This window comes from Okeania sp. SIO3B5, assembly GCF_010692555.1.
Classification (GTDB): Bacteria; Cyanobacteriota; Cyanobacteriia; order Cyanobacteriales; family Microcoleaceae; genus Okeania.
Genome location: NZ_JAAHHG010000007.1, coordinates 1 through 46424, shown reverse-complemented (window position 1 = coordinate 46424; position 46424 = coordinate 1). Strand labels below are relative to the sequence as shown.

Sequence of the window (46424 nt, the reverse complement as noted above, 5' to 3'; positions counted from 1 at the left end):
TTCAGATTTATCCGTAGGAGTTACTGCTGGTGCTTTATCTGTAGTTGGTTTAACAGTTTGAGACTTATCTGCAGGAGTTGTAGTTGGTTTCTGTTTCTCTACAGTAGGTTCAACAACTTCAGATTTATCCGTAGGAGTTACTGCTGGTGCTTTATCTGTAGTTGGTTTAACAGTTTGAGTTTCACCAGCAAGAGTAGTTGATGCTTTTATTTTCTGAGCTTGTTGTTTTGGTGCAACAGATGATTTTGAAGTTTCTGTTTTTATTTCAGCAAACCCTTTATTACTATTAGCACCCTCCTTTACTGTTTTGCTTTCTTCAACATTCTGAGCTATAGCTTTTTTGAAACGTAATATATCAAAACCCCTTTGATGCAGAAGTAACCATGACTGAATTAAATCTGGTCCTTGCATGGCACCAGTTAAAGACGCCCTGAGCGATCGCATGACAATGCCTTTCTTAACTTTAATTGACTGAGTTACCTTTTTAATAATTTTTTGTGCATCACCCACTCGCAGAGGTGAATCAATATCCATTTCCTCAATAATAGAATTAATAGATTTCACAGCATCTTCTTTCTGCATTTGTGCTGCTGCTTCTGCATCTAATTCTACAGTGGGGGAGAAGAATAACTTACTCATTTCTACTGCATCTGTGAGACGAGTCAAACTAGGTCCAATCAATGCGGCCAATTGTTCTAACCAAGGGCGATCGCTCTTTGGATCTAGTTCATATCCTGCTTTTTGCCAGACAGGAATTAATCTATCCGTCAATTCTCCTACTGGTAAATTATGTAAATATTGACTATTTATCCAATCCAACTTATTCCAGTCAAACTTCGCCCCTGCTTTATTCACTCTCTCAAAAGCGAACAGTTGAGATGCTTCTGTCAGGGTAAATATTTCTTGGGTTGAGTCTGGAGGTGTCCACCCAAGTAAACACATATAATTTGCTAATGCTTCCGGGATAAAACCTAATTCTTTAAAATCAGAAATTGAAGTTACTCCATCTCGTTTTGACAGTTTGCGTCCTTCTTGATTAAGAATTAAGGGGGTATGAGCAAATTCTGGTACTTTTCCCTCTAGGGCTTCATAGAGTAATATTTGTTTAGCTGTATTGGCAATATGGTCTTCACCACGAATTACATGGGTAATTTCCATATCCATATCATCTACCACCACTGCCATATTGTAGAGAGGTTGTCCCACTGTATCTCCACTAGCAGCACGGGAGATGACCATATCTCCACCCAAGTCGCTGCCCTTCCAGGTTACTGTCCCTCTAACTTGGTCCTTCCAGGTAATTATTTGGTCATTATCAATTTTAAAGCGAATTACTGGTTGTCTTCCTTCTGCTTCAAAAGCTGCTTGTTGTTCGGGTGTAAGGTTACGGTGGCGGTTGTCATAGCGGGGTGCTTCTTTTCTCGCTTTCTGAGCTTCCCGCATTTCCTCTAGTTCTGCTTCTGTACAATAGCAGCGATAGGCTAATCCTTTGTCTAGTAATTTTTGAGTAGCTGTTTGATATAATTCTAACCGTTGAGACTGGTAGGATGGTCCTTCATCCCATTCTAATCCTAACCAGGTCAATCCCTCCATAATATTTTCTGTATATTCTGGACGCGATCGCTCTATATCTGTATCTTCTATTCTCAGGATAAATTTTCCTTCCTGGTTTCTAGCAAATAACCAGTTAAATACAGCTGTTCTGGCTGTACCGATATGTAAGTTTCCTGTTGGACTTGGGGCCAGACGAACTCTAACACTCATATCAATTTCTATTTTGCTTTTTTGTTTTTAGATTTTTTTATCAATTCTGGTTGAATTTGAAAAAATATCTACTTTTTTTGCCAGATTTACCAGAGTGATATTAAAATCTATAATTTTGATACTTATTTGATTCCCTACTTTTACCATAAAGTATAGAGTTTCACCAAACAGCAGTTACCGAAAAATTGGGTTTAAAGCCTCGCCCTTGTAGGGCGAATTTTTATTTTATTTGTAAGTGAATTGAATATATGCTACAGTTTTATTAGTTGCCGGGGGGCACGCCTCCTCCGGAGGAGCTGCGAATTGCGGAAACTCTAAACGGATGTGGAGGGAAGCGTTAGACTACCGCCAAGGAAGCAGCACCCTGTGTTAGCGACAGCTATGCGAAGCAAAGCGTCAACCCGCCGAGGAGCTATGGCTCAGTAGGAATTCCCGTGCCTTTAGGCCGGGGAGGATGTCAATGTTCGTATCATTTTAAGCATTCTGACGCTTTAAGTCTTTTCTCTACGGGACTGACGGGGCTCGAACCCGCAACTTCCGCCGTGACAGGGCGGTGCTCTAACCAGTTGAACTACAGTCCCTTATTTTTAAGCCTTTTACTATTATGTGGTTTTTCTTTTGATTTGTCAAGCTTTTCTGTAAATTTTTTTCTACAGAACCCATTTTGGATCTATTTAGGGCTTACCGATATAATCTAAAAGCACTGACAGATAAAGGATTCAGTTTTTTTAGGTACAAAAAAGTGCCTGGTTTTCAACAGAAAACCCTCAAAAATTTAGCATACCTAAAGACAGGGGGGATAGCAGAAAAATCACGATCGACAAATATATCCGACTATCTCCTAATTAGGGTTTGCGTATGGAAAGTCTTTTTGCTAAGGCAGGGAATTGGGAATTGGGAATTGGGAATTGGGAATTGGGAATTGGGAATTGGGAATTGGGAATTGGGAATTGGGAATTGGGAATTGGGAATAGTCAGGAGTTTGGGGAAGTTATAGAGAAAGTCCTTGTAATAATGCAGGACTTACGCAAAGGCTCTATATATAGTGCCTTGCTCAGTTACGCTGGCGCTAACACACCCTACTGGACTGTTTCATCTTAAATGTTGCATTAGAAAATGGGGTATGGTGACGGGGTGATGGGGTGATGCAGTATCAGTGATACGAAAAAAGCGCTATGCAAAGTTTTAGCTGTGCATCCATCCGTGCATCCGTGGCCAAATCCGTGTCTTGCCCTGACTTCTCTAAAGCACCATTTTAGCTGTGTCAGTCCACTACTGGCGTGACTTTTGAATTGAATCTAATGCACCATTTAAGGTGTGTCAGTCCACTACTAGCGCGTCACTACTCCCCTACTCCCTACTCCCTACTCCCTACTCCCTAAATAGCTAAAAATAAGAATCTGAGTAATTTGTAGAGGGTTAAAATTATTATCGCTAACTAGGATGAGCGATCGCTGACTGTCTGCCAAGTCTGGGCCAAAAGTTATACCTTCAATATTGTCTAAGACTATTTCTAGAGTGCTGAAATCTAAGAGTAATTTTTTTTGCACTGGGGAAATATCAGTAATTTGATTATTTAAGGCATCAATATCTTGAATATTATCTGCACCTGATAAATTTATTTGGAAAAGTTTAATTACATTTCCTGTTGCTAGGGAAAAAGACCGTTCTAAACTTAAAAGATGAGTATCATCTAACGCAAGTAAATCGACTAAACCATTGGTACTAAAACCACCTACATTATTAGAATTAGTAGCAATAGGTTCTGTGATATATAGAAATTCTGTTTCTGGCTGACCTTTAGCTAAATCATACTGTATAATTCGACAGTAGCTACCCATACTAAAAGTTGCTTCTTCACCATCTTGAACTAAAGCATTTTCTGTAGCGGTAAAGAGATATTTTTTACTAGGAGCAATAGTTAAACTTTCAATAGCAAGATTATTTCTAACTCCATTGTTTGTTTCTATGATAAATTTTTCAGGGATTGGCAAATTTTGTAGTTGTTTACCTGTGAGAGAAAATTCTCTAATAAATGGTTGTATTTGACGTTCCCTATCTCCTTCAGAAGAAATAAATAAAGTCTCTCCTATCAAAGCAATTCCTTCTGTGTCAATACTCAAAGCAGGAAATGGTTTGCCTGTGTCATTTAATAAAGTTGTGACATCTGTAAAAGTTACAGTTTTCTCTGAAATTTCATCTTGCTCTAGGTCAATTTTCAGACTATAAAATCGAGCTGGTGCTTTGCTACTACGGTCATCAGAAATTGCATAATAAATTTGTTTTTCTGGATTGTAAGTTATGGCAGAAAGCCCACCAACTTCTGTATTTTTAAATTCTAATCTTGTGGGAAAGTTTACCTCTCCTAAAAAAGTAATTTTAGGAATAGTTACTTGAGTAGCTGAATTAATTATTCTGCTTGTAATTACAGCAATAATCAAACAAGTAATTAAGATTAAAATTAAGTATTTATAAGTCCTATTTTTAAAGATATTCATATATAGTAGTCTAATTTTGATTGTGAAGATTTTGATTGTGGAGAAAATGTTACCGAATTATTAATCATTAATTATTATACCAATTTGAAAAAAGAATGTTACGAATAGTCAGAGCGATAAAAAGACTTTACAGGAAATGTCCCTTTGACTAAAAATATAGTTTATGCCCTAAAAAATGGTATTAAAGACATTCCCATACGACTCCTGACTCCTGACTCCTGACTCCTAATAAATACCCTAGATATTTGTAGCAAACATTTATCAATTTGGTATTAGTTATTAATTATTAAATAATTCTGGTTTAAAGCCTCCCCTTTTAAGGGAAAAAAAGCGGTCGTTTGCGCAGCATTCCGTAGGATGGGATGGATGGGTTTCCTAACCATATCCAATCAACCAAGAGAAAAGAAATAATATCTCCTTATATTCAATTCCGTAACGGTTTTAACCAGAGGTAATTATCAATTATCCATTATCAATTATCAATTAATGAAAGCAGATTCGGTGGTATTGAAGTACAGATATTAACAATTAAACGTTCCCAGTGCGGGCATCTTGCCCGCGACAGGTGTACCTCATGCTTGGTGGAATTATCATTTTTTTTATATGCTTTAGCATTACTATTTAAGATAGAAAAATACCACTTTACACCAATTTGAAAAAAGAATGTTACAAAACCCTAGTTATACCAGTTTGATAAATCTTTGCTACAAATACTTAGGTTACTGTTTAGGAGTCAGGAGACAGGAGTCAGGAGTCGTATGGAAATGGGTTTTATGCCATTTATTATATAGTAATTTATCTTTTTCCTCCAATAAATATTTCCTACAAATTATTTTAATACTGCTTATTATCTGTAACATTCTTTTTTAAAATTGGTATTATAGGGAAAAGGGAAAAGAGAACAGGGAACAGGGAACAGGGAACAGGGAACAGATATTCGTAGCAAACATTTATCAAACTGGTATTATTTTATATTGATATAGATAACATAATACTTTCTCACCTTTCTTCTTCTTAATTATGAATAATTGGTTCTTCCTTCTTCCTTCTTCCCTAAGCATTCAACTATTAGCAGTCAGCTGTCAGCAATTAGTAATTAATAATTAGGGCTTGCTGAAAAAGTCTTATGGGTGCAGGTAGGAGACAGGAGACAACCCACCCCTCGCCCCTCCCAGGAGGGGGACAGGAGGAACGGGGAATTTGCAGGAGGTAGGAGTAAGAATTTTCCCAATATTGTTCTGCCCAACTCTTGACCAAAATCCTGAATTTTTGAACCATTACCACCTAAAACCTCGCATTTTTTCCAGATATAAAATTGCTAGAATAATTACACTTTGGAGGAGGTAAGGAAGAAGGCAGGAGGCAGGAGGTAGAAGGAAAGAAAAGGTGAGAAGAGAAAAGGTTTTTTTATCACTAATTATCCGGACATGATATAACTCCTGTCTCCTGTCTCCTGTCTCCTGTCTCCTAACCCTACGAAAAAAGACTTTTTCAGCAAACCCTAATTAGGGCTTGCTGATTAAATATCAAAGTGCTTACTGGTAAAAGTTTCAGCCTTTGCTGGTACTAAGGAAGTACCAGCTTTTAGGTAATTCCAGTTCAACAATCTGGGATTTTGGGCATTTCGAGGGGTAGAAAACCAAGGGAAAATTCTTCTGACTACCTCTTCTCGGAATCTCATTCCTCCTGGATTCACCAATTCTGTTTGCTTCGCGGTGACAAACGGAAATTCTGGCTCCTCCTCTAAAAAAAAGACTTTTTCAGCAAACCCTAATTATGATGATTTATGACGCGAGCAAGATGCTCGCACTAATTGTCAAACACCAACCTGGCAGTTGATATACCATTACTATGCAGAACTACCAATTTTTGTTGAACAATTATTATTTCGAGCTTTAAAACTCCCGATTTTCCATTTTTTTTTGTTCTTCTATAACTTGATAAATCAAATTTTCCATATCCACCTCCAGCATTTTTTCCTGATTTACTGATGATGCTTTCAACCCATCAAGAACCGCCAATTTTTCTACCCATTCAAAGCTTTGATTTTCCACATTTTCAGCATCGCTACTTTCAATGATTAACGAAGTACTAGCATTACCTTTGAGAGAACTTACTAAATTCATCAGAATTTTACCGTTAGTACCTCTATTATTACTTCTGAGAGTCCACAACAAATTACTAGAATTACAACTTCCTGCTTTCGCTGCACAAACTACGGCCGCACCATTAATAACTCCTTCACTTAAAGGAGGCATATTTGGCTTTCCCCCCCTCAGAAAATGCTGATTAAATCTATCTGTAACTGCCTGACAACGAACTTCTGGAGTATATTTGTCACCAAATTCTACCGAACCTGTCTGTGTCCATTGAATTAGAGGTCTTTTAGTCGCTTCCTTCCAGGATGTAACTATTTCACCCTGACGACTACGACGTGCTTGATATACCACTAGCGTGGTTTGATTTTCTGGCGTACAATCAAATTTATATTTGTATGCGTAACGCCTACTGTAACGTATCTTTTGAGGGTTGACAGAACGAGTGGGACTATTATCTGCCTCCTCATCAGATGTACCCAGTTGAGTAACTGTAGTATTTAAGTTTGTGAGTTGGGCAAAACTGGACTGTACTTTGATAACTAGGAGTTGAGTAGCGATCGCTACTGCACAAACCATAGGTAATATTTTTCGGTGTTCCATAATTAATATTTCCTAGAATATATATAGCCTACATTCCGCACGACAAAATGTAGTATAGTTGAAGGAGTCAGGAGACAGGAGACAGAATTTTAGAAGAAAATCATAGCTGCCGTGATTGAGTAGTCAATTAAGCAAGTGTTTATGCTTAATTTTTTACTCGGTATTTGATGAACAAAAAAAGTAATTAAGATGATTTAAGATAACTTGCATAGATTTTCACAGCTAAAGATTACGAAAAATGATGTTGTAAGTGCCAGACATCCCTTGTTTCTTGTATATCATTACTATACAGGACTATCCATCCTTCCTTTTCTATTAGACATCTGGTGATAATCAAAAATAGGCGTTGGTAAAGCGCGTGTATGATATTAATCTTAATTACTTAGGAGTCAGGAGTCAGTCCTCAGGAGTCAGGAGGGAAGAAAGAAGAATAAAAAGGAATAGAAGGAGAAAGTTTTTTGTTTGTACTCTTATCTGGGCAAGACATCATACCTCAAATTACCAACGCCCAAAAATCAAATCAATTATCGCGAAAAATCATCAATTCTTCCCCTGCACCGGAGGGGGAGGGGCGAGGGGTGGGTTCCCTACTCCTGTACGGGCGAATCGCGATTCGCCCCTACTCCCTACTCCCTACTCCCTACTCCCTCTTTTATTATTCAGGAAGTTCATCTTCATTATCAAATTTTTCACTTTCTTGTTCAATAATGACATCAATTATATTTTCCATGTTCACTTCTGAAAGCACTTTTTCTATTTCTTCATCATCTTGACTTTCTATAATTAGGCTACTGCTCGCTTCACCTCGAAGTGCGCTCAATAGTTGTCGAATAATTTGACCATTGGAATTTTGATTGTCATTTCTCAGAGTCCACAGAATATTATTTTGATTACAACCTCCTTCTGGTGCAGCACAAACCACTGCCTTTTCGTTGATAATTCCCTCACTTAATGGTGGTAGTCTAGGTCTACTTTCAATACGCAGGAAGTGATAGTTAAAATTAGCTGTAACTGTTTGACAACGCTTTTGAGGAGTCAGTCTACTATTTAATTCTGTTGTTCCTGCTTGAGTCCATTGAATAAGTGGTCGATCGGTAATTTTTTTCCACAAAGATACTATATTCCCTCTACGGTTTCGTCGTGCTTGATAAATGGCTAAAACTGTCTGATTATTTGAGTTACATTCAAACCTGTATCTAATAGCACGACGACGACTATAACCTGTATTTTGATTACTAGGGGACTGAGTGGAAGTACTCGTTTGAGCCTTTTTAGGTTGATTTTCTTGAGCTACTATAATATTAGGCTGAAATATAGTGCCTATTTGAGCTTGTGCCGTTATTGTTGACAATACTAAACCTCCACAAGCTAGAGATAATAGTAAGAACTTAGACATTGAATTAGGAGAACGCAAAATGACTTCCTCTTAATTATAGATGTTCTATTTAAGACGAATTTAAAAATTTAACTCCCCCGGCGGGAAGTCCCGCGCTCTCCCGGAGGGGAGCGCCGTATGGGAAAGCCGGGCGCTATCTGTGTTGTTCATCGGGGATTTTTTCTTTGTAGTATACATCTTATATTGTAGTATATGCTTTGATAGCTATTGACAATTACAAATAAATAGATTTTAATTGTTCTAAACACAGGGGGAGGACATCACCTCTGTATAAACAGCAGTCAGCTTTTTTTTCTGACTGAAGAATCCCGCGTTCGTCATCGTCATCGTCATGTCGCGTTAGCGCAACGTCGGGAGTATGTCAATAGTTCAAATCCTTTCTTTCTCCACGCCTTCTGACTCCTGACTCCCCCTCCTGGGATGGGTTAGGGGTGGAAAGTCAAAATTCAAAATTCAAAAGTCAAAATTCAAAAGTAAGAATTATCCAGAAATTATCAATTATTCCCCTCCCCTCCTGGGAGGGGCGAGGGGTGGGTTCCCTGTTCCCAGTTAAGTGTTCCCTCTTTTCTGGAGATGTCTATTTAACTTGACTGAACATAATCATAATCATAATATCGCTGATAATAAGAATCAGCTCGATCGCCATTACCAACTATTCCCAACATCGGTACACCTGCCATACTCAAGTCATCTAGAGCTAAATTTAAAGCCTCTCGTTCTGTCTTACCTAATCCCACTACTAACATTAATCCATTAGTACAAGCTGATAATAAACTAGCATCCGCTCGACCCAATAATGGTGCTGTGTCACAAATAACTAAATCAAAAGTTGTAGCTGCATCTTGAATTAATTGGTGCATTTGCCTTGAGGACAATATTTTTGTTGGGTCTGGGGGAATAGGGCCAGAAGTTAAAACAAATAGATTTTCATCCACAGGCGATCGCTGAATTGCAGTTTCTATTGGCACACCATCGGCAATTATGCTACTCAAACCCTGTTGATTAGAAAGTCCCATCATATTATGAATCTGTGGACAACGTAGATCGGCATCTATTAATAGTACCCGTTGGCCCATAGCGGCAGCCGCCCTGGCCAAATGACCTGCTACTGTAGATTTACCATCCCCTGGCGTTGCGGAACTAATGACAAAAGACTGAATGGGATTTTCTATATTTAGAAGGCGAATATTAGCATTTAAAGTGCGGAAAGCTTCTTGAAAAGCTGAAGGATATAATATTAAAGATGAACTGTTATTTTCTTTTAATTCATCATTCATCCAATTTCTTTGTTCATGTATAGGAATTATGCCTAACAATGGCAACCCAATAGATTTTTTGACTTCTTTTGGTGTTTGAAAAACATCTTGTTGAAATCCTTCTCCCAATTTAGCTAATAATATTCCTAATACCAATCCTGTTACTCCTCCCAAGGCAAGATTTAATATCATATTTGGAGAGACTGTTACTAACTCACCATTTTGAGTTTTCAGCAATTCTGGTGGTGCAATTAATTCCCAAGGTTGTACTTTTTCAAATACTACTTCTATCTGTAATTGCTGTTGTTTTTCTAATAAATCTTTGAGTATATTATTTGAATTTTTCAATTCTTGCTGAATTTCTTGATAACGCCCTACTACTTCTGGCATTTTGGCAATATATTCATTTAATTTTGCCTCAGCTTCATCTAATACTTTACTCCGTACTTCCAGAACTTCAATTTGATTCGCAGCCAAAATCATTTTATGAATTAACTCTAAGCGAACTGAGTCCTGAAAAGCTAAAGCCTTTTTACTTACTTCTTCTATATCTCTGCCAATAACTTTTTCTGCTTCTTGATTTAACAAAGGCAGTAATTTTTCTCTTTTTTGATATAAAGCTTGCATTTGAGGTGCTTTTTCTTTAAACCGAGCTGATTCTAGAGCAATTGTTGTTTCTACTTCCTGTAATTGATTTAGTAATGATTGATATCTTGCTGCTTGACTTAAAGCTGAAGCAATCAAAGCTTCTTCCGGATTAATTCCCAACTGACTCTTTAACATGGCATAGAGCGATCGCTGTTGGTCTAGTAATATTTTATTCTCTAGTTTTTGTGATTGAATTTGATTACTTTCTGCTGCTAATTCTTGACTTTTAAGCTCTGGGTTAATAAACAAATATTCCTGCTGTAGTTGCTGTAATTTTTGCCGTAAGTCTTTGGTTTTTTGTTGATTTTTTGAAATTTGTTCTTCAATAAAATCCAATCCTTCATCAGTATTAGTTTTCTGGTCATTTTGACCATATTCAGTATAAGCTGCTGCTAGTTTATCTAAGACAAACTTAATTTTTTTTGAGTCCGAATCTTGATAGCTAACTTCTATAATTTTTGTATTGTCTAATCTTTCAATTTTTAGTTTCTCTTGGCTCAAAAGTTTTCTTTCTGGTTTTTTAAACAAAAAATTATAATTTATTTCCGGATATTCCTTTTGTATTTCCACAATTACTGGCTGCATAAATTGCGGACTTTTTAACACTTGAATTTGAGATTGATAATCTAAGCCATACTTATCTAATTCTTGATTTTGTTGAATATTTTGGTTTGGATATGAAGTAATTCTGTCTTCTCCTGTGCCATAAATAATTTTGGCTGCTTGTTGTTCCCAATTTTCTTGAGAATTTGTAGTTAAATTTTGTGGTTCTGTGCCTAATTGATAATTAACTGAATTGGTAATTGTAACCGGTTCAACTAATATTTGAAATCTTCCCTCATATGTAGGAATCTGATTTAAAGTCCAGAAATATGCCCCTGTTGTTGTGGTAGTTGCGACACTGAAAATTAAGAAAAAACGATGACATACTAAGTTCCAAATCTTATTTTCTTTTTGAGATAGTTTTTCCTCTAATTGATGAAATTCAGCCTCATAAATATATTGATTCTGAGTCAAATTTCTCCTCTGATTTAGAAGTTGACCGCGATTATTATATAAAGATAATTGGGAGTTTTTTTCAGGTTCCATATCTATAAGATTAAAAGTTAAAAATAAAGTTATTACTGTGAATGAAGCAAGATAAATTTAAGAATATCCTATGGCATACCTACAATTACTATATATCTTCATTGAATAATCAGTTTATGTCCTAGTCAACTCCTTCTATGCTATATATAATCAATAAAGCTTAAGCAAAATGAGGTACACCAGTCGCGGGCAAGATGCCCGCACTACAAAGACTTTACCATTTATATTTGTACCTCATCTATCTCTCCTAGATAACTAATAATATTGTAAGCATTCAGCTATTAGCCGTCAGCTATCAGCAATAATACTCTGTATTTAAGGACAGGGTTTAAATGAATATAGACTTTAGAGTTGACTTTTGTAGTAAGATTTTTCACTTCTCAATTAAATATTGCTTTTATCACTAACTAAAAGCAATAGCTGATAGCTGACAGCTGACGGCTGAATGCTTACATAATATTTTTGCTAAAAACCCTAAATATTTTGATAGTTAAAAGCGAAAAATTAAGCTTTTCAGCCACATTTTACTTAAATAAATAAGTTTGTTGAAAATAGTGGAAACGGGAATGATATCAAATCCGGTTAAACAGCCATAGAATGGTTAAGTTAGGAGGAGTCAGTCCTCAGTCCTCAGGAGTCAGGAGGAGAAAGAATTACAAAGATGAGCATAGTTATGACGATTGAAGAATTTTTTTATGTCCAATTAAACGGATTTGATATGAACGGGCAAGATGCCCATTCCACGTACAGCAGTGGGAGCATCTTGCTCCCGTACCAAGCTCCCTTGTTCCTTGTATACCATTACTGTGCAGGACTACCAATAACTAAAACCTTCTTCCTTCTTGCCTCTTTCTTCTTCCTTCTTCTAGTATGACTCAAGAACCTATCCTACTAATAATATTTTTGCTAAAAATCCTAAATATTTTGATAGTTAAAAGCGAAAAATTAAGCTTTTCAAGCACATTTTACTTAAATAAATAAGTTTGTTGAAAATAGTAGAAACGGTAAAATATAAGGAACGGGGAACGGGCAAGATGCCCATTCCACGTAAAGCAGTGGGAGCATCTTGCTCCCGTGCCAAGCTCCTTGTATATCATTAATACTATTACTATGCAGGATTACCAATAACTAAAGCCTTCTTCCTTCTTACCGAATAATTAAGGTTTAAAGCCTCTACTTTAAAGGAGAAACAAGAAAAAATTTTCATGATTAGTCAATCAATTCCGTTTTCAAGGAGAGGTAATTATTAATTATTAATTATTAATTATTAATTGTTGAACTCTTCCTTCTTGCTTCTTCCAACCTAATCAAAAATATCTAAAAATACCCCTAAAATTCGATTAATAGGACTAAAAGGAGCTAAAACACCCCTAACATTATCAGTTAAAGCTGCCCTGCCAGAACGACCAACTAAAATCACATCATTATTAAGTAAAGTAGGATTAGTTTCCTCATTAACTTCTGCAGAAAAATCTACTTGTACCTGACGACGAGTAACAGTACCGTTTGGGTTGAGACGAATAAGCTCTATTTTTTCAGTTTCAGCTCTTCCCTGGTTAAAACCCCCTGCCGCTAATAAAGCTTGATTAAGGGTACTATTCGGAACCATAGAAATTACCCCAGGGTTAACAACTTCTCCAATCAGATTAATTTTTAGATTTCCAGGAGAAAAACTTGATGCAGTAACCTCCGCTAATTCATCCAAATTAACTTCATCTGCTACTGGCACATAAATTGTATCTCCTGACTCTAAAACTAAGTCCTGGTTTAAATCTCCATTTTGCAGAAGTTGCCAAAGGTCTACTTTAATAATTTGTTCCGTACCAGCACGAGTTAGTCGGCGCACCCTAATTTGTCGAATATCTGCAGATGGAGTAATACCGCCTGCCATTTTAATTGCCTTAGTAACAGTATGCAACTTAGTATTTTGAGCAGATGAAACATTATTATCTGCTTCGGTAGAATCTGAATTTTCCTCCGTAGCTGAAAGTTGACTTTGGTCAATACCTGTTTCTAATATATATGGACCAGGACGTGCCACCTCTCCCACCACTGCAATGTTGATAGGTTGAGTATTAGTACCAGCAAAGTTAGCATTTACTAATTGAGCAGACTCTACTGGATTAACTTCAGTAATACTAGGGACAAATAAAGTATCCCCATCTCGCAGAGCAATATCTTGGCGCAAATTACCATCTTGCAATAGTTTCCATAAGTTAATACTGATGACTTGCTCTGGAGCATTTAGTTGAGTACGACGAATTTTGATTTGTCTGATATCTGCTGAAGTTGTTACTCCACCTGCAACCTGTAATGCTTTCGTCACTGTAGGTAATTGAGTCCCACCTTGAGTATCTTCCACTCCATCAACAATAGGAGAAATAGTATATGAACCTGGATGTTGGACTTCTCCAGCGATCGCTATTTTTAATGGACGTGCTGCTAAGAGATTGAGATTAACTATAGATATTTGTAGATATTCGCCATATTTTTCTTGAATTAATTCTTTTGCTTCATCTAAAGTCTTTCCCTCAACCAATACATTACCTACCAATGGCAAGTTAAGAGTGCCATCAATTTGTACTTGATGTTGGCCATTTTTTCCACTGTATTCTGGCATATTGAAGATATCTATTTGAACGCGATCGCCACTGCCGAGTGTATATGCTGTTGAGTCTGGTAAAGGAGTCTCTGGTTCAGGAATAGATATTGGTTCTGGTGCTGGAGGAAGCAGTGGTGGTTTTGCTTCAGTACCTTCAGGCCAAGGTTCTGCGAGTTTTGGTAAAGTTGAGTTTGCTGGTGGTTTCTGAGATTTTTGAGAGAGGGGTTGAGCTTGTGCAGAAGATGCCAATCCCCAGCAACTGCATAATAAAACTATGATCAGGAAAGGCAGAGGGCAGGAGGCAGAAACGAGTGCTAATTGGCGAGGTCTCTTCAGAATGTAAGACGCACTCAAGACAGGCAGAAGGAAATTGTTCCTCCTATCCTCTGGTCGTAACCGAAGGGAACAAGAGTATAAAACCTCACCGCCTACACAGCGCCTATAAAATGTCATCTTTCCCATATCTAGATTTATTTTGCCTCATTGCTAAATCTCTCCCTATCTCCCTATTTTTTTACGCTAAATGACCTGATTTTTCTAAACTACTTATTATATGAGCTACGCTTTCTTCTAATGTTTCTTTATCTGTGCAACAAATAATTTCTGGATTTTCTGGTGCCTCGTAAGGGTCGTCAATACCAGTAAAATTTTTAATTTCTCCTGCCTTAGCTTTGGCATATAATCCTTTTACATCACGTTTTTCACATACTGCCAAAGGTGCGTTTATATAAACTTCTATAAAGTTTTCATCCATTTCCCTAATTTGATTGCGTATTCCTTTATAGGGACTTATTGCTGCGGTAATTGCCACTACTCCGTTACGACTGAGGAGATGAGCTACAAATCCAATTCTCCGGACATTTATATCTCGGTCTTCTTTACTAAAAGTCAACCCTTTTGATAGATTTTCTCTAACTATATCCCCATCTAATATCTCTACTTTACGACCTCTTTCTCTTAATTTTTCTGCCACAACCTTACTTATAGTTGTTTTCCCAGCTCCACTTAAGCCTGTAAACCACAAAATGAATCCTTTTTCCATTTTAACTTAGTTTTTGCGAGTTTTGACTAATTCTACATTTTACCAGAATTGTTGAATTAGTAGGTAATACTTGTTTGACATCCTCCCCGGCCTAAAGGCACGGGGGTTCCTACCGAGCGTGAGCTTCCTCGGCGGGTTGACATATCATAGGCTGCTGCACCTACCCCTCTTGCTCCCCTCCCGGGAGCAGGGCTAATTCATTGTCGCGCCTAGAATATTAAGTTAGAAATACATTTAATTGTGCAAATATACAAATCTCTCCATTTCCCCATCCCCCCACCTCCCTATCTCCCCATCTCCCCATCTCCCCATCTCCCCATCTCCCCATCAATTTTTCTCTAGTGACAATAAATAGACCCTGCCTCCCGGGAGGGGATGGGGGTTGGTTAGGCTGGCCTCCACGTCCATACGCAAACCCTAAGTAAATTTTTTGACAAAAACAAATAAAATTTTAGGCCACTAACCTAATTAATAATTTTATTTACTGAATGGGGGTAATATAAACCGGATAATAATGGGTAGATAGTTGAAGCTTCCTTTTCATTCTTTCATAATCTGTAGAATTAATTGAGGCTTTAACTTAAAATCCGCTTCTCTTCGTAAACCCACTTTAATATCTTTTTAATTAACCCCCTTTTTCAGTTCTAGTATGACTTATTTACCACAATAGTTGGTAAATTTTTTAGTGCTAAAAATCGGTATAAAAGCAAATTAAATCCATAAGTTCTTTGCAAAATATCCTGATTTTATGTTCTATGTCCGTATCAGAGAATATACACTCTCACACGGATAAAACCTATGCAAAGTTATACAGCGATTATTTTTTCCTTTTTATTATTACTAGGTAATGCTCCTAGTAGTCAAGCTTTAATCACTGCAAATGAAGTCGAATTGTCTTCTACATTTTTCAGAGGTTCTGCTCGAACTAGAACTCATCAAGATCGTGTCAGAAAGAGAAGCATACGAGCTTTTGTGAACACAATTTGTACTTCTGAGCTTGAAAGTGACAAATGTCCTCATCGTGGTAGTGGACGCTGAAGTTCAGAAAAATGTCTCTTGTTATATTTAAGTTTGAATTTTTAATTACATAATTTGCTCAAATAGTTTGAGCCTTTGGTTTTACGATCTTAATTCTCTGAAAATTTGTCAAAAATTCTCTTGTTAATTAATAGGAGGATTTTATTGTCAATACCATAAAGTAAGCTATTGGAGATTTAAACTATATAGTTTCAGACCTTTAACTATATAGCTTCAGACCTTTAACTTGATAACAGAGAACATAAAATCTAAATAGCTTATTAACTTTAGTCATCATTGATACTACTGCTGTAAGTGGGATCGATGGTACTTTTGTGTGCTATAGTGATATAGAGTGACGTATGTAGGTATGTCAGTCAAAAGTACACAGGGTGTCAAAATCTACTAATATAACAAACTATTCGCACGCTTAGTTTGCGTGCCTGCTCTTACACCAAATGCAAAAAGTCTCAAAGACATATAATTTGTTTGGTACAAGAGTTATATTTGGCTGACTTTCTATTATTTAAGTATCATCATTGTTAGCATTATGTTTAATTTTTAATAGAGGATGATACTATGCCTCTTATGTTTTTGTTATTTTGGGGATTGTAATGAAAAATGATACCTATCTGAAAAATGATACCGATCTGATTAATAGCCTTAGCCCGAGTGCTATGGATCAGATTATGTTATATCTGGCGTTTAGTGCCATGAGGACGAGCGGGCATCGTCATGGAGCTTTCTTGGATGCAGCTGCAACTGCGGCTAAATGTGCGATTTATATGACCTATATTGAACAGAATCAAAATCTGCGCATGACAGGACATCTGCATCATATAGAACCTAAACGGGTTAAAGTCATTGTGCAAGAAGTAGAAGAAGCACTCACTAAAGGTAAACTACTAAAAATGTTAGGTTCTCAAGAACCTCGCTATTTGATTCAGTTTCCCTATGTGTGGCTAGAACAGTATCCTTGGAATCCTGGGCAATCAAGAGTTCCTGGTAATAATCTTACTATTGAGGAAAAGAGATATACTGAAACTAAACTCCCTCCAAATATGCCTGATGCTAAATTGATTAATTCTTTTCAGTTTATGGAATTAATTGAGTTTTTACACAGACGGTCTCAAGAAGATTTATCCGCAGAACGCCGAATGCCTCTGAGTGAAGCTTTAGCAGAACATATTAAACGTCGCTTGATTTATTCTGGTACAGTTACTAAGATAGATTCTCCTTGGGGAATGCCTTTTTATGCCCTGACTCGCTCTTCTTATTCCCCAGAAGATGAGGAGGAACGCACTTATATCATGGTTGAGGATACAGCTCGCTATTTCCGTATGATGAAAGATTGGGCAGAACAAAACAATAAGGTAATGCGTATTTTGGAGGAGTTTGATATTTCTCTAGATCGCTATGAGCAAGCTAAAGAAGAGTTAGACGAAATCATTAGACATTGGGCAGATCGCTATCATCAACCAGACGGAAAACAAATGATAGTACAGATGGTTTTTGGTCCCAAGGATGATTAGACATCTCCGGAAAATAGGGAGTAGGAAGTAGGGGGAAATAATTGATAATTTCTACTGATAATTTCTACGGGATAATTGATTTTATTTTTTATTATTGGAGATGTCTATTCGTCAATTACTTGTAAACTTCGATCTTTGAGGAGTTAGAAGTTTTCTAGCTCCTGATGTAATTTCAGTTATCAGTTATCAGTTATCAGTACCTCTGCAATAAGTAGGCTTCAAATATGGAATATGTTCTTTTTTTATCCCCTTAAAAGGGGAGGCTTTAGACCACAATTTTTCGGTAATTTAGTGTTAAACTGAACCTGAGTAATTTGTAAACTTCTCAAACAACTTCACTGTAAAATTATTCAGATAAGCTTTCATTACTTAGCACAATTTTCTATAGCCTCCTTCAGCATATTCCAGTAACTCTTCCCAAGTCATCCTACTAATTTTCCGCAAATCAATACTTCTTCCACTCCTAAAAATTATTGTCGCTCTTGTTCCTATAATCGTTTCTTGAATATCAACCACTAAATAATTCCGCTTATCTTTTCCCCAGTGAACTGCAGCTTCATCCCACCACTTCATTCCTTCACTTTTAAACATTTGATTTTCCATCCATTTATCATCCCATTTGTAAGGATGCCAATTTTCTTTAAGTGCTTTAATTAAAAAATTATTTGGTGCATCAAAATCTTCTCCATTACTTTTTTTCCAATACCAGTAAGATATAGTAGTCCTAAAAGCATCTTCCAAATCTTGAGAACAATAATAAATAGCTTCTTCTACTTCTGAATTCAAAAAATCTACACCTATGCTAGTCAAAGCAGGACCATAATTTTTAATTATTTCTTGGATACCTTCATCTAATTGCAAATAAAGCAAAATTTTGCCTCCATTTTATAAACCAGATAATTAGGGTTTGCTGAATCAAGTCTTTTGGTAGGGTAGGAGTCAGAATTCAGAATTCAGAATTCAGAATTCAGGAGAAATGGGAATTATAGAGAAGGTAGTCAGAAAAATTGAGGGACAATTTTTGCGACTACCTCTTCGCTCATTCCCATTTCTTCTGTCTTCCCCTCCTGGGAGGGGTTAGGGGTGGGTTTTCTTCCCCTCCTGGGAGGGGTTAGGGGTGGGTTGTCTCCTACACCTACTAAAAGACTTTTTCAGCAAACCCTAGTTACTCATTTTCTGGAGAGGGAGAAACTTCTACTTCTTGCTCATTTTTTGGTGAAGAAATAGACTCTCCATCCTGTTGACTCTCTTCCGTAGTAACTGGTTGTTCTGATTCTTCTTTTTCAGAACTTGCAGGAGATTCAACTGCTTCTTTCTCTTCTGTAGCGTTAGATAATTTTACATCATTAAATAAAGGTCGATTAAAAGCACCTATCTTAAAACCTTCAACATCTGAACTACTAACATAACTCCACATCCAACCAGGACTATAAAGTGGCATCATCACTGCATTTTCCAACAAATATTTCTGAACTTCTATCACTTTTTCTTGTCGTTCTTCTAACTTAGTTGTAGTTCGCATTTCTGTTAGTAATTTATCCAGTTCATCACTGTGATAACCCCCCATCCAACCAGGAGAATGCCACAATGTATAAAGAAAATCTGGGTCATACCAAGACCACCCCATCATATCAATAACACCATTACCTTCTGTTTGACTATTTTCCTGTTGTATTCTGGCATTAAGAGTGCCAATATCCATTGTTTCTAACTTAGTTTTGATTCCTACTTCTTCTAGTTGAGTTTGAAAGTTTTCTATTACTTTTTGACGGTTTCCTCCTTTCCAAGTTAAAAGAGTTATTTCTAATGGTTTATCCTCACTATAACCAAGTTCCTTTAATAGACTTTTTGCTTCTTTTGGGTCTGGTTTAATACTAAACTTGGAGCAAAGTTTTTCATCACTGGGAAACATCACATCTGCGATCGCACATTCGGAAGGTTTAACTAAACCTGCAAATACTTCCTCAGTTGCTTTTTTAGGATCTATTGCATAAGTTACTGCTTGTCTTGCTTTCTCATCGTCAAAGGGAGGTCTGGAAGTAACAAACTCTAAAAATACTATTTGACCAGTATTCTCCGCAGTATGAAGCTTGAATTTTGAGTCTTCCTCGAAAGCAGAAATGTCTTCTAATGGGGGTTCAGTTAAATGAATTTCTCCAGACTCCAGTGCTGCTAAACGCGCTTCCCCTTCTGGTATAGTTTTAACAATCAATTTTTTGATGTAAGGAGTACTAGAATTTTCTACTTGTCGCCCATAATTTTTGTATTCTGGGTTAGCCTCTAGTACAAGTTGTTCTCCTTGAGTCCACTCAACAAACTTAAATGGACCTGTACCTATTGCTCCTTCTATGCCAAATTTGTTGTTATAGGTTTGAATGGCAGAAGGACATATCATGCTGGAGTAAGGATCGGCGAGAAAGCGGAGAAAGGGACTAAAAGCTTCAGACATTTTGACTGTAACTGTGAGGTCGTCCACAACTTCAACAGTTTCTATTGGTCCCCAACTGTCTTTAGTGTAGTTTTCTGTCTCAGGGTTGATCGCTCTGTCGATGGTAAATTTAACCGCTTTAGCATCAAAGGTTGTGCCGTCATGGCATTTGATATTTTCGTTGAGTTTAAAGGTATATTCTTGGCCGTCATTGCTGACTGACCATTCTTTGGCTAGGTTTGGTTGGATTTTACCTTGGTTATCGAAGGCCAAAAGTGTATCGTAGATTTGATCGATTATTTGTCTAGATAATGGTGATGTTGATTTGTGGGGATCGAGGGTGTCGGAGTCGCTGTAGCGTCCCCAAACGAGGGTACCTGGTTCAGGGATGGTTGGTGTTTCTGAATTTCTGTTGGTTTGGGTGTTGTTGCAGGCGATCGCTAAGGTGGCAATTATTGATGCTATTGCTATGAAACGCCAAATTTTTTGATGAGTTAATTTTTTGAAAAAATTGTCTAGGGAAAACATCATTAAAATATTAGTTTTTTTTAACTTCGCAAGCAAAATTAATCATTATAACGCAAAATGTGCTGTATATTTTTCTATTTTTAGTTAAATTTTTAGATTTGACTACAATGCGTTAAGTTTTGTTAAAATATAAAGTGTAAACTTCATTCATAATATTTAGGTAAAACTTTGTTAGACGAACAGGCAAAGAAAATAATATTGCGTAAGATTCCTCACGGATTATACATCTGTGGTGTTAAGGATGGTGAGGAAGTTAATGGTTTTACGGCCAGTTGGGTAATGCAAGCATCTTTTGCGCCTCCCCTAGTTGTTAATTGTGTAAACAAAGATTCTAAATCCCATGCCATGATTAAGGCTAGCGGGGTATTTTCTCTGAGCTTTTTAGCAGCAGGACAAAAAGATTTAGCTCAACAATTTTTCAAACCTCAACGTCGCGTGGGAAATAAATTTGAGGATATAGAATTTTATCTAGGAGAAACTGGCTGTCCAATTATTTCAGATACTCTTGGTTATGTGGAATGTAAAGTTGTTGGTGCTGTGGAAGAAGGCGACCATACTGTATATGTAGGAGAAGTAATTGCTGCAGGTGTACATCGTGAGGGAGACCCTCTATTGTTGGAAAGTACAGGTTGGAATTATGGTGGTTAGTTGTTATATATAGCAATTAGCTTTTGTGTGTTTACTTATCTTAAAACTACTGCTGGGGAGCATAAGGCCAGAAACTTAGCGGATTAGTTTATCAATTTCTGGTGGCTCTTCTGTTCCTATCTACAGTTATCATGGGTAGGAGTTTGGACAATCTTTGCTAGATCCAGACCCTGAGCTATGGCCTTTGATTATGGAAGTGGCGATCGCTTTCCTAGATACCTAGTCCTCACGTTGTCAGTTTTGTCGATATCGTCTTTTTTCCCTGGCAAAGGTACTAAATTATAGTGCTAAGTATCTGAAATAATTAGGAAAAATACACTATAAATAACGGTACTCCGTAAGTCCTATTACATAGTTTATAATTCCAGCGTTATTCTGGTAAAAATAAACCATAAATAGCGGTACTGTATAAGTCTTGATTTTAACAAATAAGGAAATTTTTTAATGAGAGTAAATATACGATTTGAAGACGAGGTATCCAAGGTTACCTCTAATAAATTGATTGAGCTTGCAGATTTAATTAAAAAAGAATGTGGTGTTTCTGTTATACAAGAGGAACAAGAGCTTCAGCAGGGAGTAAAAGGTAAACGGACAACTGCTATAGCTATTGCTAGTTTAGTTTTCACTACTTTTCAAACAGTCATTGGTGCAGCTCAGTATTGGAAGTCTGAAAACCCAAAATATATTTTCCATATTTATTCAAATACAGATGTACTATTATGCACTCTCGACAATACAAGTCGAGAAGAAACAGATAGGGTTACTTCCATAATTGGTTCATGTCCACCAGATGTTATTGAAAATATTGAAATTAGAATATTAGCAAAATAATACTAATGGTTAATGAGTCTAATTATCCGGAAAGAATAGCTTTTGTAGTAGGAGCTGTAACAGGTAATGAATTACGGGCTGGAAAAAGAGATGTTAGTCAAGTTTTTACTCTTCTGACAGAGCCACATTTAGGCGGTTGTGATTTTAAACAGTCTAAAATAATTCCTGAGTGCCGTAAAGAAGATTTTGAATTAAGTATTTCCGAATTATTAAAGTCCTGGAATTCATCTACTCAATTGATTTTTTACTTCTCTGGCCATGGAGAAATGATTCAAAATAAGTATTGCTTTAAGTTTGATGAACAAAAGTATGCTTTTGAAAATTTGTTAACGGATTTAAAGATTTATAAAGTCAATCGCGCAATTATAATTTTAGATTCTTGTTATAGCGGTGGAGCTATGGATAACGGAACTAAAAGTAATGGAGATTCAAGATTTATTAAAGATGATCATATTCCGGAAGGAATAGCTCTGATAGCTTCTTCAAAAAAAACACAAGAAAGTTATGAATTGAAGGATGATTTACAGGGTGTTTTTACACACTTGTTCTGCCAAGGAATTAAGAGTGGATTAAATAACAAACTCACTGACAAGGGATTAATTACTATTCCAGAAATAGTTACATATATAAACAATAAATTATCACAAGAAGATTATTCTTCATTTACTCAAAAAGCACTCTATCACATTAATAAATCCGATCAAAATATCTGGATAACTAAAAATATAACAAATAAAACGAAGAAAGAATCTAATAGATATATTCAGAAATATTTACATAAAGAATATCTATATTTAGATTCCGATTATAAGAGACTAAAAGCACTTTCATCAAAACAACTTAGATTGCTTGTATTCGATAAAGAAATATATATAAAACAATTAAAAAGACATATAAAACAATTAGAAAATTGGTTAGATACAATTATTAATACCCCTGCTACTAATATAGAAAATTATAATAATCAAGGAAATACAAATATGTCAGAAAAGATGGGAGATAAAATTTATATTAGAGAAAATTATGGTCCAGTTGGTAAGGAGGGAAAAATTCATGGTGCGGTGGGCAACAAAGGAGAAATTTATGGTTTAGCTGGTAGCAAAGGAAAAATTCAAGACTCAAATATTGCTCGCACAATTAACGAAGATAAACAAAAAACTTTAGCTGAAACAGCAGCAGAAATTCAACAACTTCTCAAACAATTAGAACAATCTAATCCTACAGAAACTACGGCAGGCAAAATGGCAGTTGTTGCTCAAGCAATTGAAATTGTTGAAAATCAACCCACATTAAAACAGCGAGTAATAGGGCTATTAAAATCAGTAGGAACTGAAGGATTTAAAGAAGCTCTGAATAATCCATTTGCTAATCTTTTAGTGGCAGCTTTTCAAGGTTGGATTGAACCATAATTGAAATAAGAATATTAAAAAAATAATACCAATGGTTAATGAGTCTGATTATCCGAAAAGAATAGCTTTTATAGTAGCACCCGTAACAGGTGAAGAACTAGAGGGTGGAAAAAGAGATGTTAGTGAAGTTTTTGGTATTCTAACAGATCCATCTCTAGGCAGGTGTCATCCTAAACAGTCTATAATAATTCCCAATTGCCTTAGTAAAGAACAGCAATAGAAATTGGTTGCCTAATTACTTCTGATACCCCTGGTTATATCGAATGTAAAATTATTGGTATTCTAAAGGAAGGCAATCATATTTCATACTTATAGTTAATTATTAATTGAATTATGCCACTAATTAAAGTTCAAACTTCTGTTTCTAAACCAGAAAAAGATAAAATTGACAGCCTCTTAAAAAACCTTTCTTCTGGTATGGCAAAGCATTTTGGTAAACCAGAATCTTATGTAATGACTACTTTTGAATCAGATATTCCCATGACTTTTGGTGGTAGTAGTGATGAACCTGTCTGCTATATGGAAATTAAGAGTATTGGTAATATGAACCCTCAGCAAACAAAAGGGATAAGTCAAGATTTTTGTCAACAAATTAATCAGGTTTTAGGCGTACCAAAAAATCGAATTTATATAGAATTTTCTGATGCTAAAGGTTCGATGTGGGGCTGGAATAGTTCCACATTTGGTTGAATTTTCGTAAGCATTTCCTACGGACTGCTGCGCAAACAGCCGTCAGCTATTAACTTAATTGCCCTTGAAAAAGGAATCAGGTTTTGTTACTAGAAAAGTGGGAGCATCTTGCTCCCGTGCCAGGCATTTCTTCTTCCTTCTTCCTTCTTTCTTAACTTACTTTTAACATAGAAGTATTCAACAAATCACATTCTGAATCTGCTAAATGCCAATCTAAACCATCAAAAGCAATTTTCTCAATTAAACTAGCTAACCGCAATGCTTTAAGAGCTTGTTCTCCTCCAACTGAAGGTTGATTCCCTCCACCAACACAATGAATAAAATGCTCTAACTCTGCATGAAGAGGCTCAATATTGCTAGTATAAACCTTTTCAATTAAACCATCCTGACGATAAAGAACCTGACCATAATCAGTCACATAATCTGCTGTTGTTTGCCGATGAATCAGAATTTCATTGTTCAGAAAATCTGCCTCTGTCAAAGAACTTTTACAGTGAGCAACAATAGAACGTAATTTTTTATGTGTCACCTTACTAGCAGTTAAAGTCGCCACAATACCATTAGCAAAACCAAGAGTAGCTGTTACATAATCTAAATTTCCAGAACTAGAAACACTACTTCCACTAGCAGTTAGTTTCACAACTGGAGAAGCAACTAAATCTAGTAACAAGTCAATATCATGGATCATTAAGTCCAAAACTACAGACACATCATTAGCTCGATGAGAATAAGGACTCATCCGATGAGCTTCTAAGGCCAATAAATCTTCAGTTTTGAGGACTTTACTAAGTTCTTGAAAAGCAGGATTAAACCTTTCTATGTGACCCACTTGTAAAATTCGGTTAGCTTCAGCAGCAGTATTTACCAAAAATTCGGCCTCGGCAATACTACCAGCAATAGGTTTTTCCATTAAGACATGGACTCCTGCTTCTAAGCAAGTCATTCCTACAGCATAATGCTGAAGAGTCGGAACTGCTACACATACAGCATCAACATGAGGTAAAAGGTCTTTATAATCCTCAAAAAAACGAACTTGATATTTACTAGCAGTGTCGAGTCCTCTTTCAACATTAATATCTGCTACACCGACTAATTCTGTATCTTTGAGTAAATTTAGGACACGGGTATGATGCTGTCCCATATTACCAACCCCAATAACTCCTACACGAAGAGATTCTGGTTGACCATGTTTAGTAAAAACGGATGAATATACTTTAGACATTCTATTTAGCACTCCTAGATTCTCCTCCACCACACCTAATTAGAGTAAGGTATTGACACTCACCCGTTAAATCGGAGATTATAACGGGTGATTCTTGTTTTGCTAACGCGAAGCTGCGCTAACCGCGATTCTTAACTAGGCAACAAATCAAAACAAGTTGAGTTGCACTCCTGTTACTACCATCTCCACAAGCTTTCTTGCTCCGTCTTTACGCTAAGGAAACCTCAGCGCAGGCGGTGCGCTTTTCTTTAACCGTGTGCCCCACGGCCATTAATCCTCACCCACCCCTCTTGCTACCCTCCCGGGAGGGGATGGGGGGTGCAGCAGCTACATCACGATTTATATAGATTTTTTTGTTCAGTCTTTGCAAATTTATCTTATATGGCAGTGGAAGGAAAGGTCATTTCAGTTATCAGTTTTTGAGTTACGAGTCGGGAGTTTAGTAGAGGCAATACAGGAAAAGCTTGAAAAATACTCCCTTTGCTAAGTAGGCTGGACTAACCATTTAAGGGATTTGAGCGCTTTGATTAGATTTGTGGTTAGTCTTGTTCCTGAAAATCTAAAATTGAATATTTCATCAGTATGACTGTCACTATACCTGGAAATTATACTCAAATATAAAGAAAATATTACAATTTTCCGAATTTACTAAAATTCTATGGAATAATTAACTTCAATAAAAATTAAATTGGGGTCAGCAAATATAAAGACCTTAAATATAAAAATCTGAAAACGCCAATCTCTTATTTATTAAGGGTTTGGTGTTTTCTAATTTTGAGGTAATTTCTAAGAGTCGAAGCAATCAAAAATTAATTCAATATTTTTCGATGACAACAATAGTAATTAAAATAGGCACTTCCAGTCTGACTCGTTCTGAATCTGGAAATTTGGCCTTATCCACCATTGCTAGCTTGATCGAGACTATTGTCAATCTACGTTCTCAAGGACATCGAGTAGTTTTAGTTTCTTCTGGAGCAGTTGGTGTAGGTTGCGATCGCTTAGGACTAACTGAAAAACCTCGTAATATTGCCATGAAGCAAGCAGTAGCAGCAGTGGGTCAAGGAAGACTAATGCGAGTTTATGAAGACTTGTTTACATCTTTGCGACAAACAATTGCCCAAATCTTACTTACCAGGAGCGAGCTTGCACGACGTAGTAGTTATGTCAATGCTTACAATACATTTCAACAATTGTTGCGACTAGGTGTAGTCCCAATTGTGAATGAAAATGACACTACTGCTGTGGAAGAACTGAAATTTGGGGACAATGATACTCTATCAGCTTTAGTTGCTGGTCTAGTAGAAGCTGATTGGTTATTTATATTAACCGATGTTGACAAGTTATATTCTGCCGACCCTAGAAATAATCCAGATGCTTTACCTATTACCTTAGTAGAGCGAATAGAACAACTCGAAGAATTTCAAGTTGAAACTGGAGATTCTGTTAGTGGACGGGGAACTGGTGGAATGATTACGAAAATTGAAGCTGCCAAAATTGCCACAGCAGCAGGAGTACGAACCGTTATTACTGATGGCCAAATTCCGGAAAATATACAAAAAATCCTGAATGGAGAATCTATTGGGACTCAGTTTGAACCTCAACCACAACCAGTAAATGCCCGCAAACATTGGATTGCCAATATGTTAGTACCTGCGGGCAAGCTGTATCTGGACATGGGTGCAGTTCAAGCAATTTCTGAATATGGTAAATCTCTACTAGCTGCTGGTATTACTCAAGTGGAAGGAGAGTTTTATCCATCGGATGCTGTAGAACTATGCAATGAAGAAGGCGAGGAAATAGCTAGGGGACTTGTGAACTACAGCAATACTGAATTGCAACAAATTCTAGGTTGTCGTTCAGAAGATATACCTGATATTTTGGGCTATACAGGATCTGACACAGTAGTACATAGAGATAACCTTGTAGTCCAATGTTAACAACCTTCTCCTGATGTAAGTATTCAGCTATTAGCAGTCAGCATTTCCTGCGGAATTCTGGGCAAACAGCTTTTAAAGGTACAGGACTTAGTAAAGTTAGCTCATAGCTTTTTTATTTCCTGCGGAATGCTACGCAAACATAAGTTTTAATTCTCTTTAGAGAGTAATTCTTCCTCTGGTGTGATAGTGACTTAATAACTCATAGCTGATAGCTGACCGCTGAATGCTGAATGCTTACATCATTGTTTCTGGCGGAGCAAGATCGGAACCAACTACTACACTACCTTTAGTAGATTTTAATCCTGGTGTTTGAGTAGTTTCTAAATGTTTATCTGAGTGAGCAACTGAATCAGGAGTTTCTAATTTATCTGGAGTAAGATTTGCTCCTGGACTTGGTTGTTGAGATATCCAATTTAGTCCACCTACTGCACCGGCCATTAAAGCTGTATAACCTATATATAGATGAATGGGACCTATACCTAATCCAATGTCCTTGTTGGAGTTAGACCAAGATGGTATTAAGCTTTGAAGTGGATCGGATGTAGGTAAAGCCTCTGCTAAAGCTACTCCATCAAATCCTAAAGCGTTACCAATACGAAAGATGAATCCTCGAAGATATACATCTTCTGGTAGTTCGTCTGTTTTGCCTTTTTCTATTGCTTCTAGATAATGAAGGGGTACAAAAGTTTGTTTATGAATTTGTTTCATAGATAAACAACGCATTTTTCGTGCTTTTTGTAATTTTTCCCCTAGTTGCTGTAAATATGTATTTCTTTCTTGAACTAATAAGGCTGCTTTTTCTGCTTTTGTGAGTTTTTTTTGCCGTTTTCTTCGATTATTTTGTGGTTGTAACTCTTCTGAGGAGTTTTGATTATTTTCTGAGAGATTAGTTTCCATGTTGTGGGAATCTATGGATACTAAGGTTGATTCAGTAGTAATTTCTGATTCTATGGTAGTAGTTAGGTTGGTACTCATATGTGTTTGAGGCTGATTTTGATGATTTTGGATTAACTGTTCCTGATTCATTTTTTGGTAATTTATACTTTCTTTCTGCTCGTTCATATTGTCAGAATGAGAGTAAATTGGGTCTGCTGAAAATGTGTTTTTTTCTGGTATTAATGTTCTAGTCAAGTTTTTTAGGCTGAGTTTTATTGCTTCTAGTCCTAACACTTTTATTTGAGCTTGGGTTTGAGCTACTGCTTCTTCTAGAGAAGTTTTTATGTCAGTCAACATTACACTATATATTTGGCTAGTATAAGTTTCAGCTTCGATATTACTCAGTAGCGATCGCCAATCATATTGACCAATTTCTATAGGAATATGCCCAGAAAAACTATAGCCAGATTTAGGTTTTAATTCCATAATTAGGGTTTTAGTTTTATGTATACTTAATAGGAGTAATCTAAGTAATTTATTCTGGAATTTCGTGTTGATTCCGGATATAAGAAGTGCGAAGATTTAATTTTTATTTTTTATACAAGTTTCCAAATATTTCAGTTTTTTCTTTTCCTGGCAAATTTTTCTAACGAGTAACCTTTAATTCATCTATTGCGAAATAGTTTTTTTTACAACACTTAGGATTTGCGCTCAAAAGTCTGATGGTGATTATAGGGAACAGGGAACACGGAACAGGGAATAGTTTAGACTATCTGCTACGGCCAAAAATTTGGCATCGTCAGGGGAAAAGTATTAGCATTTTGAGGCTACAATAGCCAAAAACCTTGCACCTTTTCAAGACATAAAAATGCTAAAACCAATATCAGTAAATGCGCGTGATATTTAATCAGCAAGCCCCACTTAATAATATAATTAATTTTAGGTAAATTTTATAGATAGATTAAATAGATAGATTAATTGGTTACAAATTAATAATCCAGTTAAAGTATCAATAGAAAGTGCAATTCTACAAAACCATAACTGAATATACAAATTTTTTTCTCAAATAATTCTTGACTATAGTTTATAGGAACTCTCAAATATATAGACTACAGTAGCCAAAGCACCATTCCCTACTTTCTCTTCTTGTTAGCATTTCGTTGCATCTGATTCTTCCAGAGTTAAATACCTCTTAGAGAGCAGCTAACGCTAAAGCCAATGCAAAGTCAAACCGCTACTCCCCTACCCCAAAGTAATTTTGTAGTCTACTTAAAATGAATTGCGCTGTAAAAATACAATTTTAATGACTACTTGTAAACTCGATCAAGTAAAAATAGCCCTACAACAATTCCGATAAAATGAGCCACAATTATGTGAGTATTACCCAATACTATAAAAATATCTACTGTAAATTCTCCTAGTTCTGTAGGGTTAAACATAAACGATCCACTAACGAATGATTTGCCTAATAAAATACCTCCAATTGCTTCTGCTCCTAATAAACTTAAGGCCATCCCAACCAAGTTAGTAATTAAAGTCCTTTTCACTTGTTGAGTTGTATCTGCCCTGCTTGGCCTTAAAGAAGGTGTGGGCGATTGTAATTGTCTTGCCAAACGAGTGTGACGGAATGAGAGGTAAATGCTAAATCCCAATACCAAAAGCCCACAAACCGCAAAAAATAGGCCACCTCCTGTACCTGTTTGATTTTTTTGACCAGGTAAGGTGACAACAGCAAATAAAAAGATGATGCCTGAAATTACCCCCAATACAAGTTGGGACCAAAAACAAGCCCATCCGCCGAACCGGAGTGCATTGGCTACTTGTTTAACAGCAGTTGGTAGGTCTGATAAGTTTGACATATTTATGCTTATGTATTGTCAATGCTTTAATATACTCACGACTTGCCCTTGAAAGAAAACGCTATAGGTGGTTTTTTTCTCGCGTACATTTTTAGAGTTTCCCCACCAAGAGACTGGGGCGGACACAATCTAGACCAATAGCCTATATATATTTAAGACTGTAGCATTTATGCGGATGTTTGAGCAATATGAGAAATGTGGACCGATATTCCTATAAGATTCTGAATTAAAGATTACAATGGGGGCTTTCTACGAATATTCGATCAAATTTTGGAAATTATGGTTGACTGTAGGTCAACTCCTTTTAAAATATATTTAAGAATTGTAAACAAACAACTCTATTTGTAAACGTTATTAAATTCGAGACCGATTGAATTATGACACAACCACAGCCTACTACGAAACCTAATCTGGATGAACCAAAATTCGGTTTTAACCAATATTCAGAACGTCTGAATGGTAGAGCAGCTATGATTGGCTTTGTATTAACTCTAGCAATTGAATACTTTACTGGAGAAGGTTTACTATCTTGGTTAGGTCTCAATTAAAGTTTTAGCTATACCTAAATTATAGAGAAGGCTACTTATTATAATAGAGATTAAACCAACTTGACTCAGCAAGGGGTCTCCAGGGATCATCTCCGATTTAACGGGAGAGAACTTCACTACAAAAGTCTATCTGTAATAAAAATATACTAGAAGTCTATTGTTGGTAAGCCTTATATTTTGACATCCTCCCCGGCCTAAAGGCGCGGGGATTCCTACTAAGCCGTAGCTCCTCGGCGGGTTGACGCTTTGCTTCGCATAGCTGTCGCTAACACAGGGTGCTGCTTCCTTGGCGGTAGTCTAACGCTTCCCTCCACGTCCGTTTAGAGTTTCCGAGTGCCCCCCGGCAACTAATGACACAATAGCATATATTCAATTCACTTGTATGCTCAAATAAAAAGTCGCCCTACAAGGGCGAGGCTTTAAACCCAATTTTTCGGTAAAAAACTTACCAACAATTTCTATACTGATTTAAAGTGTAATACGACAGTATAGTTAGTTATTAGTATAATAAAAGTTATACATAAATATAGTCATATATAGTCAAGTGATGTCAAATATCTTCGTTGATTTATACAAAAGAGCGCCTTTATATTTGACAAAATTTAATCACTCCAAGGCCAAAGGTTTAATAGTATAATGAAATTGGCACTTGAGTTTCAGACTAAATAATCAGAAAAATTCCGAAATCCTCGAATCCTAATATAATTTTCACCCCTTGATTTATGAGATTAGTTGAGAGACATATTATTCAAAAAAATCATCGGTTTTATCCTGAAATTGACCGACTGTGTTTCTTGTCTAAAAATCTCTATAACTATTCTAATTACTTAGTTCGTCAGTCTTTTATATTTGAAAATACTTATCTTTCTTATTATGACCTGCAAAAAACACTCTCTACTCAATTAGATTATCAAGAAATTCCAGCTAAAGTATCTCAACAAATATTGATGATACTAGATAGAAACTGGAAGAGCTTTTTAGCAGCAAACGAAGTTTATAAAAATAACCCATCAAAGTTTAAATTTCGTCCTCGTCTTCCTGGATATAAAAATAAAGTAACGGGAAGAAATATTGTGGTTTATACCACACAAGCCATCAGCAAGAAGGAGTTAAAACAAGGAATTATTAATCCCAGTAAAACAGGGATTTATCTAAAAACATTAGTACCTACTTCACAAATTAAACAAGTTCGTCTTGTCCCCAGACTTAACCATTATGTAATTGAGGTGGTTTATGAAGCCACTGAAAAACAATACGAGCTAGAAAAAAATCGTTGTGCCAGTATTGATATAGGATTAAACAATCTAGCTACATTAACTTTTAATCAAGCCGGAATCAAACCGCTCTTGATCAATGGCAGACCGTTAAAATCTATCAATCAATACTATAACAAAGTTAAGAGCTTCCTACAGCCTCAACTCCGGGAAAATAAATCGAGCAAAAGACTGAAAAAACTTTGCAATAAAAGAGAATTTAAAATCAATGACTATCTTCATAAAGCGTCTCGTTTAATTATTGATACCCTGATTAATCAGAAAATAGGAACATTGATAATCGGGCATAATGAACACTGGAAGCAGAAGATAAGTTTAGGGAAAAGAAACAATCAAAATTTTGTCTGTGTGCCCTATAACAGGTTAATTGAAATGTTATCTTATAAAGCAAAGATGGTAGGCATAAATGTAATTATTACAGAAGAATCTTACACCTCCGCATCAAGTTTTATAGATAATGATTTGATTCCAGTGTACAAGGAAGGTGAGAAAAATCAAGTCACTTTCTCAGGAAAAAGAATAAAAAGAGGTTTGTATCGTACCGCCAGCAAAAGATTAATCAATGCTGATGTCAACGGTTCTCTAAACATAATGAAAAAAGCAGTCCCAAATGTCTTTGACTATGGGATAGAGGGTGTTGTAGTTCACCCAGTCAGAATAACACCTGCAAAATAAGGATATGTCATATTTGACCATATTTTTATGAACTATCTATTAAGGATATAAATATAAAGGGAATTTATTAGACAATCAGCTTAATTCCCTGGAATGCAAGAAAATTACGAGTAAATTGAAGTTGTATCAAATTAAGTTTATGATAAATACTTTATGGCCCAAATTTTTGAAAGCTGCTTATCGCAAAGATCCTTTAGCAAGCTTTTTTGTGACAGTAGGATCGGTTGATGCTGTTATTGGTGGTTTAGGGGCAAGTTGGTCTCTATTTTTTCTGGGGATGGGTACAGTAGGAATCGCTATCATATTACGCTTCTGGTTGTTAAAGCGTTCTGAGATAGATGGAGCTACTCCTATTCCAGAATATTATCTACCGCCTAACTCTTCTCGTCCACAGCTACCAATTCTAAATAGAAATAAAAAGCATCTTTCTTGAGTTAAATCCCACATTCCGCACCACAAGCATACTACAAAACTATTTTTAACAAAGCAGATGGATTACCGAAAAGCGACGTTGAAAGCCCCCGTGTTTTAACCTATGCTTTATAAGCAAAATTATTTACAAAAGTGGATAATGCCTATTATCAAAAGCTTACGAGCATTTTGTTGGTTTTACAAGCTTTGACAAATTGACTAACTTGTGTACTCCTAAAAGTTGTTTTTTGTCGTTGCGATCGCAACGACACTAGGAGCGTTCAAGCTCCAATACATCAAATGATATTTTTGTCAAGTTTTATGTTAAGAAAGATGTTTATAACCTACATTCCGCACGACAAAGTGTAGTATAAAAATAGGAGACAGGAGACAGGAGACAGGAGACAATTATAGTGGTCAATAGGAGTAAGTAATTGAGTATTTATGCTTAATATTTTCCTGAGAATTTGACGAATCAGAAACGTCAATGAATCGGAGCTACATAGTATAAATACCTACCAAGCTGCCGTTTTATACTACTTTTAATGCTACAACTTGACGTGCAGAATGTGGGCTATCAGTCTAAATACTTACTCAAGTTTTACCATCTTTGCATACTACATTTTGTCGTGCGGAATGTAGGCTCAAATAAAAAAAATGGGAACCTTGGTTCCCACTTTTCTGATTTTTTAGACTTCTTCTTAGTTGCTGTTGTTGCTTTTTGACTTGTCTTAATCTCGCAGTTCCTCCTCTTCCCTTAATATTTCTTCCCTGGTAACGAGGAGACTCCCATCTTTTTAACCGTTGTGCCATATCTACAAATATCACCTCACTTTAGTAGAAGTGGGCAGAGAGAGACTCGAACTCTCACGACCGAAGTCGCCACATTTTGAGTGTGGTGCGTCTACCAATTTCGCCACCCGCCCTTATTGTTACTATTATAATCACTTCTTGTCAAATTTTGCAAGAGATCCTGATATTTTTGACTACTTGACCATTTATCAATCTCTCTAGCACGCAATACAGGTAATGGATGAGTGAGTTGGGCTGTTTGAATTTGCCTTAAAGCTTCACCGAGTTCCGTATGACTAAATTCTTTGTAAGCTCTTGCTTGGGCTAAAAAAGCATCAACATTAAGTTGAGTTGATATACTCGGAGAACCACCTGCCAACTTCATCAGAACTGATGCCACTACTTTTGGGTTTTGTGTTGCTAATAGAGCTGCGCGATCGCAAGTAAATTCTGCACACCTTACCCATTCTAGTATTTGATTTTGTATGCTTTGAGCTATAATGCTACCCCATGTCGAAATTTGTCCAGCAGCTAGTACAATTAGATTACCTAAAGTGAGGTATACTCCATGTTCACACTTAAGATGTCCTAGTTCGTGGCCTAATACTGCTTGAATTTCTTCTAAGTTCAGTAACTCTATCAAAGATGTATGAACAACAATGAAAGGTTGTTTACCTCGCATGGCAAATGTATAAGCATTGGGAGTAGGATGTTGACGAACATATAATTGTGGTGGTTCTAAATCAAGTGTCTGACAAGCATCTAATAGTATTTTGTATAAATGTGGTAATTGATCTTTGCCTACTAATACACTGGATGCAATATTTTCCATGTAGAAAAATTGCTCTCCTAATGGTCCCAATAATTGTCTCACTAATAAATCTATGCCTGGCAGTTGTTTGATAGTATTGGTTGCTTCTAAATCTAATGGATGCCGAAAATTATCTGCTTTTAAGCCAATTAAGGGTATTGTTGCCAAAACCATATATTGTTAATTGTTAGTCATAGTTTCTATGATTTTAGCACAATTTGAGCAGAATAATTTCTGCTTCAACTATTTCAAAGTTAAGGATAGTTTGTTTTTGTAGAAACATCATTTTTTACACACCAATTAATCACTCTACGACTAGCTGCATGTAGGTAATTATTTACTCGGTTATCCCACTTGAAATTAAGTTCCTTTATTTGTCGCCAAGCTTTTATTAGATTGAGCTTTAGCCAGTTTATTATTAAAATTTTGATTGATACTTTTTAAAGGTCTACCATTAACCAACAGAGGTTTTATGTCTGGTTGATTTGAAGTTATAGCCATTAAATTAGTCAATCCTAAATCAATAACTGCAACGTAATTAGATTGTTTTTGTTCTACATCACAAACAGTGTAAACAACTTCTATAACATAGCAATTTAGCTTCGGTACAATACGAACTTGGTTAATATTATTAACAAAAGTAGGAGATTCAATACTAGAAGTAGAAAGTTTAATTATTCCTTTGTTTAAAGCAGGTTTAGATAACGCATTTGATGGAGAAATCACAACGTTTCTACCCCGTTCTTTATGCTTATACTTAGGCATCTTTGGTTGGACTAAATATTTATCAGGGTGTTTTGACCAATCTTTTAATGCAGCTAACCAACATGCGCCAACATTCTGAAACTCTTCTAACTATTTGTTTACCGAAAAGCGACGTTGAGAGCAAGCGTGTTTTAACCGGGGGATGAAAACAAGCGAGTCGTTTAGACTAGACAACTTTAGTTGTCCTATGCTATTATCTTAAATATACAAATGTTTAGACAAAAGTAAGCAGAAGGCTAGGGTTAAACTTAAGCCGACTGTGTAGGGGCACTTTGACTTGTCCCCAAAGAATATATCTTTGGTCAGCTAAGGAAAAACGAAGCAACAAGGATTTATCCTGTTGCGTAGTATCAACTTAGAATCCCCTCGGCAATAGCTGCGGGGAGTAGTCAATCACCTTTGTCGGTAAATACCTATAAGCTTGTGACATACTCCCACACTAAGCTGAAGCTATAGTGTGGGCTTCTAATTTTGCAGTTCCGGTACCCCGTCGGACTCCACGAACTTTAAGGACGGAATGCCCTGCCGCCCTATTTTTTATATTTATTGCTGCATTCAAGTCGCAGTCAATCACAACACCGCAATGGGGACAAGAATGAGATGGAATACTCACATTATTTATGAAAAATTAAATCAGCTTAAACAGAAGTCTGCAATATTTCATGTTCTGTATCTATATCTATTCTTTGCAACTGTGCTCCCAACTTTTTAAGTTTAACTTCTAGTTTTTCGTACCCTCGGTCTAAGTGCTGTAAACCTTGAAAAGTAGTTTCTCCTTCTGCGGCCAATGCTGCTAGTACCAAAGCAGCAGAAGCTCTAAGATCTGTACCAATTACTGGAGCTGCTGAAAGCTTGGACACACCTTCTACAATGGCATGATTTCCTTTTACCCTAATATTAGCACCCATCCTATTTAGCTCTGAAACATGACGCATACGATTCTCAAATACTGTCTCTGTAACAGAACTACTACCAGAACACACACTTAGCAAGGCCATAAAAGGAGCCTGCATATCTGTGGGAAAACCAGGGTATGGCTGAGTCTCAATATCAGTAGCGACAAGGTTTTTACTAGGCATAACGCGTAAGCTTCCGGGCACTTCTTGTCTGATATTTACTCCTACTGACTCAAGTTTGGAGATAACTGCACTTAAATGTTTAGGAACAACTGGTGAAATAGTTATGTCTGAATTAGTAATAGCACCAGCGATTAAAAATGTCCCAGCTTCTATTCTGTCAGGTATAATAGTGTAATCTACAGAATGTAGCTTAGGGACTCCAGATATAATTATGCTCTTTGTGCCAGCACCAATAATATTAGCCCCCATAGCTATACACAAATTAGCTAGGTCTACTACCTCTGGTTCTTGAGCTGCATTTTCAATGATGGTTTCTCCCTCAGCCAAGGTTGCTGCCATCATTAATGTTTCAGTAGCTCCAACACTAGGATAGTCAAGATATATTTTTGCTCCTTGTAACTTTTTTTTACTACCAGTAATATAGGCGTTGACTATACCATGCTCAATATGAACTTCTGCTCCTAAAGCTTGTAAACCTCGAACATGAAGATCTACAGGTCTAGCACCAATAGCACATCCACCTGGTAATGGTACGCGGGCTACTCCTAGTCTGGCCAGAATAGGGCCTATAACAAAAAAGCTAGCACGTAACTGTCTAACTAATTCATAAGGAGCTTCAGTAGTATCTAAATTACTCGCATCAACATCTAAAGTATTACCATTCTGTTCTAACTTTGCTCCTAATGCAGATAAAACCTGTCCCATTCTATTAATATCTGCCAGAGAAGGAACTTGGCGTAACCGACAAGTGCCTGAACAAAGCAATGTTCCTGCCATCGCAGCTAGAGCAGAATTTTTGGCACCACTGATATTTATGTTTCCTTTAAGATGAGATGGACCACAAATTTTCAGTATTGACTGGTTGATAGGGGATGATTTTGGGTTCTCTTTTGAATTTGATGGTTGATTGATGGCTCTGTCCTCCCTCAATTACCTAATTTATTAATTTCAATTTTTGCTTCTGATTGTACTGGAAAGTTAGCAGATGTCTAGGGGTTGACAAATCCTATTTCTTAATATAAGTTGCAAAAAAAAATTAGATGCCTCCGGAATAATTGGGGTTTGCTGAAAAAATCGGAGTAGTATTGCAAAATTATTCAAGCAAGGCAGATATTAACGAAGTCAAAAGTTAGAAGTCAGAAGTCAGAAGTAATCAGGGTTGTCCTTTTAATTAAAAACACAACAAATAATAGCAAATATCAATAACTTTTCTATGTTTTCTTGAGCAGGGGAGTATAAAAGTGGGGAACTAGCGGAGTGGTAAACATAAGAATAATACACATATACTAGCTAATAATCGCTCAAAAAGTTATTTAATTCTACTAATTACTTAATCATTGAAGTCTTGCGTAAGTATAGTATTCTTTTTAAGAAATGGTATAAGTGGTTTAAATGTACAACAGCTTACAACATAGATGCCTGATTTTTGCTAGATTTTAGCTAAAAATAGCGCACTATTACTGATTTGATGATGCCTCAGATCTTTACCCAATAAGCTTTTTCCATTTATTCAGCAAGTTCTAGTTAATACGGTGTATAAGTGATAAAATATGCCCTATTTATAAATAATTGCTTAATCAATTTTGAGTTAGATTTAAAGCAGTCAGAATAAGGTTATATTTTCGACTATAAAATATAGAGGTGGTGAATGGAGATAGGTATTCCCAAGGAAATTAAGGATCTAGAGTTTCGTGTAGGACTAACTCCTGCAAGTGTCAGGGTATGTATTGAAGCTGGTCACCAGGTTTTCATTGAAACAGGAGCAGGGTTGGGTGCAGGCTTTAGTGATGAGGATTATATCCAAGCAAAGGCCAAAATTTTACAAAATGCTGGGGATCTTTGGAATTGTGAAATGATCGTGAAGGTAAAAGAACCTCTATCATCAGAATACCAATTTCTCAAATCAGGACAAATCCTGTTTACTTATCTACATTTGGCTGCTGACCGGAAGCTAACTGAAAGGTTGATTGAAAGTGGGGTGACGGCGATCGCTTACGAAACAGTGGAGCTACCTGACCATAAGTTACCTTTGTTAACTCCCATGAGTATAATAGCTGGACGTCTTTCTGTGCAGTTTGGGGCGAGATTTTTGGAAAGGCAACAGGGTGGTAGAGGTTTACTATTAGGCGGAGTTCCTGGTGTTATGCCTGGTAAGGTGATGATTCTGGGAGGTGGGATTGTTGGTACAGAAGCAGCGAAAATTGCTGTTGGTTTGGGCGCAAGGGTTCAAATTTTTGATATAAATGTGGAAAGGTTAGCTTATCTGGAGACTCTATTTGGTTCTAGAGTGGATTTGTTATACAGCAGTTCTTCTGCTATTGAAGCAGCTATTGTAGATTCCGATTTACTTATAGGGGCAGTTCTAGTTCCTGGTCGTCGTTCTCCAGTTTTAGTAACTAAAAGTTTGGTAGCGCAGATGCGTCCTGGGTCTGTGATTATTGATGTAGCTGTGGATCAAGGTGGTTGTGTGGAAACTCTACGTCCAACTTCTCATACAAATCCTACCTATGTGGAATCGGGAGTTCTACATTATGGAGTGCCTAATATGCCTGGAGCAGTTCCCTGGACAGCTACTCAAGCTCTGAATAATAGTACTTTGCCCTATGTATTACAGTTAGCTAATTATGGGAGTGAGGCTTTAGAAAAAAATCCCGCCTTGGCTAAGGGTTTGAATGTTAAAGACCATTTTTTGGTTCATCCTGCTGTCCGAGAAGTATTTCCCGATTTAAGTAATAATTAAGTTTAAAAATTACCGAATTATTAATTATTAATTATTAATTATTAAACAATTCTGGTGTAAAGCCTCCCCTTTTAAGGAAAAAAAAATAATATCTCCTGATATTCAATCCTCTCGGTTTTAACCAGAGGTAATTATCAATTATCAATTAATGAAAGATATTTTTTTTGGTCATTAAGTTAGAAGAAGTTGACTCTTAATAGCCATATATTCTGCCAATATTTAGGGAGCAGTTGTCAACTAAGATATGAAAATAAATCAGTTTCTAGATGTAGCTGTACACGGAGCCTATTCCATGTAAGTGTAGTAGAGTGATTATAGTAGATTGGCTGAATAAGAATGAAAACTTAACCCCCATACTTCAAAAACTATTTAAAAAGCTAATGCTACTGTATTGCATAAACCTGGAATGCACTGTATTTGTAATTCAAAATAGGCTTCGAGAAGTATGGAATTATTTAATGTTATATAAGCAAGTAGACAAAATTAATTCCCTATGTTTTTCATCAAAATATATCCTCAGATAAAAGGAAGCAAAATGGTGATTTAGATGAGATTCATATTGAGAATTAAATACCAATACCAGTCAGCTATCAGCAATTAAGTAGGTAGGGCTTGCTGATTAAATCTAAAAGTATTTACAGATAAAGGTTTTAGCCTTTTTGGGGCCTTTAAAAAGTACCAGCTTTTAGATGGAAAAAGCTCATGCATGCTAGTATTTTGGGATGATTATGGCAGAACAATCTTGGGAAAATTCTTACTCCTACCTCTTCGCTCCCATACCATTTCTCCTGTCTCCTGTCTCCTGTCTCCTGTCTCCTACCTCAGCAAAAAGATTTTATTCAGCAAACCCTAGGTAGGCGTTAATAAACATCACTATATAACGAAATTTTAAAGCAGTTAAAACCCTTGAGATTGCTTCCTTCCGCTCTGCTCCAGTCGCAATGACATACTTATAAATTTTTTCACCTACCTACTTAGTAATGAATAATTACTTCTAAAGTTTAGTCCGGGGACTTTGGCAGTAACTTCTTATTCTTTCTCAATTTTAAAGGTTGCTTTTACGCAGACCCAAAATTAATGGCTAATAGCTAATAGATCACGCCTGAATGCTTACCTATCTCTCTCAAAGTACTTAACAATTTTGCTCAAGAATATGTAATTAATTGTGTACAGTTGAATATCATAAAAAATTTATTTCGTCAAATACTGTAAAAAAAAATGTTAAGCTTTATAAACTAAAAAAACTATCTACTGTTGGTGAAATAACCATCTATGCAGTTAAAGTTAACAGTGGAATGAGACTTATACACTCCTAATTTATGTGAAGTTAAAATGCTCTGCAAGATTTTAGATTAATGTTCATGATTATACCAAATTTAGCAAATGACGTAAATAGGTAAAAATAAATGAGAATATTCTCAATAGTCTTGATTTGATTAAATTTTGTAACAATTTAAAAGATTAAAAATTACAAAGGTTATTATAAATACTTATAAGTTTGAATTATCAAAAGTATGGCAGTAAAAAAAACTTAATTTAAAGTGATTGACAAATTGGAGTAGATCGGCAACAATAAAAAATTGTGATTTAGCGGAACTGGCGGAATTGGTAGACGCGCTAGATTCAGGTTCTAGTGTTCGCAAGGACTTCCGGGTTCAAGTCCCGGGTTCCGCATTATCTAGTGCAGCTACGCGGAAGTCAAAAGTCAAAAGTATTGATTGGTAAGGCTCTTAGAATTTTGTAACTGGTTAGTTATTTCTGTCATCCTGCACTAGGTATATGCAGCATTTCTTGATTAGTGATCAAAATCTAATAGATAGGAAAATGAAAAAATCCCTCTCGTGTTTCACTCCTCAAATTAAAATTAAATAAGTAATACTTAAAATTAAAAATAAAATAAGTAATACTAGATAAAAAATAAATTATAAGTAGTGCTGACCAGTGTACAAAATCCTTTAGTAAAGGAAATCCGTAAGCTTCATCAATCTAAAGGAAGAAAGGAGAGGCAGTTATTTTTATTAGAGGGAACTCATATCCTAGAAGAAGCTTGCCACAAAAGTTATCCTCTTTTAACTGTATGTTGTACGCCTGAATGGCAAGAAAGACATCAATCTTTGTGGGAATTATTATCTCAAAAAGCTCAAAGGATAGAATTGGTAAGTGAAAGAGTTTTGAAATCTCTTACTACTACAGTTAATCCTGATGGAATAATAGCTATAGCACCACAAAAGTCAACAAATTATGTCAAAATTCCTAGTTTGGGAATTGCTTTGGACAAATTGCAAGACCCTGGTAACTTTGGTACTATCATCAGGACAGCTACAGCAACAAATGTAGATGGTTTGTGGTTAAGTGCAGATAGTGTGGACTTATATCATCCTAAAGTAGTTAGAGCTTCAGCAGGGGTATGGTTTAAGTTGCCTATGGCTATTTCTGAAAATTTAAAGGCTGAGGTATTAAAGTTACAAAATCAAGGTTTGCAAATTGTAGCAACAGTACCAAACTCAACTATAAATTATTGGCAAATTGACTTACGAAAACCGACATTAATAATCTTAGGAAATGAGGGTTCTGGTATTTCACAAGATTTACTTGAGTTGGCTGATTATTCTGTCAAGATTCCTTTGGGTAATGAAGTCGAATCTTTGAACGTTGCTGTCTGTACAGCGGTAATTTTGTATGAAGTTCAACGTCAACGTCAATCTCAATCAAATTAGTAAATTATGAACCTATTCCAGTAATAAGATTTTTGCGAAAAACCCTAAATATTTTGATAGTTAAAAACTAAAGATTAAACTTTTCAGACACATTTTAATTTAACAGATTAGCCTGTGAAAAATAGTGGGGTAGGTTATTATATTATTCTGAATCCTGTTCCGATAATGGTTGGCTTTGATGATTTGTCTCCATATATTGGTCTATGTCAGCGATCGCTTCCTCTAACTCTGATAAACTAAATTTTTGATTGGACTCTTCAGTATCTTGAAGAGGGGAATTAGACTCTTCATGGTTGGGTTCCTGAATATAGCTATCCAATTGTTTCTCAAAGCTCTCAATAAATGTTTTTGCAGCCTGACTACGAATATCTTTTTTATTCATATCAATTTTTGTCCTTGTTATCTTCTTGTTAAGAGTTCAACTTATTTTTATATAAATTATAGGCATACAAACAGCAGAAGTCTAGTGCCGCTACGCGGAAGTTAAAAGTCAAAAGTTAAAAGTCAAAAGTATTGCTTAGTAAGGCTTTTAGGATTTTGTAACTGGTCAGTTATTTCCGCCATCCTGCACTAGATATTTTATTTCTAGATATCTTCCCGGAGCAAAAGTTAAATCTGCTCTATATTATTAATTAATAGCTAATATTTTGATGATTTGGGGCTTTTGATTTTTTTTATAGAGCGATCAGATTATTAATTTTGACTACCTTTGTTGAGCTTTTAAATTTGCTCTACAATCAATGAATATTTTAAGCTATTTTTAGCCATTTATCATTCAAAATGTATCTAAATTAAGTTTATATCAACCATTTTTAATCAAATAAAATCATTATCTATAGCAGTCTTCATGTTTCATAGAGTACAGAGATTTTGGCTTAAAGGCAGAAGGCAGAGGACGAAGTTTTGTAGTTTACTTTTGTGAAAACCGCTATAAATAGTAAGATAAACTGAATACTTATAAATTTCAGTATTTTATCTGAAATAATGATCTTTATTTTTTTAAACTCATTATATCATAAACATATAGCTAAGAAAGAATTGGTTAGGACATAGACTAATGACGAATCTTAGACTAGAGAATGTTTTTACAACTATTCCCTGTTCCCTGCTATAAAAATTTTGTTTGTCGCAGCAAAAAAAAAGACTAAGTGAAGTAATGTCTGTATGCAAGGCTAGCTCGTACAGACACGAATGGATAGTTTCCCAATATGGATTATGTACTTAATTTTCTCGCTCCTTGTGCTTTCAACTTAATTATTGCAGTTTATTTTGGTCAAGAATTAAGTTAATCTGGGATCTAGAGCAAATATAAGTTCAAACAAATCCCAAATAAAATATTTAGCTAGGTCCCTAAAATCTCAAATATTATAGTTTTTGCAAACCTAAAAAATGGCGCTCAGAAAGTTCCCGAAAGATTTATCCCCTGGTTGAATAACGACGCGCGGGTAATAAAGCGGTGTTACTTTCCGGTTTGGTTTTCAATGTACTTCCTAACAGTCTCCGTTGAAGCATTTCCTGTTGTAGCACAGAAAAAGCTAGGGGTCCAAAGTGTGGGCAATTTTAGCAATCTAGGAAATTCTTTTCTCAAATAATGAGAAGCTCTACCTTTGACTCGTTTGATAATGACAGAGGGTGCAAAAGTTGGGTCAACTTCTAAAAATAAATGTACATGGTCTGGCATTATTTCTAATGCTATTAGTCTCCAATCATGCTCAGTACATAACTCAAAAATAATCTGTTGCAACCGTTGTTTTACGTCTCCTACCAACACTGGCTTTCTACGCTTTGGACAAAATACAAAATGGTAATTGATCAGTGTTACTGAGTGAGGATTTCTTCTATATTCGTCTAGTTTTTTCATCAATCTGTAGACAGACTATGTTTAATAGTGCTATTATATCTACAGGAGGTGATAATTAATGTATGGATGTCGTGCGACTCGTTGGTTAGCCAAACTACTAAAAGCAAAGTATATCTAACCTTCCAGGTCATAACATGAAGTAAAACTTCGACCTGTGAAAACTCTTATTACCTTGGTGGTGAAATTCCATCCACCTTGTTGTTGGGTTGACAGCATAGGCCACATTAGGGAGACTGAACATCAAACTGATGAAGCTGGTCTAAATGCGGGAAAATACCAGTTACCAAGGAACGATACCGCTAGCAGAGGCTGACAAGTGAACAAACAGGAAGGTAATTAAACTCTCGTTATACATGACCACCCCAAAGGTAGCTATGGAGTGTAGGACGGAAGTCAGAGGATCAATGGATATAGGTATGTCATCGCTTATATCAACAATCATTCAGCACCCTCCGGGAGATTTTACCCCACTAAATCAGTCGTAATAAAGGAATAAGGGAACGAGGAAACCTCTCTAAGACACCTAAGCATATAGGTCGAAATCTTAGGAAGCCATTCAAGGTCAATCTGCACAACGGTTGTAGGTTTTAGGGAGAGTAGGATTGGGTAAGAAGCTCTTTATGCTGACGTACCCACTGTTAGACGTAATGTAAGGCAATGAATAGTAATGAATAAAGCTCAGACACTGAGAAGAAGATTAGGAAACCCTAAGCCATTTTTAAGCGTAGCAAGGGATACAGAGGACATACCTTCACAAGTTTCAATCAATCCTAACCTTAAATGGAAGGATATTAATTGGAAGAAGGTAGAGAAATCTGTGTTCAAATTACAAAGATTGATTTACAGAGCATCCAGCCGTGGCGAACTCCGCACTCCGGCACAGATACCAAAAACTTCTTTTAAAAAGTTATTACGCAAGGTTGCTAGCTGTTAGACGCGTGACACAGGATAACCAGGGAAAGAAAACTGCTGGAATAGATGGTATTAAGAATCTATCTCCAATGCAGCGATTCAACTTGGTGAACCTACTCTCATCACGCCACCTCAAAGCAAGCCCCACCCGCAGGGTCTATATACCAAAACCAGGTAAAGATGAAAAACGTCCATTAGGCATCCCTACGATGTACGACAGAGCGTTACAAGCCCTGGTGAAGTTAGGTATGGAACCAGAATGGGAAGCACGTTTTGAACCTAATAGCTACGGTTTTAGGCCAGGACGGTCAACGCATGATGCCATACAAGCCATCTTTGACAGTATTAAACACAAGCCTAAATATGTTTTAGATGCTGACATATCCAAATGTTTTGACCGAATTAACCATGATGCACTGCTAAGAAAGATTGGAAAATCCCCGTATAGACGATTAATCAATCAATGGTTAAAGTCTGGAGTATTCGACAACAATCAATTCTTAGAATCTGTGGAAGGCACACCACAGGGAGGGGTCATATCACCCAAAAAGCGCAAACATAGCCCTACACGGTATGGAAGAATGCTTAAATAAATTCGCAGAAACCTTACCAGGTAAAAAGCGAGACAATAAGCAAGGACTATCCTTAATACGCTACGCTGATGATTTTGTAATCCTACACAAAGACATCAAAGTAGTGCTGCAAGCAAAAACCGTAATACAGGAATGGTTAAACCAGATAGGATTAGAACTAAAACCAGAAAAAACCAAAATTGCCCATACCTTAGAAGGATATGAAGGGGGCCAACCTGGATTTGACTTTTTAGGATTCACAATCAGGCAATGGAAAGTAAAGTCAACCGAACAAGGGTTTAAAACGCTGATTAAACCATCTTCCAAGAGTATCAAAACTCATTATCGGAAGCTGGCGGATATATGTGACTCTCACAAAACTGTATCCACTAAAGCTTTAATAACCAAATTAAACCCGGTAATAAGAGGATGGGCTAACTATTTCTCAACGCAAGTCAGTAAAACAATATTCAGCAGACTTGATAATCTTCTATGGAAAAGATTATGGAGATGGGCAAGTAGAAGGCATCCAAACAAGTCCGCCACCTGGGTCAAAGAAAAGTATTTCCCCAAAGCAAAAGGAACCAGAAACTGGGTACTTAACGATGGCGAATATATACTAAACCTACACTCAGATGTACTTATTATCAGACACATCAAAGTAAAAGGTAATAAATCACCCTACGACGGTGACTGGACTTATTGGAGCAATAGAATCGGCAAATACCCAGGCGTAAGGAAAGAAGTCACAACGCTGTTAAAACGGCAAAAAGGTAAATGCGAATTTTGTGGATTAACTTTTAGACCAAACGACCTTATGGAAATAGACCATATAAAACCTCGGTCTAAAGGTGGTGACAACACATATAAAAATAAACAACTGTTGCACCGACATTGCCACGATACTAAAACTGCCTTGGATAAAAAGACATATCAAAAACCGAAGTTACAGGCTTTACCTGAAGATTATATATGGGTTGACGATATGTTGGTATTAAGGCAGGGATGTACCCATGACAAGGGACGTTTAAGAGAGGAGCCGATTTGGAGGTGAAAGTCTCACGTCCGGTTCTGAAGACGAGTTGGGTAGGGTAACTTACCTGGCTTAGTTTAACAACAACACCTAGTCAAGAATACCTCAGAAGTAATGGCTGTGCTTGAATACCTATGCACAGAAGCAAATAAGTTGACAAATTGTGGTATTTACTATTGTCGTCAAATGCTATTTAAAGCAGGACGCTTTGTGTCTAAAGCTGAACTAGATTTTGAGTTAAAAAGTAATCTGCATTTTAAGGC

At 36.4% G+C, this 46424-nt stretch carries 33 protein-coding genes, 3 tRNA genes and 1 pseudogene; 15 read left to right on the top strand and 22 right to left on the bottom strand.

Annotation, left to right across the window (positions count from 1 at the left end; genetic code table 11):
- From gltX to cysC, 9 genes are all read right to left on the bottom strand, one after another.
- Nucleotides 1-1764, bottom strand: a 1764-nt coding sequence (gene gltX / locus F6K54_RS01940; RefSeq protein ID WP_293073704.1) for a glutamate--tRNA ligase, incomplete at its 3' end; no start/stop codon positions are given.
- 507 nt (nucleotides 1765-2271) lie between these two features.
- A tRNA-Asp gene (locus tag F6K54_RS01935) sits at nucleotides 2272-2345 on the bottom strand.
- Nucleotides 2346-3128: 783 nt separating this feature from the next.
- Nucleotides 3129-4262 (bottom strand): esterase-like activity of phytase family protein, encoded by a 1134-nt coding sequence (locus F6K54_RS01930; protein ID WP_293073702.1) that lies wholly within the window; start codon nucleotides 4260-4262, stop codon nucleotides 3129-3131.
- A gap of 1519 nt (nucleotides 4263-5781) precedes the next feature.
- The gene (locus F6K54_RS01925; protein ID WP_293073700.1) at nucleotides 5782-5943 is read right to left on the bottom strand and encodes a hypothetical protein; all 162 of its coding nucleotides are present in this window, start codon (nucleotides 5941-5943) and stop codon (nucleotides 5782-5784) included.
- Between the two features lie 214 nt (nucleotides 5944-6157).
- Entirely contained in the window at nucleotides 6158-6961 is an 804-nt protein-coding gene (locus F6K54_RS01920) for a COP23 domain-containing protein (protein ID WP_293073698.1), read from the bottom strand.
- A gap of 655 nt (nucleotides 6962-7616) precedes the next feature.
- Entirely contained in the window at nucleotides 7617-8375 is a 759-nt protein-coding gene (locus F6K54_RS01915) for a COP23 domain-containing protein (RefSeq protein ID WP_293073696.1), read from the bottom strand.
- A 563-nt stretch (nucleotides 8376-8938) separates the two neighbouring features.
- The gene (locus tag F6K54_RS01910; protein WP_293073693.1) at nucleotides 8939-11350 is read right to left on the bottom strand and encodes a polysaccharide biosynthesis tyrosine autokinase; all 2412 of its coding nucleotides are present in this window, start codon (nucleotides 11348-11350) and stop codon (nucleotides 8939-8941) included.
- A 1303-nt stretch (nucleotides 11351-12653) separates the two neighbouring features.
- A complete protein-coding gene (locus F6K54_RS01905; RefSeq protein WP_293073690.1) occupies nucleotides 12654-14201 on the bottom strand; it encodes a polysaccharide biosynthesis/export family protein in 1548 nt (515 codons plus the stop codon).
- 265 nt (nucleotides 14202-14466) lie between these two features.
- A complete protein-coding gene (cysC, locus tag F6K54_RS01900; protein ID WP_293073687.1) occupies nucleotides 14467-14994 on the bottom strand; it encodes an adenylyl-sulfate kinase in 528 nt (175 codons plus the stop codon).
- A 798-nt stretch (nucleotides 14995-15792) separates the two neighbouring features.
- Between cysC and F6K54_RS01895 the strand changes: the two genes are divergently transcribed.
- Together F6K54_RS01895 and hetR are read left to right on the top strand one after the other, a co-directional pair.
- On the top strand, nucleotides 15793-16032 hold the full coding sequence (locus tag F6K54_RS01895) for a hypothetical protein (protein ID WP_293073685.1): 240 nt from the start codon (nucleotides 15793-15795) through the stop codon (nucleotides 16030-16032).
- A gap of 611 nt (nucleotides 16033-16643) precedes the next feature.
- Nucleotides 16644-17543 (top strand): heterocyst differentiation master regulator HetR, encoded by a 900-nt coding sequence (hetR, locus tag F6K54_RS01890; RefSeq protein ID WP_293073740.1) that lies wholly within the window; start codon nucleotides 16644-16646, stop codon nucleotides 17541-17543.
- Between the two features lie 369 nt (nucleotides 17544-17912).
- Here hetR and F6K54_RS01885 read toward each other — a convergent pair whose 3' ends face one another.
- Nucleotides 17913-18413 (bottom strand): hypothetical protein, encoded by a 501-nt coding sequence (locus F6K54_RS01885; protein ID WP_293073683.1) that lies wholly within the window; start codon nucleotides 18411-18413, stop codon nucleotides 17913-17915.
- A 295-nt stretch (nucleotides 18414-18708) separates the two neighbouring features.
- Nucleotides 18709-20502 (bottom strand): ABC transporter substrate-binding protein, encoded by a 1794-nt coding sequence (locus tag F6K54_RS01880; protein ID WP_293073680.1) that lies wholly within the window; start codon nucleotides 20500-20502, stop codon nucleotides 18709-18711.
- A gap of 165 nt (nucleotides 20503-20667) precedes the next feature.
- Between F6K54_RS01880 and F6K54_RS01875 the strand changes: the two genes are divergently transcribed.
- The 5 genes from F6K54_RS01875 to F6K54_RS01855 all read left to right on the top strand — a co-directional run bounded on the left by F6K54_RS01875 (nucleotide 20668) and on the right by F6K54_RS01855 (nucleotide 24077).
- Nucleotides 20668-21147 (top strand): flavin reductase family protein, encoded by a 480-nt coding sequence (locus F6K54_RS01875; protein ID WP_293073677.1) that lies wholly within the window; start codon nucleotides 20668-20670, stop codon nucleotides 21145-21147.
- 444 nt (nucleotides 21148-21591) lie between these two features.
- The gene (locus tag F6K54_RS01870) at nucleotides 21592-21978 is read left to right on the top strand and encodes a hypothetical protein (protein ID WP_293073674.1); all 387 of its coding nucleotides are present in this window, start codon (nucleotides 21592-21594) and stop codon (nucleotides 21976-21978) included.
- Between the two features lie 5 nt (nucleotides 21979-21983).
- Complete coding sequence (locus F6K54_RS01865) at nucleotides 21984-23387, top strand: caspase family protein (protein ID WP_293073672.1); 1404 nt, start codon at nucleotides 21984-21986, stop codon at nucleotides 23385-23387.
- A 31-nt stretch (nucleotides 23388-23418) separates the two neighbouring features.
- The gene (locus tag F6K54_RS01860; RefSeq protein WP_293058136.1) at nucleotides 23419-23607 is read left to right on the top strand and encodes a hypothetical protein; all 189 of its coding nucleotides are present in this window, start codon (nucleotides 23419-23421) and stop codon (nucleotides 23605-23607) included.
- Nucleotides 23608-23720: 113 nt separating this feature from the next.
- Nucleotides 23721-24077, top strand: coding sequence for a phenylpyruvate tautomerase MIF-related protein (locus F6K54_RS01855; RefSeq protein WP_293073669.1), 357 nt, complete (start codon nucleotides 23721-23723; stop codon nucleotides 24075-24077).
- Between the two features lie 151 nt (nucleotides 24078-24228).
- Here the strand turns inward: F6K54_RS01855 and F6K54_RS01850 are convergent, their stop codons facing one another.
- The gene (locus F6K54_RS01850; RefSeq protein ID WP_293073666.1) at nucleotides 24229-25299 is read right to left on the bottom strand and encodes a Gfo/Idh/MocA family protein; all 1071 of its coding nucleotides are present in this window, start codon (nucleotides 25297-25299) and stop codon (nucleotides 24229-24231) included.
- Between the two features lie 827 nt (nucleotides 25300-26126).
- Here F6K54_RS01850 and proB point away from each other — a divergent pair.
- Nucleotides 26127-27236, top strand: coding sequence for a glutamate 5-kinase (gene proB, locus F6K54_RS01845; RefSeq protein ID WP_293073664.1), 1110 nt, complete (start codon nucleotides 26127-26129; stop codon nucleotides 27234-27236).
- Nucleotides 27237-27470: 234 nt separating this feature from the next.
- On the opposite strand, the gene F6K54_RS01840 is transcribed toward proB, so the two are convergent.
- Nucleotides 27471-28598: a helix-turn-helix transcriptional regulator gene (locus F6K54_RS01840; protein WP_293073661.1), complete on the bottom strand. Its 1128-nt coding sequence runs from the start codon at nucleotides 28596-28598 to the stop codon at nucleotides 27471-27473.
- Between the two features lie 821 nt (nucleotides 28599-29419).
- Entirely contained in the window at nucleotides 29420-29971 is a 552-nt protein-coding gene (locus tag F6K54_RS01835; RefSeq protein WP_293073658.1) for a DUF3611 family protein, read from the bottom strand.
- Between the two features lie 377 nt (nucleotides 29972-30348).
- On the opposite strand from F6K54_RS01835, the gene F6K54_RS01830 reads away from it, so the two are divergent.
- The 3 genes from F6K54_RS01830 (at nucleotide 30349) to F6K54_RS01820 (ending at nucleotide 32901) form a co-directional block, all read left to right on the top strand.
- Nucleotides 30349-30519 carry a hypothetical protein gene (locus F6K54_RS01830; RefSeq protein ID WP_202224614.1) on the top strand — a complete coding sequence of 57 codons (171 nt, stop codon included), beginning with the start codon at nucleotides 30349-30351 and terminating at the stop codon, nucleotides 30517-30519.
- A gap of 722 nt (nucleotides 30520-31241) precedes the next feature.
- Nucleotides 31242-32468 carry a transposase gene (locus F6K54_RS01825; protein ID WP_293073649.1) on the top strand — a complete coding sequence of 409 codons (1227 nt, stop codon included), beginning with the start codon at nucleotides 31242-31244 and terminating at the stop codon, nucleotides 32466-32468.
- 139 nt (nucleotides 32469-32607) lie between these two features.
- Complete coding sequence (locus F6K54_RS01820; RefSeq protein WP_375341946.1) at nucleotides 32608-32901, top strand: hypothetical protein; 294 nt, start codon at nucleotides 32608-32610, stop codon at nucleotides 32899-32901.
- A gap of 572 nt (nucleotides 32902-33473) precedes the next feature.
- Here F6K54_RS01820 and F6K54_RS01815 read toward each other — a convergent pair.
- The 6 genes from F6K54_RS01815 to murA all read right to left on the bottom strand — a co-directional run bounded on the left by F6K54_RS01815 (nucleotide 33474) and on the right by murA (nucleotide 37256).
- The gene (locus tag F6K54_RS01815) at nucleotides 33474-33707 is read right to left on the bottom strand and encodes a hypothetical protein (RefSeq protein WP_366558024.1); all 234 of its coding nucleotides are present in this window, start codon (nucleotides 33705-33707) and stop codon (nucleotides 33474-33476) included.
- Between the two features lie 16 nt (nucleotides 33708-33723).
- Nucleotides 33724-33805, bottom strand: a tRNA-Leu gene (locus F6K54_RS01810).
- On the bottom strand, nucleotides 33784-34656 hold the full coding sequence (locus tag F6K54_RS01805; protein WP_293073647.1) for a M48 family metallopeptidase: 873 nt from the start codon (nucleotides 34654-34656) through the stop codon (nucleotides 33784-33786). Before F6K54_RS01805 ends, F6K54_RS01810 begins: the two co-directional genes overlap by 22 nt.
- A 186-nt stretch (nucleotides 34657-34842) precedes the next feature.
- Complete coding sequence (locus tag F6K54_RS01800) at nucleotides 34843-35247, bottom strand: hypothetical protein (RefSeq protein WP_293073645.1); 405 nt, start codon at nucleotides 35245-35247, stop codon at nucleotides 34843-34845.
- A gap of 439 nt (nucleotides 35248-35686) precedes the next feature.
- Nucleotides 35687-35860 carry a hypothetical protein gene (locus tag F6K54_RS01795; RefSeq protein ID WP_375341945.1) on the bottom strand — a complete coding sequence of 58 codons (174 nt, stop codon included), beginning with the start codon at nucleotides 35858-35860 and terminating at the stop codon, nucleotides 35687-35689.
- Between the two features lie 25 nt (nucleotides 35861-35885).
- Nucleotides 35886-37256: a UDP-N-acetylglucosamine 1-carboxyvinyltransferase gene (gene murA, locus F6K54_RS01790; protein WP_375341944.1), complete on the bottom strand. Its 1371-nt coding sequence runs from the start codon at nucleotides 37254-37256 to the stop codon at nucleotides 35886-35888.
- Nucleotides 37257-37974: 718 nt separating this feature from the next.
- Here murA and ald point away from each other — a divergent pair.
- From ald to F6K54_RS01775, 3 genes are all read left to right on the top strand, one after another.
- Nucleotides 37975-39066, top strand: a complete 1092-nt coding sequence (ald, locus tag F6K54_RS01785; RefSeq protein WP_293073642.1) for an alanine dehydrogenase — start codon at nucleotides 37975-37977, stop codon at nucleotides 39064-39066.
- Nucleotides 39067-40656: 1590 nt separating this feature from the next.
- A tRNA-Leu gene (locus F6K54_RS01780) sits at nucleotides 40657-40740 on the top strand.
- Nucleotides 40741-40997: 257 nt separating this feature from the next.
- The gene (locus tag F6K54_RS01775) at nucleotides 40998-41783 is read left to right on the top strand and encodes an RNA methyltransferase (RefSeq protein WP_293073639.1); all 786 of its coding nucleotides are present in this window, start codon (nucleotides 40998-41000) and stop codon (nucleotides 41781-41783) included.
- A 142-nt stretch (nucleotides 41784-41925) separates the two neighbouring features.
- Here F6K54_RS01775 and F6K54_RS01770 read toward each other — a convergent pair whose 3' ends face one another.
- Together F6K54_RS01770 and tnpA are read right to left on the bottom strand one after the other, a co-directional pair.
- Nucleotides 41926-42165: a hypothetical protein gene (locus tag F6K54_RS01770; RefSeq protein ID WP_293073636.1), complete on the bottom strand. Its 240-nt coding sequence runs from the start codon at nucleotides 42163-42165 to the stop codon at nucleotides 41926-41928.
- Between the two features lie 1077 nt (nucleotides 42166-43242).
- Nucleotides 43243-43644 (bottom strand): IS200/IS605 family transposase, encoded by a 402-nt coding sequence (tnpA, locus tag F6K54_RS01765; protein WP_293073633.1) that lies wholly within the window; start codon nucleotides 43642-43644, stop codon nucleotides 43243-43245.
- Between the two features lie 667 nt (nucleotides 43645-44311).
- Between tnpA and ltrA the strand changes: the two are divergent.
- A pseudogene (gene ltrA, locus F6K54_RS01760) lies at nucleotides 44312-46223 on the top strand (group II intron reverse transcriptase/maturase).
- The last annotated feature ends 201 nt before the right edge of the window (nucleotides 46224-46424 follow it).

Bases quoted from the DNA above. Each gene is read 5' to 3' on its own strand.
- F6K54_RS01930 (WP_293073702.1), bottom strand. From the start codon at position 4,262: ATGAATATCTTTAAAAATAGGACTTATAAATACTTAATTTTAATCTTA.
- F6K54_RS01925 (WP_293073700.1), bottom strand. From the start codon at position 5,943: ATGAGATTCCGAGAAGAGGTAGTCAGAAGAATTTTCCCTTGGTTTTCT.
- F6K54_RS01920 (WP_293073698.1), bottom strand. From the start codon at position 6,961: ATGGAACACCGAAAAATATTACCTATGGTTTGTGCAGTAGCGATCGCT.
- F6K54_RS01910 (WP_293073693.1), bottom strand. From the start codon at position 11,350: ATGGAACCTGAAAAAAACTCCCAATTATCTTTATATAATAATCGCGGT.
- cysC (WP_293073687.1), bottom strand. From the start codon at position 14,994: ATGGAAAAAGGATTCATTTTGTGGTTTACAGGCTTAAGTGGAGCTGGG.
- F6K54_RS01895 (WP_293073685.1), top strand. From the start codon at position 15,793: ATGCAAAGTTATACAGCGATTATTTTTTCCTTTTTATTATTACTAGGT.
- F6K54_RS01880 (WP_293073680.1), bottom strand. From the start codon at position 20,502: ATGATGTTTTCCCTAGACAATTTTTTCAAAAAATTAACTCATCAAAAA.
- F6K54_RS01870 (WP_293073674.1), top strand. From the start codon at position 21,592: ATGAGAGTAAATATACGATTTGAAGACGAGGTATCCAAGGTTACCTCT.
- F6K54_RS01865 (WP_293073672.1), top strand. From the start codon at position 21,984: ATGGTTAATGAGTCTAATTATCCGGAAAGAATAGCTTTTGTAGTAGGA.
- F6K54_RS01860 (WP_293058136.1), top strand. From the start codon at position 23,419: ATGGTTAATGAGTCTGATTATCCGAAAAGAATAGCTTTTATAGTAGCA.
- F6K54_RS01855 (WP_293073669.1), top strand. From the start codon at position 23,721: ATGCCACTAATTAAAGTTCAAACTTCTGTTTCTAAACCAGAAAAAGAT.
- F6K54_RS01850 (WP_293073666.1), bottom strand. From the start codon at position 25,299: ATGTCTAAAGTATATTCATCCGTTTTTACTAAACATGGTCAACCAGAA.
- proB (WP_293073664.1), top strand. From the start codon at position 26,127: ATGACAACAATAGTAATTAAAATAGGCACTTCCAGTCTGACTCGTTCT.
- F6K54_RS01840 (WP_293073661.1), bottom strand. From the start codon at position 28,598: ATGGAATTAAAACCTAAATCTGGCTATAGTTTTTCTGGGCATATTCCT.
- F6K54_RS01835 (WP_293073658.1), bottom strand. From the start codon at position 29,971: ATGTCAAACTTATCAGACCTACCAACTGCTGTTAAACAAGTAGCCAAT.
- F6K54_RS01830 (WP_202224614.1), top strand. From the start codon at position 30,349: ATGACACAACCACAGCCTACTACGAAACCTAATCTGGATGAACCAAAA.
- F6K54_RS01825 (WP_293073649.1), top strand. From the start codon at position 31,242: ATGAGATTAGTTGAGAGACATATTATTCAAAAAAATCATCGGTTTTAT.
- F6K54_RS01820 (WP_375341946.1), top strand. From the start codon at position 32,608: ATGATAAATACTTTATGGCCCAAATTTTTGAAAGCTGCTTATCGCAAA.
- F6K54_RS01805 (WP_293073647.1), bottom strand. From the start codon at position 34,656: ATGGTTTTGGCAACAATACCCTTAATTGGCTTAAAAGCAGATAATTTT.
- F6K54_RS01800 (WP_293073645.1), bottom strand. From the start codon at position 35,247: ATGCCTAAGTATAAGCATAAAGAACGGGGTAGAAACGTTGTGATTTCT.
- ald (WP_293073642.1), top strand. From the start codon at position 37,975: ATGGAGATAGGTATTCCCAAGGAAATTAAGGATCTAGAGTTTCGTGTA.
- F6K54_RS01770 (WP_293073636.1), bottom strand. From the start codon at position 42,165: ATGAATAAAAAAGATATTCGTAGTCAGGCTGCAAAAACATTTATTGAG.
- tnpA (WP_293073633.1), bottom strand. From the start codon at position 43,644: ATGAAAAAACTAGACGAATATAGAAGAAATCCTCACTCAGTAACACTG.